This is a genomic window from Bradyrhizobium sp. HKCCYLS1011, assembly GCF_051167795.1.
Classification (GTDB): domain Bacteria; phylum Pseudomonadota; class Alphaproteobacteria; order Rhizobiales; family Xanthobacteraceae; genus Bradyrhizobium.
Genome location: NZ_JBNPTT010000019.1, coordinates 1 through 44,519 on the forward strand (window position 1 = coordinate 1; position 44,519 = coordinate 44,519).

35 protein-coding genes and 1 pseudogene are annotated in these 44,519 nt (G+C 65.2%); 11 read left to right on the forward strand and 25 right to left on the reverse strand.

The genetic code is table 11. From position 1 onward, the window contains the following. Positions 1-245: pseudogene (locus ACQR1W_RS39235) on the reverse strand (flagellin); the annotation flags it as partial. A gap of 411 nt (positions 246-656) precedes the next feature. Between ACQR1W_RS39235 and flbT the strand changes: the two are divergent. Continuing rightward, positions 657-1,103: a flagellar biosynthesis repressor FlbT gene (flbT, locus tag ACQR1W_RS39240; RefSeq protein ID WP_434855783.1), complete on the forward strand. Its 447-nt coding sequence runs from the start codon at positions 657-659 to the stop codon at positions 1,101-1,103. Between the two features lie 66 nt (positions 1,104-1,169). Here flbT and ACQR1W_RS39245 read toward each other — a convergent pair whose 3' ends face one another. The 9 genes from ACQR1W_RS39245 to ACQR1W_RS39285 all read right to left on the reverse strand — a co-directional run bounded on the left by ACQR1W_RS39245 (position 1,170) and on the right by ACQR1W_RS39285 (position 14,346). Next, positions 1,170-2,672: a pyridoxal phosphate-dependent decarboxylase family protein gene (locus tag ACQR1W_RS39245; RefSeq protein WP_434855784.1), complete on the reverse strand. Its 1,503-nt coding sequence runs from the start codon at positions 2,670-2,672 to the stop codon at positions 1,170-1,172. After that, complete coding sequence (locus tag ACQR1W_RS39250; RefSeq protein WP_434855785.1) at positions 2,669-3,916, reverse strand: ATP-grasp domain-containing protein; 1,248 nt, start codon at positions 3,914-3,916, stop codon at positions 2,669-2,671. Before ACQR1W_RS39250 ends, ACQR1W_RS39245 begins: the two co-directional genes overlap by 4 nt. After that, positions 3,906-5,528, reverse strand: coding sequence for a hypothetical protein (locus ACQR1W_RS39255; RefSeq protein WP_434855786.1), 1,623 nt, complete (start codon positions 5,526-5,528; stop codon positions 3,906-3,908). Before ACQR1W_RS39255 ends, ACQR1W_RS39250 begins: the two co-directional genes overlap by 11 nt. 10 nt (positions 5,529-5,538) lie before the next feature. Further along, positions 5,539-6,333 (reverse strand): hypothetical protein, encoded by a 795-nt coding sequence (locus tag ACQR1W_RS39260; protein ID WP_434855787.1) that lies wholly within the window; start codon positions 6,331-6,333, stop codon positions 5,539-5,541. A gap of 100 nt (positions 6,334-6,433) precedes the next feature. After that, the gene (locus ACQR1W_RS39265) at positions 6,434-8,299 is read right to left on the reverse strand and encodes a flagellar protein (protein WP_434855788.1); all 1,866 of its coding nucleotides are present in this window, start codon (positions 8,297-8,299) and stop codon (positions 6,434-6,436) included. 10 nt (positions 8,300-8,309) lie between these two features. After that, positions 8,310-10,178, reverse strand: coding sequence for a flagellar hook-associated protein FlgK (gene flgK / locus ACQR1W_RS39270; protein ID WP_434855789.1), 1,869 nt, complete (start codon positions 10,176-10,178; stop codon positions 8,310-8,312). 47 nt (positions 10,179-10,225) lie between these two features. Beyond that, on the reverse strand, positions 10,226-12,031 hold the full coding sequence (locus tag ACQR1W_RS39275; RefSeq protein WP_434855790.1) for a flagellar hook-basal body complex protein: 1,806 nt from the start codon (positions 12,029-12,031) through the stop codon (positions 10,226-10,228). 280 nt (positions 12,032-12,311) lie between these two features. Further along, positions 12,312-12,815: a peptide-methionine (R)-S-oxide reductase MsrB gene (gene msrB / locus ACQR1W_RS39280; protein WP_434855791.1), complete on the reverse strand. Its 504-nt coding sequence runs from the start codon at positions 12,813-12,815 to the stop codon at positions 12,312-12,314. A gap of 106 nt (positions 12,816-12,921) precedes the next feature. Further along, the gene (locus ACQR1W_RS39285) at positions 12,922-14,346 is read right to left on the reverse strand and encodes an NAD(P)/FAD-dependent oxidoreductase (protein WP_434855792.1); all 1,425 of its coding nucleotides are present in this window, start codon (positions 14,344-14,346) and stop codon (positions 12,922-12,924) included. A 116-nt stretch (positions 14,347-14,462) separates the two neighbouring features. Here ACQR1W_RS39285 and ACQR1W_RS39290 point away from each other — a divergent pair, with 116 nt between their 5' ends. Both ACQR1W_RS39290 and ACQR1W_RS39295 read left to right on the forward strand, forming a co-directional pair. After that, entirely contained in the window at positions 14,463-14,996 is a 534-nt protein-coding gene (locus ACQR1W_RS39290; protein ID WP_434855793.1) for a SixA phosphatase family protein, read from the forward strand. A gap of 79 nt (positions 14,997-15,075) precedes the next feature. Further along, entirely contained in the window at positions 15,076-15,501 is a 426-nt protein-coding gene (locus tag ACQR1W_RS39295) for a universal stress protein (RefSeq protein WP_008970374.1), read from the forward strand. A 17-nt stretch (positions 15,502-15,518) separates the two neighbouring features. Here ACQR1W_RS39295 and ACQR1W_RS39300 read toward each other — a convergent pair whose 3' ends face one another. Continuing rightward, positions 15,519-16,106 (reverse strand): YdcF family protein, encoded by a 588-nt coding sequence (locus ACQR1W_RS39300; protein ID WP_434855794.1) that lies wholly within the window; start codon positions 16,104-16,106, stop codon positions 15,519-15,521. A gap of 94 nt (positions 16,107-16,200) precedes the next feature. After that, entirely contained in the window at positions 16,201-16,782 is a 582-nt protein-coding gene (locus ACQR1W_RS39305; protein WP_434855795.1) for a hypothetical protein, read from the reverse strand. 73 nt (positions 16,783-16,855) lie between these two features. On the opposite strand from ACQR1W_RS39305, the gene ACQR1W_RS39310 reads away from it, so the two are divergent. Next, the gene (locus tag ACQR1W_RS39310; protein WP_434855796.1) at positions 16,856-17,290 is read left to right on the forward strand and encodes a hypothetical protein; all 435 of its coding nucleotides are present in this window, start codon (positions 16,856-16,858) and stop codon (positions 17,288-17,290) included. Positions 17,291-17,300: 10 nt separating this feature from the next. Here ACQR1W_RS39310 and ACQR1W_RS39315 read toward each other — a convergent pair whose 3' ends face one another. Together ACQR1W_RS39315 and ACQR1W_RS39320 are read right to left on the reverse strand one after the other, a co-directional pair. Then, a complete protein-coding gene (locus tag ACQR1W_RS39315; protein ID WP_434855797.1) occupies positions 17,301-18,716 on the reverse strand; it encodes an MFS transporter in 1,416 nt (471 codons plus the stop codon). A gap of 187 nt (positions 18,717-18,903) precedes the next feature. Then, entirely contained in the window at positions 18,904-19,410 is a 507-nt protein-coding gene (locus ACQR1W_RS39320) for a ferritin-like domain-containing protein (protein ID WP_434855798.1), read from the reverse strand. A gap of 387 nt (positions 19,411-19,797) precedes the next feature. Here ACQR1W_RS39320 and ACQR1W_RS39325 point away from each other — a divergent pair, with 387 nt between their 5' ends. The 3 genes from ACQR1W_RS39325 (at position 19,798) to ACQR1W_RS39335 (ending at position 24,284) form a co-directional block, all read left to right on the forward strand. After that, positions 19,798-20,889, forward strand: a complete 1,092-nt coding sequence (locus tag ACQR1W_RS39325) for a lysylphosphatidylglycerol synthase transmembrane domain-containing protein (protein ID WP_008970368.1) — start codon at positions 19,798-19,800, stop codon at positions 20,887-20,889. An 82-nt stretch (positions 20,890-20,971) separates the two neighbouring features. Beyond that, complete coding sequence (locus ACQR1W_RS39330) at positions 20,972-22,921, forward strand: hypothetical protein (RefSeq protein ID WP_434855799.1); 1,950 nt, start codon at positions 20,972-20,974, stop codon at positions 22,919-22,921. Between the two features lie 124 nt (positions 22,922-23,045). After that, positions 23,046-24,284: an ABC transporter substrate-binding protein gene (locus ACQR1W_RS39335; protein WP_434855800.1), complete on the forward strand. Its 1,239-nt coding sequence runs from the start codon at positions 23,046-23,048 to the stop codon at positions 24,282-24,284. Positions 24,285-24,569: 285 nt separating this feature from the next. Here the strand turns inward: ACQR1W_RS39335 and ACQR1W_RS39340 are convergent, their stop codons facing one another. Together ACQR1W_RS39340 and ACQR1W_RS39345 are read right to left on the reverse strand one after the other, a co-directional pair. Continuing rightward, positions 24,570-25,169, reverse strand: a complete 600-nt coding sequence (locus ACQR1W_RS39340; protein WP_434855801.1) for a DUF2147 domain-containing protein — start codon at positions 25,167-25,169, stop codon at positions 24,570-24,572. A 161-nt stretch (positions 25,170-25,330) separates the two neighbouring features. After that, entirely contained in the window at positions 25,331-26,359 is a 1,029-nt protein-coding gene (locus ACQR1W_RS39345; RefSeq protein WP_434855802.1) for an NAD(P)/FAD-dependent oxidoreductase, read from the reverse strand. Positions 26,360-26,531: 172 nt separating this feature from the next. On the opposite strand from ACQR1W_RS39345, the gene ACQR1W_RS39350 reads away from it, so the two are divergent. Next, complete coding sequence (locus ACQR1W_RS39350) at positions 26,532-26,999, forward strand: acyl-CoA thioesterase (protein WP_434855803.1); 468 nt, start codon at positions 26,532-26,534, stop codon at positions 26,997-26,999. A 47-nt stretch (positions 27,000-27,046) separates the two neighbouring features. On the opposite strand, the gene ACQR1W_RS39355 is transcribed toward ACQR1W_RS39350, so the two are convergent. After that, the gene (locus ACQR1W_RS39355) at positions 27,047-27,367 is read right to left on the reverse strand and encodes a 2Fe-2S iron-sulfur cluster-binding protein (RefSeq protein WP_434855804.1); all 321 of its coding nucleotides are present in this window, start codon (positions 27,365-27,367) and stop codon (positions 27,047-27,049) included. Positions 27,368-27,485: 118 nt separating this feature from the next. Continuing rightward, positions 27,486-27,872, reverse strand: a complete 387-nt coding sequence (locus tag ACQR1W_RS39360) for an Hpt domain-containing protein (RefSeq protein WP_434855805.1) — start codon at positions 27,870-27,872, stop codon at positions 27,486-27,488. A gap of 412 nt (positions 27,873-28,284) precedes the next feature. Between ACQR1W_RS39360 and ACQR1W_RS39365 the strand changes: the two genes are divergently transcribed. Next, entirely contained in the window at positions 28,285-33,822 is a 5,538-nt protein-coding gene (locus tag ACQR1W_RS39365; protein ID WP_434855806.1) for a methyl-accepting chemotaxis protein, read from the forward strand. Positions 33,823-34,033: 211 nt separating this feature from the next. On the opposite strand, the gene ACQR1W_RS39370 is transcribed toward ACQR1W_RS39365, so the two are convergent. The 3 genes from ACQR1W_RS39370 to ACQR1W_RS39380 all read right to left on the reverse strand — a co-directional run bounded on the left by ACQR1W_RS39370 (position 34,034) and on the right by ACQR1W_RS39380 (position 36,948). After that, positions 34,034-34,903, reverse strand: a complete 870-nt coding sequence (locus ACQR1W_RS39370) for an MlaD family protein (protein ID WP_434855807.1) — start codon at positions 34,901-34,903, stop codon at positions 34,034-34,036. Positions 34,904-35,038: 135 nt separating this feature from the next. After that, positions 35,039-35,812 carry an ABC transporter ATP-binding protein gene (locus tag ACQR1W_RS39375; protein ID WP_434855808.1) on the reverse strand — a complete coding sequence of 258 codons (774 nt, stop codon included), beginning with the start codon at positions 35,810-35,812 and terminating at the stop codon, positions 35,039-35,041. A 2-nt stretch (positions 35,813-35,814) separates the two neighbouring features. Then, on the reverse strand, positions 35,815-36,948 hold the full coding sequence (locus ACQR1W_RS39380) for an MlaE family ABC transporter permease (protein WP_434855809.1): 1,134 nt from the start codon (positions 36,946-36,948) through the stop codon (positions 35,815-35,817). Between the two features lie 141 nt (positions 36,949-37,089). Between ACQR1W_RS39380 and dgcA the strand changes: the two genes are divergently transcribed. Next, positions 37,090-38,085, forward strand: coding sequence for an N-acetyl-D-Glu racemase DgcA (gene dgcA, locus ACQR1W_RS39385; protein WP_434855810.1), 996 nt, complete (start codon positions 37,090-37,092; stop codon positions 38,083-38,085). Here dgcA and ACQR1W_RS39390 read toward each other — a convergent pair. Then, a complete protein-coding gene (locus ACQR1W_RS39390) occupies positions 38,055-39,254 on the reverse strand; it encodes an MFS transporter (RefSeq protein ID WP_434855811.1) in 1,200 nt (399 codons plus the stop codon). The two genes, dgcA and ACQR1W_RS39390, sit on opposite strands and share 31 nt — an antisense overlap. Before the next feature lie 75 nt (positions 39,255-39,329). Between ACQR1W_RS39390 and ACQR1W_RS39395 the strand changes: the two genes are divergently transcribed. After that, the gene (locus ACQR1W_RS39395) at positions 39,330-40,853 is read left to right on the forward strand and encodes a hypothetical protein (protein ID WP_434855812.1); all 1,524 of its coding nucleotides are present in this window, start codon (positions 39,330-39,332) and stop codon (positions 40,851-40,853) included. Positions 40,854-40,902: 49 nt separating this feature from the next. On the opposite strand, the gene ACQR1W_RS39400 is transcribed toward ACQR1W_RS39395, so the two are convergent. Genes ACQR1W_RS39400 through ACQR1W_RS39410 form a run of 3 tightly spaced genes read right to left on the reverse strand, consistent with a single transcriptional unit; the run spans position 40,903 to position 43,856 of the window. Next, entirely contained in the window at positions 40,903-41,892 is a 990-nt protein-coding gene (locus ACQR1W_RS39400; protein ID WP_434855813.1) for a threonine ammonia-lyase, read from the reverse strand. 37 nt (positions 41,893-41,929) lie between these two features. Next, positions 41,930-42,985: a glycosyltransferase family 4 protein gene (locus tag ACQR1W_RS39405; protein ID WP_434855814.1), complete on the reverse strand. Its 1,056-nt coding sequence runs from the start codon at positions 42,983-42,985 to the stop codon at positions 41,930-41,932. A gap of 52 nt (positions 42,986-43,037) precedes the next feature. Next, the gene (locus tag ACQR1W_RS39410; RefSeq protein WP_434855815.1) at positions 43,038-43,856 is read right to left on the reverse strand and encodes a UDP-2,3-diacylglucosamine diphosphatase; all 819 of its coding nucleotides are present in this window, start codon (positions 43,854-43,856) and stop codon (positions 43,038-43,040) included. Between the last annotated feature and the right edge of the window lie 663 nt (positions 43,857-44,519).

The following is a 44,519-nucleotide window of genomic DNA, read 5'->3' on the forward strand; positions in this document are numbered from 1 at the left end:
GTGATGCCGGTGTTGGCGGCCTGCAGCACCTGCACGCCGTTGCCGATACCATCGAGCAGATTGGAGATGTCGGAAGCACGGTTGTCGAGCCCCTGCGCGGTGAAGAAGTTGGTCGGGTTGTCGAGCGCCGAGTTGACCTTCTTACCGGTGGCGAGGTTGTTCTGCGTGGTGGCGAGAAGCTGTGCGGTCGACTGCAGCGAGAGCAGGTTCTGACGCACCGACGCGGAGAGAACGATACCTGACATTATTCAAACCCTTCTGGTGTGAAATTCAGTCCTGATCCCTTCGAGATCAGGCGAAGCCCTCGACCGACTTCGCGATCGGGGCGACGCGATCAAGGTGAATGGGAGTGGCTAACAAAAACTGAAGGCCGGGCGCGCCGGACCATCCGCTGCCGCATCCTTGGGCGCCTGCAGCGGGCTGCGGCCCGAGGCGGCCCATCGAAAGCCCGTTGATAACACAGCGCATTTACCATGAGCCCGGGCCGTTTACCGGGCGTTAACCTTGTTCGGAAAGGATTTGCCGTCCGCCGACCGGCCTTCGAGCGCGGCAACGCACGGCGATCTACTTCATTTCCCAAGCTCGCCAAGCGCCGATAGCAGGCCTGCAAACACCCGGCTCGCCACATCGGCAAGACACGGCAACGGAGAACAAGGATGGCCCTGAAAGTCGAACTCAAGCCGCACGAGCGAATCATCATCGGCTCCTGCGTGATCACCAACACCGATCAACGCGCGCGGCTCCTGATCGACGGCGACAACATCCCGATCCTGCGCGAAAAAGACATCATGACGCCGGAAAACGCCGATACGCCGGCGAAGCTCGTCTATCTGGCGGTGCAGCTGATGTACATCTCGCCGGGCACCGACGCCAGCCATGGCACCTATTTCAACCTGCTGCGCGACATCATTACGACCGTGCCGAGCGCCTGGCCGCTGATCGAAGCCATCAACGCCCACATTCTCAATGGCGATCTCTATCAGGCGCTGAAAGAAGCCAAGAAGCTCGTCGCCTATGAAAAGACGCTCCTGGAGCAGGCTGAAGCCGAGCAGGCGAAGGCTGCCGCCGCATCAGCCGATTCCGACGTCAGCTCCGCGGCCTGATCATCTGGCTTAGTTCAGAAAAGCCGGGCCCGCTCATACTGCAAAACGCGCCGCCTTTGCTGTGCTTCACAGCGCCAATGGCGGCGCTTCGATCTCCATGAGCGCCGGCTCGCCGGCCGCACGTTGCCGGCCGAACATCAAGACCGCAGCAATCAGGGCATCGATGTCGCGCTCGTCGGTGCGGTGATTGACGATCGCCGCACGGATCGCCAGTCGGCCGTCGAGCATCGTGCTCGATGGTGCGGCGATCCCCGCCTCCTGGATGTCGGCGATGACCTCGCCATTCACCGCATTGGAATCGGCGGCGCAATAGCGGAAGCAGACGATATTGAGATTCACCGGCGCCATGAGTTCGAGCTCCGGCTCCGCGTGCACCCGCGCTTCGAGATATCTGGCGAGCTCACAGGTGCGCGCAATCATCGCGCCCAGCCGGTCGGCGCCGAACGTCTTCAACGTGAACCAGGTTTTCAGCGCGCGAAAGCCGCGCGACAGATCGGGGCCGAGATCGCACGGCCACTGGCCGCCGCCTGCAAGTCCCCGCGCCTCCCGGCGCAAATAGGCGGCCGGCGCGGCGAAGGTCTCGCGATGGCGTTCACCGTCGCGCACCAGCAGGAAGCCGGCGTCGTAAGGCACCTGCCCCCATTTGTGGAAGTCGAGCGCGATCGAGTCCGCCTGCTCGATCCCGGCAAGCCGAGGTGCCAACTGCGGCGACAGGATCGCCAGCGCACCGAACGCGCCGTCGACGTGAAACCACAGCTTCTCCTCGCGGCAGAGCGCGGCCACCGCGGCGAGATCGTCGATCGCGCCGATATCGACCGTGCCGGCTGACGCCACCACCAGGAACGGACGCAGCCCCGCTTTGCGATCGTTGGCGATGGCACTGCGCAGCGCCGCGATATCGATCCGATGGTCGCAATCCACCCCGACACAGCGCAATGCGTTGCTGCCGAAGCCGGCAATATCCATTGCCTTGCTGATGCAACCATGCGCAGCCTTCGACGTATAGGCCCGCAGCAATTCTCCGGTGCCCGCGATGCCCTGCTGGCGAACACCGGGCCCAAGTGCGGCCCGCCGCGCCACCAGGACGGCCATCAGATTGGCCATCGAGGTTCCAGTGACGAACAGGCCGCTCGCACCGGGCGGAAAACCGAACATCTCCCGCGTCCACGCGACCACCTGCCGCTCGACCTCGATCGGCATGTGATCGCGTCCGCCGAGATTGGCGTTCAGGCCCGCCGCCAGCATCTCCGCCAGCATCCCGACCACGGATCCGCCGCCATGCACCCAGCCCATGAAGCCCGGATGCACATTGCCGACCGCGTAAGGAACGACGTGCTCGGCAAATTCGCGATAGACCTCGCCAAGCTCGCAGGGCGCGTGCGGCAGGGGTTCGCGAAACCGCGCACGCGTCTCCGACGGAATTGGCTGCCAGACCGGTCGCGCACGGATATTGGCGACGTAGTCGATCATGTCATCGAGCATGCGATGACCTTGCGCACGGAGATCATCCCAATCCTGCGGATCGAGCGTCTGCCGCTCGGATTGGCTGATATCCGGCGCGACGCTCATGCGGCCTGCTCACGGGCGCTCGCCACCCGCCCCTCGATCATGCTAACGAAGGCTGCGAAGATCGTCCGCATCTGCGGCGGCTTATAAGGGAACACCTCGGGCTGATCCATGTTGTGCACGACGGCCGTATTGTCGGCCTCGAACACCAGCAGCGAGCCGTCCCTGGTCTCGGCGCAATCGATGATGAAGTAGTCGAGCCCGATACGCTCGGCGAGCGCCGCAAGCGCGGTGCGATGCCGTCGCCCGAAGCCGATGTCGAACGTCTGCATGAAGGTGGCTTCCTCGAAGCGCTTGGCTTCGTTCGCCGCCATCCCTGCATTGAGATACCAGATGTCCCAGCGTGCTGCGATCGCCATGTGGCAGGCATAGGGCCGGCCGTCGACGAAAACGATGCGATATTTGCGAAACAGGCCATCCTCGCTCGCATAATCGATAAAGGGCGCGACAAAGAACTCCTGCTCGTCGTGCTCATCGAGATAGAGCGAGAGCTCGATCGGCTCATCGAGCTTGGCGAGACCGACGCCGGCATGCGATCCACGCGGCCGGATGATGATGGGAAAGGCGAGATCGGTGGCGATCGTGGTGATCTGTTCCCGCTCTTCCGCGATCTCGGTCAGCCGTTCGCGGACAGCAGCGACCGTCGCGGGCATCATGAGGCCTTCGATGCCGGCGAGCAACCGGTGCAGCTTGTCGCGATCGAGCTTTGCGATCAACCGCGGCGGATTGAGCAGCGGACGCGGCCAGCGCGCCGCCACTTGGTCGATCTGTTGCAGCGTATGCTGGCAGTCCTCCGAATCGGAGGCGATGACGATGGCGACATCATGCTCCGGCAGCGGCGACGGCAGCTCCACTCCCGGAATCACGTACAGCGTCATCAGCTCGATATCGGCGTCCTCGAGCAGGAACTCGATCGGCGTGTTGCTGCCCATATCGGTTGCGGCAGCGAGCGCCAGCACGCGCAGCCGCGGCGCTGCGCTCCCGCATGGCGCACGATACAATTGCTGCGCCTGCAGGACGTCCTGCTGGATGGCAAGCCCGGCGGATTTGTCGCCCAGCAGCTGCGCGAGCAGCGCGACATCGAGCCCCTCACCCGCTTCCGCACTGCCGTCGAGCAGCTTGGCGATCAGCCTGCCCCACAGCGGCCTGAGGTCATTGCCATCGAAGGCCGCCTTGGCGAGCTTGGCGAGGCCGATGCGGTCGGCGATCTGCGCAGAAGCCGACACTGCGAGCACGTCAGATACCATCACACATATCCCTGAGATCCCGGCTGCCCACATCAGCGATAAGCAGCTCGATTTTGGCAATCACGTCCGCGATGCGGCCGATTTCCGCGTCGATATTGACGCGGGTGGTCGTGAGATCGTCGCTCCAGGTTTCGATCACCTGCCGCGCGCCGAGGCACAGGCGCAGCAGCGCCGTCGGACCGCTGCCGGGCACATCGATGCGAACCGGCTGGCCGATCAGGCATTGGCGCGCGGCAACCTCGGCCGCCCCGCCGCTGAAGCGAGCGCCGAGATCGTGCTGGAGCGCGCGATAGATCAGTTGCACCTCGCCGGCGCCGAGCAGCCGGCCGTCGCGCTGGAGCGCGAACGGAAAAATCGTCGGGAATCCGAATTCGTCATCATCCGCGTCGGCGCTCGCTGCGGCCGTCGCGAGCGGCCGCAAGACCGGCGAAAGCATCAGGAGGCTCTCGGTGACGCCGCCGAGCTCGCACAGCACCTTGCGACGATAGCGATCCGGCACCTGATAATAGGCCGCGATCTCCGCCAGCGCCGCTTCCCAGCGCAGCCACTGACCGATATTCGCCCGCGCCGGCGACGCCGCGCGCAGTGCGGTCCAATTCATCGGCCAGTCGCTGCGGCTGACATAGTCGGACAATCCGGCTGCAAGCGCAGCGCCGCGTTCGACAGACTTTGCGAGCTGCGGCGGCACCAGCACCGCGCCGCTGAAGGCCGGCCCGCCGAAGAATTTGGAGCCTGTGACGAGCACCAGATGGCCGCGATCAAGACAGTCGCTGATACGCCGGCGGCTCAAACGCATCTGGCAGGCATCGACCACGATCTGGACTTGCCCCGGCCAGCGACGCGCGATCTCGTCGAGACACGCCCGATCCGGCGCACGCCAGCCGAGCTTCGATGCATCCATGACCTGCAGCATCACGGCGTGACCGGAGGCAATCGCCGTCTCGACCGCGCCGATCAGCACCGAGCCACAATCATCGCGCGGCTCGAGGGTCGCGCAATCGAGCAATGGCACGCCGATGCTGTCTCCGGCGAGACCTTCGACCGGCTGTCCCTTCTGCACGGATGCGCCATGTGCCGTCGTCGCGCCGAAATGGCGGCCGCGCGCGGTGGCCTCGGTGCCGCTGCCGGTCTGATCGGATCCGACCACGATCGTGGTCAGCGCGTCACCGAGCCGCGCCCGCGCCAGGCCAAGCGCATGCAGCTGCGAGTCCGTCCCCGAGGGCGAGAACACGACGCCGACATCGGCGTCGAGGCCGAGCAGCGTCTTCAGCTCCGAGCGCATCTCCTCGGTGCGGCGGTCGAGCGCTTCGCCGACACCGTGATGGATCGCAGCATGCATCAGTTGCTCGCGCGCAAGCTCGGCCCGCGCATAGGCGCGCTCCGAGATGGGCGAGGCCGTACTCGATGCGAAGTTCAGGATTTCGGGCGAAGGCGTCGGACTGCAGCCATAGGCGTTGTGGCCCCAGGGCCGGTCGAGCGCGAGCCTGAAATCACCGCCGTCGATCAGGAGATCGCCGAGCAGCGCAAACAGATCGCGCAAGCCCGCGGACGCCCCGCCCCCACCCAAGCGCTCGAACGCGGCAGTCTGCAGCTGGGACGCAATCGGCGCCATCGTGCGCTCGTCAGGCCGCATCCGCCGCGGTGGCCGCCGCAGCCGGTGCGAATTGGGACGCGACGTTGCCATGAAATACGGACGGACCGACATGGTCGAGGCGGCTGTCCAGATCGGCCCAGATCTGTCCGCCGAGATCGGTCCAGCGCTTGCAGAAGGCGAAGTCCTCGGACAGATAGGTGCCGGTCGCCGGATCGATCATGCATTCGAACAAGGCGAAGCGGTTCGGATTGCCGGCGAGCGCATCGTCCGAGTGCTCGCGAAAGAACTGCAGCGACGCATAGCCCGGATGGGCGCACATGGTCTCCAGCACGCGGCGGCGGATCATCAGGAAACCGGTGCCGGCATAACGCACGCGGGCAAAGCCGTTGACCACCACGACGTGGTCGGGGTTGTCGATCTCCAGCACGTAGTCGAGCGCAGCCGATGGGACATCCGGCCGACCGGTGTGGATCGCCCGCTTGGCCTTGTTCCAGTTCACCCGCTTGATCGGATAGACGCCGGCGACCATGTCGCCGCCCGACTCGATCAGGCGGAACACCTGCTGCGGCGTGAAGCCGATATCGGCATCCACGAACAGAAGATGTGTCGCGGTCGGATCGTTGAGAAACAACGTGACCAGATTGGCTCTCGCCCGCGTAATCAACGCGTCACCGTCGCGCATGTGGACGGTCAGGTTCACATTGGAGGTCGCCCGCAGTTCCCGCTGTAGCGCAAAGATCGAGCTCGCATAGATGCTCGACACCTGCCCGCCGAAGCAGGGTGTCGCAATCACAAGATGGATCCGCTCATTCACGTCGGTCACGACTGCCTCCGAAGGACGCAAAGCCACACAGGGAACGGTTCGCCCCAGATCTGAACAAAGGTTAAACAGACGTGGTTAACGGAAGCCTAACCGTGCCCCATCAGCCGGCCGGCAGGTATTTGACCAGCGACAGCTGCGACAGCATCGAGGTGGTCTGGTAAGAGGCCTGCAGATTGGTCTGCAGCTGCAGGATCTCGGCTGCGACCTCGTTCTGCGTGATGCCCTCGGTGCCGTCGATCAGGCTCTGCAGCGCCGCCTTCGACTGCGTCTGCCGAGCCCCGGCATCCTTCATCGTGGTCTGCGCATTGGCAAAGTCGGTCTGGATATCCGAGATCGTCTGCTGCCCGGTCGCCGGCGTCAGGTCGGCGGCGATTCGCTGCGAGAGCGCTGCGATCTGGGCGCCGGAATTGGGAGCCGTCGGCGATGCCGAGACGGCGGCATAGACCGCCGTCTGCTGGATCGCCTGGCGGATCGCCTGCTCGTTGGCCTGCGCTCCGAATTGCACGCTCTGGGAGGTGTCGACACGGACGCTGGAGGTCGAGCGCGCCGCGCCCGGCGCGTTGTTGCCCGTGTACCAAGCCACCGTGTTCGCAGCGCCAGACGTCAGGCTCGTGGCCGACCCGAGCGGTGAGCCCGAGACGCGCAGCGGAGAGCTCGCGGTCACCGTGCCGCTGAAGCCGAGCGCCTGGAAAGCCGCCGAGTTCGAGCTCGTGATGCTGAGATCCGGGGCGTCATTGGTGTTGATCGTGATCGCGCCGCCGCTGACGGTCGACGGCGTCTTGGTGCCGGTGATTTGGTCGATCTTGGACAGCAGGGTCTGGACGCTGTCGGTGACGTTGAGCTGGTTGCCGGTCGCGCCCGACGCCACGAACGTCAAGGTCTTCCCGTTCACGGTGATGGTATCACCAGCCTTGAAATTGGTTGCGATCGAATCCGTCGCGGCGGCGCCGGACAGCAGCGTTGCGCCCGTGATCGGCGCCGCGGCCTTGTTGTTGACGGCGCTTCCGGTGGCCACGCCGTCGGAGAAGAAGTTGTTGCCCGCCGCGATGGCCGAAGCCGCCACCAAGGACGTGTTGGCGAGCGTGCCGATCCCGCTGTTCAAGGCCGCATTCAGGTTTGCCGAGGTGGCCGCCGGGGTGGCGCCGATCGCGAATGTATTGGGCTGCGCCGGCGTGGTGTTCGAGGCGGTGAGCTTGATCGACTCGGTGGTGCCGTCAGGCAGATTGAACACGAAGCTGATCTGGTCGCCCGGGTTCGGATTGCCGGCGGTGAGATCGACCGACACCGAGGACGGCGACCCTGACGGACCGGTGACGACGGCATTGGTCAAGGACGAGCTGACGGAGTTCAGCTTCAGGCCGAACGGCGAACCTGCGACATCCTCCGACAGCGTGATCGGCATGGTCGCCGGGGCCGACAGCACCAGGCGTCCCATGCCGGAGGTGCCGAGATCGGCCTGTTGCCGCTCGGCAATCACCTGCTTCAGTCCGGCTTGGGTGGCGGTGCCGTTGAGGATGTCGTCGGCGGATGCCACTGCCGGCTTGTCGATGGCGGAGCCCGAGAAGATGTAGCGGTCGCCGACCTGGGTGTTGAGCATGCCGACCATCGCAGCCAGGTTCGACTGCGCATTCTGCTGACCGATGCTCTGGCCGGTGCTGGTGAGATTTTGCGGCGTCGCAGCCGCCGCGCTCTGAACCGTGCCTGCGGTCTTCGACAGCGACTGCAAGACGGTGTTTGCCGCCTGCACGATGGTGTTGACGTGCGTCATCGTGTCGGTGAAGGCCTGGATGTTCGACAGCTGCGATCGCGCCGCGATGGCAAAGCCCTCGTCGCCGCCCATCCCGGCATAGTTGCTCGATTTCACGCCGGTCGAGAGCTGGGTCGACAGATTGGCGAGCTGGTCGTTGATGTTCCGAACCGAGAGCCCGAGCAGAGACGAGCCATAATTGATGCTGCTGATCGACATGTGACGCGCCTTACGGGTTGGCCTGGAGCAGCGTTTGCATCATGCTTTGCACGACCGACATGATGTGGGCATTGGCTGCGTAGGTGTTCTGGACCTGGATCAGGTTCGACATCTCGGCGTCCATATTGACGCCCGAGGTCGAATTGAACTTCTGCTGGAGGGTGCTGACGATCACGCTCTGGCCCTGCTTCAATTGGGTGGCGAGCGTGGAGGCGTTGCCCTGCTGGCTGATGAACTGCTGCAGATAGCTCGACACCGTGCCCTGGAACGGCTGCGCCGCCGAGCCCAGTCCGGTGGTCGGCGAGTAGCTGAAGGTGGCGGAGGTGAGCTGCGAGAACAGGAAATTTGGCCGGGTCGCATCGCCCGCCGCCGTGGGAGGCGAAGTCGAATAGGTCGAGAGCTTGGTCGGGTCACTGACCAGCGCCGGATTGACGGAGATCCGCCCGGCAAGGCCGGTCATCTGCGAGCCGGTCGAGGTGATCGCGCCGGTATAGAGCGCGGTGCTGCCATCGGTGAACACCGGGAGCTGTGGATTGCCTGAGGCGAGCGACTGCGCGGTCGTGGTCACCGAGGCCGCATTGACGGTTGCCTGGCTGGTGCCGTCATCGGTGATGCGCAAGGTCGAGCCGGAGGGATTGGCAAATTGCAGATGCGCGCCTCCGAGCGCACTGTTCAATTGCGTCACCACCGACGCCATGCCGAGCGAGAAGTTCACGCCGACATAGCTCGGGTTTGCGCCCGCCGCGTTCTGCAGCGGCAAAGCGGCCGGATCGGTCACATTGACCACCTTGATCTGGCGCTGGACGTTGCTGGAATCGGTGTAGGTCAGGTTGATCGTGTTGCCGGGCAGCACGCCCGAGGTCGAGACGTCGAAGCCCGCAGGCGGACCGGTCACGGCCGTTCCCGCGGTGGTCTGGTCAGACAGCGCAGAGGACATCGTCGCCGCGAGCTGATCGACCTGGGTCTGCGCCTGCACCAGCGTCTGGTCGCGCAGCTTGAGGTCGGCCGCGATCTGGCCGGATCCGAGCAGATTGTTGGCGACGACGTCGATCGATACCCCGTTGGAGAGCTTGAGGTTGAGCTGGCCGACCCCACTCAGCGTCGGATTGGTGTTGTAGAGCGAGGTAGCGTCGAGCGATCCTGGCGAGGAGAACGTGAACTGCGAGGCGAGCCCGGCGCCGACCAGCTGGATGCCCGAATTGGTGAACACGCTCACCCCGTTCGTGGAGTCGCTGACGACGCGGATGTCGACATATTTGGACAGCGTGTTGATGGCGTTGTCGCGCTGATCCTGCAGCGTGGCGGCAAGCGGATCGGACGGATCGGTCCCCTGCAGCCGGCTGTTCAGGTCCGCGATCTGGGCAATCGCCGCGTTGGCCTGGGCCGCCGAATTGCCGATGTCCTGCTCGACATTGCTGCGCAGCGTCTGGATGCCCTTGGTGGTGTTATTGAGGTTTTGCGCCAGCGTCTGCGCCGCCGACAGCGCCACCGACTGGGCGGATTGGCTGTTGGAATTGTTGGACAGCGATTGCAGCGCGCTGGTGAAATTGTTCAGCGCCGTCTCCAGCGTGCCGGAGCCGCCGGGCGTGCCATACACGCTCTGCAGCTGGCCCAGGATGTTGGCGATCTGATCAGTATAGGCTCCGGTCGAGGTTTCGGTGCGGAGCTGGTTCTGCACGAACAGATCCAGCTGACGGCTGACTCCGACGGTCTGCACTGTGGAGCCGAAGCCGCCGCTGGCGACCTCGATCTGATTTGGATTTTGCGCGACATAGCCGGGCGTCTGCGCATTGGCGACGTTCGACGAGATGATCGAGAGCGCCGCCTGCGTGGACCGCAGGCCGGACATCGCAGTGGCCAGCGCCGAACTCAAACCCATGATGGTACCTGCCTTAGATCATGTCAGAACGCGTCGAACGAATACGATCAGCGCAGCGTGTTCAGGAGATCCTGAACCATGCTGTTCGCCGTGGTGATCACCTTGGTGTTGGCGGAATAGGCCTGCTGGGTCACGATCAGTTTGGTGAACTGATCGGCGATGTCGGTATTGGAGCCCTCGAGCGACGATCCCGCGATCTTGCCGGACGCGCCGATGATCGCCTGCCCCGACTGGTCCGTCACCTCATAGGCGCCGCCGTCCAGCGCCTTCAGATAGTTGGTGCCGTTGAAGTGCGAGAGCGTCACCTGCGCGAGGCTGATGGTCTGCCCATTCGAGAAGGTACCGACCACGATGCCGTTATTGTTGACCGCAACCGATTGCAGCTGACCGGCCGGGAAGCCGTTCTGCTGGATCTGGTTGATGGTCGCAGCACCGGAGGTGCTCGCAAATTGCGACAAGGCCCCGGACGAGATGTTGAGGCTGATCGTGCCCAGCGAGACGCCGTCGACAGACACGTTAGGAATGGAGATCGAGGACGAGGTCGGCGATTTCAGCGAACCGTCGGTGTTGAAGGTGAAGTTGGTGCCGGTATTGAGCCATGCCACCGTCGACCCGGTTGCCGTCGAATTGGTCTGGTAGAACAGATTCCAGGTGTCCGTATGCCCCGGCCCGAGGGTCGAGCTGTCGGTCTTGGCCCAGCGCAGTTGCACGTTCACCGGCGTGCCGGCGGAGTTGTAGGTGGTCACCGCACCGCCGCTGATGGTCTCGTTGGTGAAGTTCGTCAGATCGTTGCCCACGACGATGCCGGTGCCGGGGCTGGAGTTGCGGGTCAGTGTCACCGGCGAGGTGAGGCCGAGGGCGGCGAAGCCGCCCGCCGTGCTGGCGACGCTCCAATCTTCACCGCTGCCGGAATGCAGAGTGATCGCACCGCCAGAGATGGTCGGCGCAACGCCGGTGACGGCGCCGATCTTGTTGAGCAAGGTGCCCACGGAGTCGCCCACGTTGATCTGATTGCCGGTGGCGCCGGAGGCGACGAAGGTGAAGGTGACGACGTCGCCGGCGCTGCCGGTCAAGGTGATGGTGTCGCCGGGAGCGAAATTGGTCGCGACCGAGTCGGTCGCCGCGCCACCCGACAGCAGGGTGTTCGCCGTGATCGCGGTCGAGTTCTTGTTGTTCGCCACGGTGCCGGTCACCGTCTTGTCGCTGTAGAAATTGGTGCCGACGGGAAGCGGCACATTGGACAGATCGGCCGAGTTGAGGCCGCCGGCCGCGGTCAACGTGCCGGAGGCGGCGGTGGAGCTGGCCTGCGTCTTCGGCGTGGTCGGCAGGTTGGCGCCATATTGAATGGCGGTCGTCGCCTGGGCCGGCACGAAGTTATTGGCGAATTTGAGCACCTGCGGCACGTTGCCCGTCGGGTTGCCGGTCTTGGGATCGACCGTCATACCCATCAGGTAGTAGCCGGCGCCGTTGATCAGATTGCCGTTGGCGTCGAGCTGGAAATCGCCGCGACGGGTGTAGTTGGTGACGCCGGAGAACACCGGCGCGTTGTCGACCATCGAGGTCGCCTTCTGCACCGAGAAGAAGCCGTCGCCATTGATCGCCATGTTGGTGGCGACCGTGGAGGTCGAGACCGTGCCCTGGGTGGTGATGGTGGCCTGCGAAAAGGCGGTGACACCGCCGGCGTTCTGGCGGGTCGGGTTGGTCGCGGCCGGAATGAGATCTTCGAAGTTCGTTCCGATGCCCTTGTAGCCAACCGTCGAGGCGTTCGCGATGTTGCCCGAGATGTTCTGCAGCGCGAACGACTGCGAGGAGAGGCCGCTGACCGCAGTGTTCAGCGCATCGAAGATACCCATACCATTGTCTCCACATTGACCAGACGTCGGGCCGAGCCCTGACCGCCATTCGCGGAGACTGTCGCAATCGCTGTGCCAGAAACGAATCTGACGCAAGATCAATACGTTAGAAAACTACAGCGTAAAAAAACCGCCGCCAAAAGTGGTGAACAATTGCCGAGCCGGCAAGTCTTGCCGAGTCGGCGCGTGCTCCATCGCGCTCCGGACTCGATGCTTTCGCATAGCCGTCGCGTCGTTCAGGTCGCCGATATCCTTTGAACGGGCGAGCCGGCCAATTCCGTCACGTCGCAGACGAACTTGCAGGATGAAAATTGAGCGCGAACCCGTCCATGCAGTAGCGCAGACCGGTCGGCTTCGGACCATCGTCGAAGACGTGGCCGAGATGACCACCGCAGCGGCGACAATGCACCTCGGTGCGCGCCATGCCGAAGGTGCGGTCCTCGCGGGTCGCGACCGCATTGTCGAGCGGCCTGAAGAAGCTAGGCCAGCCGGTGCCGCTCTCGAACTTGGTGTCGGAGGAGAACAGCGGCAGGTCGCAGCCGGCGCAGGCGAAAGTGCCCTTGCGGTGCTCCTTCAGCAGCGGGCTGGTCCAGGGCCGTTCGGTGCCCTCCTGGCGCAGGATCTCATATTGCTCGGGGGTGAGCTGCGCACGCCATTCGGCATCGGTTTTCTCGACTTCGAATTTCTCCGCCGCCCGCGCTGGCGCAGAGGCGCCGAACCAGCGCAAGGCGGCAAAGCCGAACAGGCCGGCAAGCGAGGTCAGCATCAGGCGGCGATCGATCATGGCGGTCTCCCTGCAGAGATATGGCTGCCGAAGTTACGACCGGGATCGCGAGACGTTACGGGCAAGCGAGCTCCGATGGCTCACTTTATCGCGAGCGAGGAACACGTCACCTCTCTTCGCCCGCGCCTTCCATCATGTCCGACGGCTGGGGCCGCATCGGCAGCCGGCGCGGCGCGGCGGCTTTCCGCCGGGCTTCGGCCAGCCGGGCCTCGCGCGCCCGCTCCTTGACGCGCACGCGCTCGCGATGCCGTGCCAGGCCGCCGGCAACGGCCGAGCTGCCCCGCGTCCACAGACTGACAACATAGCCGGCGACCCGACCGCTCGCGCCGCCGGCCCAGACCAGCTCAAACGGCGAGAACAGCCGCCAGCGCTCGTCGCCGGCCAGGATGCCCTGCGCAATCAGCTGGCCGGCCATGGCCGAGGTATTGAGACCCTGGCGGCCGAAACCGCTCGCAACCCACAGGCCTTTGCGCAGCTGGCCGACCTGCGGCATGCCGTGCACGGTCTGGCCGGTGACCCCGCCAAAGCTCTCGGTGATCTCGACGTGGCCGAGCTGCGGAAACACGCTGCGGATGCGGCGCGCGACTGCGCCGGCAAAGGCGCCCGGTCGCATCGGCCAGGTGGTTTCAGGACTGACCCACATCAGCCGGTCGCCGTCGACGATGCGGAAATGATCGATACCGTCGGTATCGCTCACCGAGCCGGAAAAGCCGATGGCCTCATGAAGGCGCTCGCCGAGCGGGGCGGTGATCCCGCCGTACCGCCAGACCGGCAGCAACGTATCCGACAGCCGCCGCAGCGGCGCGCCGAGATGGGTGTTGCCGGCCAGCACGATATGGGCCGCGCGCAGCCGCGCCGATGGCGTGACGATGCGCTTGCGCACGCCAGTCGCATCGATGCTCACCACCGGCGTGTCCTCGAAGATGCGCGCGCCGGCGCGCAGCGCCAACCGCGCCAGCGCATGCACATATTTCCGGCCGTCGAGCTGGAACGCGGTTGGATAATGGATGCCGTGGAAATAACGGCCGGTCTTGAGCGCACTGCGGACACGCTCGACCTGCCAGCCCTCCACCTCGGTACCGAAATCCGCGCCAAGCATCTGGAGGTGGCGCAGCAGGCCGTCACCGGCATCGACATTGGAGACTTCGAGCACACCGTCGCTCCGGGTGATCCCGGGCATCATGGCCTCGGTGGCATTGGCGCGAATGAACTCGGCACCGTCCCGGGATAACGCCCACAGCTCCCGCGCATGCGAAAGCCCGACGCGCTCGACCAGATCGGGCAGCGGCAGCGCGAAACCGGGCATCACTGTGCCGGCCATATGGCCGGATGCATTCCAGCCAACCTGACGGCCTTCGAGCACCACCACGCTCGCACCCTGCCGCGCAGCACATAGCGCGACCGTCAGTCCGGCAATGCCCCCGCCGACCACGCAAATGTCGGCATCGAGGTCGAAAGCGAGCCGCGTTCGCCCGCGAGATGTGTCGTCCAATCGCCCCTCGCCGATCGCACTTGTAGAAGTCCCGCCCATGGCGTTTCTTAACCAACCCCATGGGCGCTTGTCACCTCGCGTCATGACGCTTTTAGTGCCCAAGAGGTAGACAAGAATAGATGAAACACAGCCAGACCGATTCGAGACCACCGTTCATGCGCCGATTGATGCTCTTCCGCCACGCCAAGACCGAAAGGGACGCACCGTCCGGCCGCGATCAGGACCGCCGGCTCGATGAACGGGGGCATCAGGATGCCAGCGCGGTCGGCGCCTTCATCGCCCGGACCCCGCCCTTTCCCGATCTCGTGCTGGTCTCGACAGCGGTGCGGGCGTGCCAGACCTGGGAGCTTGCCTGGGACGCGATGCGGGACCGGGTCCCGGAGCCCGTGGTGGAAATGGTGCCGGAACTCTACGCCGCCGAACCTATGCAGCTCCTGCACACCATCCGCCTCGCCGCCGCCAGCGATCCCAAGCAGCTGCTGCTGGTCGGCCACAATCCCGGCATGCATGAGCTCGCGCTCGCCTTGACCGGCGGCGGCGAGAAGGCGGCGCGCCACGAGCTTGCGCACAACCTGCCGACGGCGGCGCTTGCCGTGTTCGACTTCGAGATCGACGACTGGACCGACGTGGCCTTCGGCCGCGGCAGGCTGGTGAAGTTCGTCACCCCGAAGCTGCTGAAGCAGGCGTGAGGCGATTGACAGCGTCACGCGACACGGCGCCTAATCGGCCCAATCCTCATGTGAGGCTTGGGTTGGAGGGAGGTGCAAGATGTTCAAATCCATCCTGGTCCCGCTCGATCTCGTCGACACCGACTTGGCCAAGCCGGCGATTGCGACCGCGGCGACGCTCGCCAACACCTGGGACGGCACCGTGCGCCTGCTCAACGTGCTGCCGATGACGCCGGTGATGCTCGCCGAATATGTTCCGGCCGATTTCGACGCGCAGCAGCGCGAGACCGCGGAAGAAGCGCTGTCGATCGTGGCGCGCGAGTCCGGAATGGCCGAGAACCGCATCTCCTACGCGGTGCGCCAGGGCGGCATCTATCACGAGATCCTGGAGGAAGCTGCCGCGGTCAAGGCCGATCTGATCGTGATGACATCCCATCGCCCGGCGATGCGCACCTATTTCCTCGGCTCCAATGCCGGCCATGTGGTGCGCTACGCCAAATGCTCGGTGCTGGTGGTACGGCACTAGAGCTAGGCTAATCGCCCTCACGGCCACTCGGCGATGAAGCCCTTGGCCTTGTAGGGCTCGATCTTGTCCCATTCAGCAAGCACGCGGCGACGGAGGTCGGGATGGGTGTGCCATCGCTCGTGCGGCACACCAAAACTATCGACCGTGACCAGCATTTTCTCGACCTCAGGCCAATGCCGCTGCAGCGTCATCGGATAGCGGCGGCTGGTCCAGGTGTTGCCGAGGCAGATGACGCTCCTGATTTTGGCCAACCCGAGCGCGGCCTCGAGCACCGGCAGCGAGAAGATCACGTTCTCGCCGGTATTGGTGGCGCGATGCTCATCGAGGATCAGACCGGCGGGAATGCCGCCGGCAACCATCGCCCGCTTGATGACGGCGCATTCTGTCTCATCCCCGCCCGACGTCATGCCGCCGCTGACGATAGCATGACGGAAGTAACCCTCGCGCCAGAGGCGGCAGGCGGTCTCCGCACGCAAGGCTTCCTCGACACGCGTGCCGAACACGAACAGCAGATCCGCCGGTCGCAACGGTGTCGCGATGAGATGCTGCGCGGTGATTGCAGCGATCTCGGTGGAGTCCGGCAGCCGCAACGATCGATCTTGCATCGCATCCGCACCCTCACATGTCACGGGCACAACATGCCGTCTGGTCCTGCGTCGCAGAAGTCACGTTTGATTGCGTTTGATAACTCCTCGCGCCTCACGGCAACAGCTGCGGCGGAATGTGGTCGAAGCTGTAGTTGCAGGGCCTGTTGCGGCTGATGAAGCCGCCGACCTGCCAGGCGAACAGCGCGGCGAAGCCGGCCAGGAACAATGCCCCCCACCACTCCCCGGCCAGCAAGGCACGAACGAGGAGCGCGGCCATGGCAAGCCCGAGCAATGCAACCAGCGCCAGCGCTGCAGCATAGGTCGCCCGTCCAAGGCCGGCGGTCAGCGCCGCCTTGCTGTGGTGCGCAGCAAGCTGTGCATGCAGCGCGATGATGAAGCGGCGATATCCCTCGCTCTGCGGCGCCACCAGGGTCGCGGTCTGCCAGGAGGTCGACAGCAGGCTGAGCCGTGCGCCGCCGCTATGGGTGATGTCGGCGCGAAAGCGACGCGCCTGCATCGACACCGGCCGATAGGACAGCCGGACGGCCGCGATATCGGCATAAGGCCACAGCCCGGCACGTCCACCGACGCGCCAGGCCAGACCTTCGCCGTTGAGCTCGAACTGATGCGCCGCCCCGACCAGCGAGGCCTTGAAGGCGTAGCCGACCGTGCCGTCCTGTGCCGCTGTCGTCATCGCCTGCACGTCAACACCATCTCACAATCTGGGAAGCTTGCACCTCGCGGCGGCCTTATCCTACAAACCGATCATGACCGAAACGACCTATTTTCCCCGCCGGCTGATCCTGGCCGGCGCCATGGGTGCAGGCGTGCTGCTCGCGCTCGCCGTCCACATGCTCGGCGCCCGCTACGGGCTCGATCTCGGCGGGCTGTGGCGGACCGATACCGGCGCGTTCATGCCGGCCGGCTCGGCCATCGCCTGGTGGCTGATCGCAACGGTCGGCTTCGCCGGGGGCTATTTCATCGCCAGCCTGATGCACAGCGCCGTCTCCGGAGAGATCCCGAAACGGATGCAGCATTTCCTGATCGGGATCGGCGTCCTGCTCCTGGTCGGCGCCGGGCAGACGCTGTCCGGACCAAGCCCGACGCCCTCGATCGCCGGCGTGCTGGCCGGCCTCGCCGCGCTGGGGCTCGGCGCATTGATGGCCTTTTGCGGGGCCAATTTCGCGCTGCGCAAGATTTGAAATTCGCGGCTCATCGCTCGCCGTGGGCCGCGCCTCCCCAGCGGATGATTCCGGCCGCCAGCAGCAGAACGACGGCGGAGATCACGAGCGACAGCCGCAATCCCGTCATGAAAGCGTCCGGCTGCCCGATCAGTGAACCGAACAAAGCCACGCCGATGACGCTCCCGGTCTGCCGCGTTGCGTTCAAAACCCCAGCCGCGAGGCCCGAGCGTGACTTCTCGACGCTGCCGAGCAAGGTCGAGGTCAGTGGCGGCACCAAGAGCCCAAGCCCGCTGCTCATGCCAATCAGCTGGAGGCCGAGCGCCCAATAGGACGTTCCGGGCGCCATGGGCAGCAGCGCCAGACACGACAGCGCCGACAGCGTCGCACCGAGCGCGATGGTGGCGCGTGGCCCGATCCGTTCGGCCATGCGCGGCGCGATCAGGTTGACCGGGAACACCACGCCAAGCATCGGCACGAAGGCGAGCCCGGTCGCGAACGCCGACAAATGGTTGACCTCCTGGAAATACAGGCTGAACACGAAGATCAGCCCGTAGATGGCAACGTTCGCCAACAGGCCGACCAGCGCGCAGAGCGAAAACAGACGGTTGCGAAACAGGGTCAGGGGCAACATCGGCTGCCGGCTGCGCGCCTCCTGCCAAACGAATGCAACGCCGGAGACGATCGCGATGACGAAGCCGAGCAGGACGGCGCGATCCGTCCAGCCCCGCGCGCCGGCTTCGATCACGGCAGCCGCGAGCGCGCCGAGCGCGATGATCGCCGCCATCTGCCCCGGCAGGTCGAGCGCGCGATCCGCGTGGAGCGGGGTTTCCCGGGCGTAAGCCTTCGTCAGCCAAAGCCCGACCAGGCCGATCGGCAGATTGACGAAGAAGATGGCCCGCCAGCCGACGAGTGCGATCAGGGTGCCGCCGACGAAGGGACCGGCGGTCAAAGCGAGGCTGGCGCCGGCGGCCCAGACGCCCACCGCGCGGCCGCGCTCCTTCGGATCAACGTAAGCGTGGTTCAGAAGCGCGAGCGAGTTCGGAACCAGGATGGCCGCCGCCAGGCCCTGGATGGCGCGAAGCGCGATCAGTGTCACAGCGTCGGGCGCCAGCCCGCAGCCGAGCGATGCGAGCGTGAACAGTGCAAATCCGCCCATGAAGATGCGCCTTGCGCCGAGGCGATCACCGAGCGCGCCCGCTGTCAGAATGAACGCCGCAAACGTGATCGTGTAGGCGTTGACCACCCATTGCAGTTCGGCGACACCGCCGCCGAGGGCGGATCGGATGCTGTCGAGCGCGGTATTGACGATGGTAACGTCGAGCTGGACCACGCCGAAGCCCAGACTCATGGCGGCGAGCGTAAGCGCGTTCGCCAGCGGCGAGGGTCGGGCCAGGCGCGCCTCAGCACGCCCCGAAGCTTCTGCTGGTAGGAACAAGCGGTTCATGCCGGAACTCCTGATCTGGAGGGACGGCCTGCTCATTAGCCCATGCGGGCGCAAGGATGCTTCGACATTGATCGAACTGTGATCGTAGCTGCCGCGGTCCATCCGCCGCGGCCAAATGTCCGGCGCCAAAACGCCGCGCCGGGGGGCGCGGCGTTTTGCCTCAGCCGAGTTATCTCAAGGCGCCGCCTCAGCTTGCCGCGCGCAGGTTCACCGCACTTTCGGCCAGGCTGGTCAACTTCTTGTCGGTCGCCTTCTCCTCGTCCAGGGTCTTCTGCAGCACATTTGCGCAGTCGTTGCGGCCGAGCTGCTTGGCCCAGGCGATCAGGCTGCCGTAGCGGACGATCTCATAGTGCTCCGCCGCCTGCGCGGCGTTGATCAGGGCTGCGTCCAGCACAGCCCTGTCAGCAACCTCGCCGGCGACTTCGTCGGCTTCCTCGATGATGCCGTCGATCGCCGGGCAGTCGATCGCCTTGGCCTCGACCCCGTGCATCTTGAAGACCTGCTCCAGCCGCTGCACATGGGTCTTGGTCTCATCCAGATGGGTCAGGAACCCCTGCTTCAGCTGCGGATCGCTCGCCTTGCTGGCCATCTTGGGCAGCGCTTTGACGAGCTGGTTTTCGGCGTAATAGATGTCCTGCAGCTGGTGCACGAACAGGTCGTTCATCGTTTTGATATCTTTGGTAAACAGTCCCATGGCCTCGCCTCCTTGCGTTCGGAACGCGGCGGGTCCCCTCCCCGGCCCGATCGCTGGTCGCGTTCGCTTACTGGTTTGCGTTCGGCTAACCGGTGGCTCCGGCGGTTGTTCCGGCGATGCGGCCACATCGAGCCGGCCTGCTTACGGAACTTCGTGGCGCAACCGGACGTTGGCCGGGCTTGCGATTGCGACAAAACAAGGGCGTCAACATTATGTGACCGGCATATGACGGGTAAGCGCGTCCGAGGGCAGAACCCGGGCTTGTCAAGGGCTGCACAAACGGCGTGTTTTGCCGTAAGGAACTCTCCGTAATGGAATTCCCGCCCGCCATCGAGTAATGGTTTCGCCCCTCTTCACATCTGTGGTGCCGCCCCGCCGGGAGGATGAATGCAGCGTTTGCTGACTGCGCTCGGGCGCGGTTTTAAGAAATGGATTGGCTGGAAGCGGCTGGGGATCGCAGCCAGCTTCGCCATCATCGCGTTTGCCGTCACGACGCTGGTGCGCACGCTGCGGGGCGTCGATGGCGGCGTGATCCTGACTGCGCTGGCCGACATTCCGCCCGGACGGATCGCGCTCGCCGCCCTGTGCGTGGTCGGCGCGTTCTGTACCCTGACCTTCTATGATTTCTTCGCGCTGCGCACGATCGGCAAGAAGCACGTGCCGTACCGCATCGCGGCGCTGTCGTCCTTCACCAGCTATTCGATCGGGCACAATATCGGCGCGACGGTCTTCACCGGGGGCGCCATCCGCTTCCGGATCTATTCCGATTACGGCCTGAGCGCGATCGACGTCGCCAAGATCTGCTTCCTGTCTGGACTGACCTTCTGGCTCGGCAACATCTTCGTGCTCGGCATCGGCATGATCCTGCATCCGGCCGCCGCTTCCACCATGGACCAGCTGCCGTCGGCAGTGAACCAGTTGATCGGAATCGGGCTCGTTCTGGCGATCTTCACCTATCTCGGCTGGCTTGCGCTGGGCAAGAACCGCCGCCAGCTCGGCCAGAACGGCTGGAAGGTGATGCTGCCGTCGACCCGGCTGACCTTTGTGCAGATCCTGATCGGCGTGGTCGATCTCGGCTTCTGTGCGCTGGCGATGTATCTGCTCGTCCCCTCCGACCCGCCGATCGATTTCATGTCGCTGTCGGTGGTGTTCATCCTGGCCACGCTGCTCGGCTTTGCCAGCCATGCGCCCGGCAGCATCGGCGTGTTCGACGCCGCGATGCTGGTGGCGCTGCCCCAGTTCGGGCGCGAGCAGCTGCTCGCCACCCTGCTGGTGTTCCGCGTGCTCTATTTCGTGATCCCCTTTGCCACCGCGATCTCGATCATGGGGATCCGGGAACTCTGGATGAACGTCGTGGAGCCCTGGCAGGAACGGCGCCGGCTGAACGACATCTCCGAACGCGCCGCGCCGCCTCACGCAGCAGCGGCACCTGCGCCCGCACGGGTGCCGCAGCGGCTGAAACGGCAGTCGCAGCGCTGATTCAAATTCTCCGTCTCACTGTGGTTGATCTGGCGCGCGGTCCTCTTATTTCCGCCCCATCTTTGCCGTGAAACGTCGCGCCATGATCCGAGATTCATTCCGCCTGTTGCTCGCGGCCGCATTGCTCGCGCCCGCGCTGTACATCATTCCAGCGCTGCCGGTCGCGGCGCAGATCGACGCTGCCGCCCCCATGCAGATCAGCTGGGAGGTGCGCAACCGTTTTCGGCTGTTCCGCGAGGAGCGCGACTTCCTGCTGCACGTGGAGAGCGCCCGCGACCGCAGCATTCTTGCGTCCGAACAAAGTCTCGAGCTGCAGAGCGACGGCCGCGGCTGGGCGCGCAACATCGTCAACCGGCTCTGCATCGACCTTGCGGGCCGCGTCAACGAGCCCTGCACCCGCGACAATGTGAAGGAAAGCTATCTCACGCCGATCGACCATCCGATCACGGTGCGGCTCACCGGCGCGGTGCCGGTCGGCGCCACCTGTGCCTGGTCGTTCGATGATGGCGACGGGCCGCAAACCTCGACCTTCGACTGTGCCGAACCGGTCAATCTGCGCGTCCGCTATGGCCGCCAGACCGTCGCGACCGTGGATGTCTCGAGCGCCGACGGCGCCCAGCGGCTGTCCGCAGGGATCCAGGTGCGCGACATCTTCATCGCCGGTCTCGGCGACAGCATCGCCTCCGGCGAGGGCAACCCGGACCGCCCGATTGCGCTGGCCGACGAAGGCTTCTGCTTCCGCTCCTATCTCGGCGGCGCCACTGGGCAATACTACCGGCCGAGCCGCGCCGGCTTCAAAGGCGGCCGCGCTTGCGAGGCGCCGGATACCTTGCAGAACTGGCAGCGCCACAGCGCGGTCTGGTTCAATGCGGCCTGCCACCGCTCGCTCTACAGCTATCAGACCCGCACCGCGCTCGCGCTCGCGGTGCGCTATCCGCATATCGCGGTCACCTATCTGCCGCTCGCCTGCACTGGCGCCACCATCGCCGACGGGCTGTTCGGCAGCCAGCGGGCGCGCGAATGCCTGCCGAGCAAGTCGATGGCCACCTGCCAGGGCGGGGTGAACGGCCAACTATCCGAGTTGCGCGAGGCGCTCACCGCAGCCAAGCGCCGCCAGCCCGATCGCCGGCTCGACCTGGTGCTGCTGTCGATCGGCGCCAACGACATCAATTTCTCCGGCCTCGTCTCCGACGTGATCGTGGACACGCCAACCGAGCGCACGATTTTCAAGCGCTCCGGCCTGATCGGCTCGGTGGAAGACTCCCGCTCCGACCTGATGCGCGACCTGCCCCAGGGTTTTGCCAAGCTGCGGGAAACGCTCAAGCCCCTGGTCGGCGATCTTAGCCACGTGATCTACACCTCGTACGGCGATCCGGCGCTCGCCAGCGGTGGGACGCCCTGCCCCGGCGGACGCGCCGGATTCGAGGTTCACCCGTCTTTCAACGCCGATCCGCAACGCCTCGCCAACGTCACCGCCTTTGTCGAGAACGAGTTCCTACCCGCGCTGAAAGCGCTCGCGCAGTGCCAGGGCGGCGTGCTCTGCCGCGATCCGCGCGGCGACCGCATGAGCTTCGTCGATGCGCATCAGGTCGCGTTCGCCGATCACGGCTTCTGTGCACGCTCCGCCAACGATCCGGCCTTCGACCGCGACTGCTTCTCAGCCAAGGGCGACAGCTTCGATCCTGATATCGTCAACGCCGCCAACGAGCCCCTGCTTTGTGGCCGCGGCGCCAGCGAATATCGCGCCTATCTGCCGCGGGCGCGCTGGATCCGCGACGCCAACGACAGCTACTTTGCCGCCATGACCTATCCGCAAGGGCTGCCAGCGGCGATGCAGCCATCCGACATCCATGATGCCACCTGGGGCGTGCTCTCTGCGGTCTATGGCGGCGCGCTGCACCCCTCGGCCGAGGGCCATGCGGCGATGGCCGACGCGGCGTTCCCCGCCGCAGCGCAAGTGCTGAGCCTCGATGCGGCCGAGCCCGACATCAGAAGCGAGCCGCTTGCGCCTGCGAACGCAGTGCAGCAATAGGCCGCCGAGCCATCTGAAACCAATCTTATGCGCTTTCCAGGCCGCGCCGGCGCGGCTTAGACTTGACCTCGCGCGCCGCTCCATACGCGCGACATAACGAACAATATCGTCAAGGGAGAAACGCATGCTTCGGTTCGATGCCTGTTCGCCGCCGCTTGCCGTCCTGGCCACGGCTCTCTGCCTCGCTACGCCTGCGCACGCGCAGTCCGGCGACCCGATCAAGATCGGCGTGATCGCCGAGGTGCAGGCGATCGCGGGCGCCGCGACGCCGGGCGGCGCGCAGATCGCGGCCGACGAAATCAACGCCAAGGGCGGCGTGCTGGGCCGCAGAATAGAGATCGTCACCTATGACGACCATTCCTCCTCGGCAGACGCCGTGCGCGCCTTCCAGCGTGCCGCCAATGAGGACAAGGTGTCGGCCGTGATCGCGAGCTATATCAGCGAGGTGGTGCTAGCGCTGGAGCCCTGGGCAGCGCGGCTGAAGCTGCCGCTGATCACGCCGGGCGCGGCTTCGAACGAGATTACGAAAGCGATCCACAACGACTACGAAAAGAACAAATACACCTTCCACGGCTATCTGACCTCGGCCGCGCAGGCGCAGCTCGTCTGTGATGCCGCCAAGGATCTCCTGGCCGATCAGCTCAAGTTCAAGTCGGCCGCGATCATGAGCGAGGATGCAGCCTGGACCAAGCCGCTCGACATCGGCTACGAGGCCTGTCTGCCGAAGGCCGGATTGAACGTGCTCGAGCACATCCGCTTCTCGCCTGACACCACCGACTTCACGCCGATCTTCAACAATATCGAAGCCAAGAAGCCGGACGTGATCGTCACCGGCATCTCCCATGTCGGCGTGCAGCCAACCGTGCAGTGGAAGAACCAGCAGGTGCCGGTGCCGATGTTCGGCATCAGTGCCCAGGCGTTCAGCCCGACCTTCTGGAGCGACACCAATGGCGCCGCCGAGGGTATCCCCTCGCTCGCGGTGGCCACGTCTGAAGTCGCGGTGACGCCGAAGACCAAGCCGTTCGCTTCAGCCTTCAAGGCAAAGTTCGGCATGCCGCCGGCCTATACCGGCTACACCGGCTATGACGATGTCTACATCATCGCCGAGGCAATCCAGCGCGCCGGCTCGACCAATCCCGACAAGATGGTCGCCGAGATGGAGAAGACCAACTACGAAGGCACCATCGGCCGCATCGCCTTCTACGGCAAGGACGACGAATTCACCCACGGGCTCAAGTCGGGCCCCGGCTTTATCACCGGCCTCGTGTTCCAATGGCAGAACGGCAAGCAAGTCACGGTGTGGCCGCAGGCGATCGCCGAAGGGAAGCTGAAGTTTCCGGACTTCGTTAAGCTGTCGCAGTAGGCTCAGAGCCCCGAACAAACACGCTGCTACGAGCGTAGCAACCTGCCCGCCGAAGCCCTTGGGCATCGGCAGAGCAATCCAGATCTTATCTGTCGCGAGAGACCGCCTATGTGCTGGGGAGCCCGTGCTCGGACTCCCCGAAGGCTACTTGATGAAGGCGTCTATCTCTGCTCGTCGCGGCGATGCCTCGCGCAAACTCTGTCCCTTGCTGCGCTCTGGAAAAGCGGGGCGTTTGGCAGCGTCAACGATAAGAGCCTGCGACGATCTGAGCGTTTGATAGTGCGACTACTTCTTCTTGCCCATCGTGGCCGCCGGCGGCTTCGCTGCTACCGCGGCGGGGCTGCCCGGGGGCGGCGGCAGGTACTTCGCGATGATTGCAGGATCGATCTGCGCCAGCGCGGTGTCAGGCAAGCGCACCCAGGTCTCGTCCCGGCCAAGCAGCGAGATACCGATATACCCACGCAGGGTCAGCGTCTGACCGTCGGGACTGAGCGTCATCTTGGCGCTGTAGATCTTGCCGTCGCGAGGATCCAGTACGTTGCCGTCCTCATAGACGAGGCCATCGCGCTTCATGTCGCGGATGAAGGAGATGCCGAGCCAGGGCGCGTTCTTGCGATCGTCGGTGCATTTGGCGCAGGTCGGGTTCGGCGCATCGTTTGGCTTCGGAAACAGTTTCGCCATCACGCCTTCGAAGACGCCATTGTGATCGACAACGAGCACATAGAGCTTCGGCTCACCGTTCTCGACCTTCTGCCACAGGCCGGCGGCGGAAGGCTCGGCGGCCAGCGCCGGCCGCGCAACCAATGCGCCGGCGAGCAGGAAAGCGAGCGTGGCAAATGCCGCGACACGAGGCATCGACCGGAGCCGGGGAAACGCTGTCAGCATCATCATCTCACCTTGACCAATCCGCAAAAGCGAATGGCCGCAGAGTACGGCCATTTCGAGGATGGTGCCAGCCCATAGCAGGTCTTGCGCGGTTGTGGAAATCGCACGCCGTTGGAAACATCCCGTTACAATTCGGTGGAATGAGTTCCAGTCGCGGGGACTTAGTTCACGCCGAGCTTTTTCTGCAGGCTCGATGAGGAGGTGGTGTATTGGAACACCAGGCGCTTCTCCGGATAGACGTAGCGGTGCGCCTTCTGCGCCATCAGCGCGCCCTCGTGGAAGCCGCACAGGATCAGCTTGATCTTGCCGGGATAGGTGTTGATGTCGCCGATCGCAAAGATGCCGGGCACGCTGGTCTCGAACGCCGAAGTCTCGACCGGGATCAGATTGTGCTCGAGCTCGATGCCCCAATCGCCGACGGGCCCGAGCTTCATTGTCAGCCCGAAGAACGGCAGCATCATATCGCAGGCGATCGTCTCGACCGCGTTGTCATTGCCCTTGAGGGTGGCTGCCGTGAGTACGCCATCAGCGCCTTCGAGCGCGGTGACCTGGCCGATCCGAAGATCCATCTTGCCCGAGGCGACCAGCGCGCGCATCTGCTCGACGCTGTGGGGCGCGGCGCGAAAATCGTCGCGCCGGTGCACCAGCGTGATGCGCTTCGCGATCGGATGCAGATTGAGCGTCCAGTCGAGCGCGGAATCGCCGCCGCCAACGATGATGAGATTCTTATCGCGGAACTGCTCCATCTTGCGCACGGCGTAGAACACAGACGTGCCCTCATAGGCCTCGATGCCAGGCACCGGGGGGCGCTTCGGCTGGAACGAGCCGCCGCCGGCCGCGATCACCACGACCTTGCATTCGAACACCTTGCCGGCATCGGTGGTGATGCGAAACCCGGGATCGCCGATCTTCTCGACCTTCTCCACCATCTCGCCGAGATGGAAGGTCGGATGGAACGGCTTGATCTGCTCCATCAGCTGATCGGTCAGGCCCTGCCCCGTGACCATCGGCACGCCCGGAATGTCGTAGATCGGCTTCTCCGGATAGAGCTCGGCACACTGGCCGCCGACCTTGTCCAGGATGTCGATCAGATGTGCCTTGATATCGAGCAGCCCCAGTTCAAACACGGCAAACAGTCCGCAAGGGCCCGCGCCAATGATCAGCACATCAGTCTTGATCGTTTCGCTCATATCGCTCTTCTCGTTGGGACGCCGCACAGGCATCGCGGCAGGTGGCGGTTCCGCATGTGTAGCCAAGGCGGCGTGGTCAGGGAAGGCAGAAAAGCCGGCCCCCGCCCGCGCCCGACTTGCGGCCATCGGCGTAGCGAGCTTTGAAGAGAGCGTGAATGATGGAGATCAATTGGTGACAGAGACCGCCCGCCACGACCAGACGCCTGATCTGGAGGACTTTCCCTATCGGCTCACCGACAACGTGCGCTTCGGCGATCTCGACCCCAATCAGCACGTCAACAATGCGGTCTATGCAACCTATTTCGAGACCGGCCGGGTGACGCTGATGAAGGACCCGCGACATGGTCTGACCCGGGAGGGGCTCGCCTGGATCATGGTGCGGCTCGATATGCATTTCCGTGCCGAGCTGCGCTGGCCGGGCACGATCGAGCTCGGATTAGGGGTGGTGAAGTTGGGCCGTACGTCAGTCACCTGCGAGCAGGTCGTGTTCTCCGAAGCTCGCTGCGTCGCTTCGGCCACTGCAGTGATGGTGCTGATCGACGAGGCGACGCGCCGACCCACACCACTGCCCGCCGGGCTCATCGAGGCCCTGCGCCCGTGGAGCCGCCGTGGCGTAGCGATCACGAAGCCAGTGGCCTAGGTGGGCACGAATTTGGGGATGCCGCAGAGATGGGTCGAGCCGAAGGATCAGGCCTGACGCTCAGGCGTCGCGACGACCAGACCATCGAGTTCGTCGGACACCTTGATCTGGCACGACAAGCGCGAGTTCGGCCGCACGTCATAGCCGAAGTCCAGCATGTCCTCTTCCATCGGCGTCGGCGGCCCGACCTTCTCGCGCCAGGCTTCGTCGACATAGACATGGCAGGTGGCGCAGGCGCAGGCGCCGCCGCATTCGGCCTCGATGCCGGGGATGGCGTTGCGGATGGCCGCTTCCATCACGGTTGCGCCGTTCTCGATCTCCACGGTTCGGGATTCGCCGGTATGGTCGACAAAGGTAATCTTGGCCATGTTTGCTCGATGCTGCGGAGGGATGAAGTCGGGCTGTCCTATAACGGGTCGACCCGCTCCGCGCTAGTGCCGGTCCCTAGTGCCGGTCTTGGGATGGCTTCCGACCTTGCGGCTGGCGTCAGAACGCGGCCAGCATTTCCGCAATCGCCATGCGGGCCTCGCCAACGGCTGCATCCAGCTCCGCCAGCGCAAAGGCCAGGGCGTGACTCGGCTCGCTCCCGCGAATGGCGGTCTCCAGTGCCTCCGCGGCATCGGCTACGGCGAGCGCACCAATCGCCCGGGCGGAGCCCTTCAGCGTATGGGCGAGCGCGCTGGCATCGTCCGGCATAGCCATCAATTGCGTGAGAATTCGGTCGGCCTGGGTGGCGAACATGTCGAGCACCTCGCGCTCCAGATCGCGGTCGCCCAGCGTCATCCGCCTGAGCTGGTCGAGGCTGATCGGCCCATCATCGGGCACAAGCGGGGGCGAAGGCATCCATTCGATCCGGTGCAGGTCAGGGGTCATGGCAGGCGTCTCGGCAGGCGTCTCGGGCAATCGGACCGCGCAGGATTCGTCGTGAAGCCGCGGCCGCCCCAGCCAAGCACGGGAATGGTTAATGCTTCCTTAGCTGTAAATTGCCGCCGCCCCGCCTTGTTTCAGGCGCGCCGTCGCCTCAATTGAGGCCGAAACGGAATTTTCGGGACTTTCAAACGCGTTACCGGCCGGTCCTGTTAACGATGATTAAGAATCTCTTAATCGCGACCATTTCTTTCACCTCGCCCAGCCAATAGGATGCGGCTTGGATGGAGCGGGCTAGCCGGCAAGTGCCGCGCCTTGGCGCCCGCAGCGGGATGAATCCGGTTCCGAGCCTTGCGATGGGGCATTCGTGCGCGGCTCACCGGATCGCAAAAAAATACGACGAGGGCTCGGACTGAACATGGCGAACACCCCGAAAAAGGTCAAAGACCCGACTGAAGTTGCGCTGTCTGCCATTCAGGAGGCTTTGAACATCAGCGATACGGCCGCTCCGGAAGAACCGCAGGGTCCGAATCGTGCTGACGGGGCGCCGCCGATCATGCCGATCGGCCCGGCCTTCGGGGATTCCACGTTCGAGCTGCGTCCGGGCGCGGAGCGTCCAGCTTTTGACGAAAACGATGCGCCGCCCTTGATCGCGCGCCGTCCCGCCAATGACGACCGCGAAACCATCGGCCAACTGCTGCAGGCGATCCAGAAAGGACGCCCGTCCCGCGGCGTGTACACGATTGCGACCGCGTTTGCAGGCGTGTGGATCGTCGGCTGCGGCCTGCTGACGGTCGGCTTCCTGCCTTCGCTGCAGTCGGCGATCGGCCAGGGCGGCGGCGTTCTGGTGCTGGGCGGCTTGGCTGCGCTGTTCTTCGCGCCGGTGCTCTTGTTCTATTTCCTCGCGAGCCTCACCTGGCGCGGCCAGGAGCTGCGCATGATCGCGCAATCGATGGCCCAGGTTGCGATCCGCTTCTCGGAGCCGGAAGGCGCCGTCAGCGATTCGATCGTCACCGTCGGCCAGGCGATCCGCCGCGAGGTCGCCGCCATGGGCGACGGCGTGGAGCGCGCGATCGCCCGCGCCGGCGAATTAGAAATGCTGGTCGCCAACGAGGTCGCCGCGCTGGAGCGCGCCTATAGCGACAACGAGGTGCGGATTCGCGCGCTGCTGCAGGACATCGCCCATCAGCGCGACAACCTGGTCGGCCAGGCCGAGCAGGTCCGCAGCGCCATTTCCGGCGTGCAGATCGATCTGCGCCACGATATCGCGCTGATCTCGGACGCAATCGCCTCGCGCGTCGACGAGGTCGCCAAGAGCATCACCGGCGCGCTGGAAGAGCGCGGCGCCCACATCACGGCCGCGCTCGGCAATGCCGGCGACAACATGATCCTGGCGCTCGGCGAGCGCGGCGGCGACCTGCTCGACCGGCTCGAGGAAGCCAGCGCCGAGACCACCCGCGCCGTGCTCGATGCCTCCGAGCGTCTGACCACGAGCCTCAATTTCAAGACCGGGCACGTCCACGACGAATTCGCCGATCTGTCCGAGCGCGTCCATGACATGCTCAGCGAGCGCATCGACCGCATCACCGCGGAATTCGAGCAGCGGGCTGCCGCGATCGTCGACGGCATCTCGGTGCGCACAGAACAAGTGCACGATTCGCTCAAGGCGTCCGGTGACTCGCTGCTGCTCGAACTCGAGCTGCGCGGCGGCGATCTCGTGAGCAAGATCGACGAGGCGAGCCAGCGGCTGTCGGGCCATATCGCCACGAGCGGCGAGAAGGCGAGCGAATCGCTCGATGCGACCGTCAACTCGCTGGTCGAGAAGGTGGTGAGCCAGACCGAGGCCGCGCACGACACGCTGTCCCTGCAGATGAGCGCGTTCGACGAGCTGGTGAAGAACCAGGGCACCGACCTTGCCGAACGGTTCGCCCGCGACTCCAGCACGCTGGGTGCGCTGATCACCCGTCACATCAGCGAATTCGACCGCACCGTGAAGACGTTCGGCGGCGACATCGTCGAGCGCATGGGCCAGCGGACCCAGGACATCACCGACAATCTGAAGACTTATGTCGACACGTTCGACAGCCGTCTTTCCTCGAATGGCGGCCAGATCACCGCCACGATGGATCAGCGTCTGTCGCAGTTCGAGACCACGCTCGAGGCGCGCATCACCAATCTCGATACCGCGCTTGAAAACAAGATCAGGTCGTTCCACGAGAATCTCGACGGCCGGTTGAGGACGCTCGAAGAGACGTTCGATTCACGCGCAACCTCCGTCACCTCGACAGTGGAAGGCCGCCTGAACGCCCTCTCCTCGTCCCTGACCGACGGTGCCGCGCAGGTGCTGCATACGATCGACTCCCGTCTCACCGTGCTCACGTCCTCGCTGACCGACGGCGCGGCCCAGGCGATCCATTCGATCGACTCGCGGCTCACTTTGCTCACCTCCTCGCTCAGCGACGGCACGGCGGAGGCGCTCGACGCGATTGAGCAGCGCATCGCCGGCGTGTCGCAGACGATCGACGGCCGCACCGTGCAACTGACCGATACCGTCACGGCGCGGTTCCAGGATATCCACCAGAGCATCGAGACCAAGGTCGGCAGCATCGCCAGCGACATCGACCAGCGCGTGGCGCAGTTCGAGGACCTGCTGGGCACCCGCATCGAGGCCGTGGCCGGCCGGATCGAGAGCAGCGGACGTCAGGCGAGCGACGAGCTGATGACGCGCGCGGAGCTGTTGTCCGCGAGCATCAAGTCGCATGTCGAGGATGCCGAACGCTCGCTGACCAATCTCGTGGTCAACACCAGCGAGACCGTCCAGACCGGCGCGCGTGCTGCACAGCAGGCGCTGCTCACCGTGTCGACCGACGTCGGCGCACAGCTGAAGACCACTTCGACTGAGGTGGAGCGTGCACTCACTAGCGCCGGCAGCGGCGCTGCCAACGCCATCCTGTCGAGCGCGCGCGACGCGCAGCTCACGTTGGTCACGGCCTCCGGCGACGCCGTGGGCCAGATCAAGTCGCTGTCCGCCGATGTCGAACGCACGCTCGCCACGGCGGGCTCGGCCACGGCGGCCTCGATTGTCGCTGGTGCGCGTGAAGCCCAGACCACGCTGGTTGCGGCCTCATCGGAAGCGGCCAACCAGGTCAAGACGCTCACCGCCGACGTCCAGCAATCGCTGTTGAGCGCCGGCGCTTCCACCGCGGAGGCCATCACCGGCAGCGCACGTGAGGCCCAGAGCACCCTGCTCGCCGCGTCCTTGGAAGCCGCCGAACAGGTCAAGTCGCTGACATCCGACGTGCAGCGCTCGCTGTCGCTCGCCGGCACAACCACCGCGGAAGCCATCACCGGCGGTGCCCGCGAGGCACAGACGACCTTGATCAATGCGTCGTCGGAAGCCGCCAATCACGTCAAGTCGCTCGCCGCCGACGTGGAACGGACCATGTCGGCCGTGGGCACCAGCACGGCCGCCACGATCGTCAACAGCGTCCGCGACGTGCACACCAAGCTTGTCGCTGCGTCGACCGAGGCCTCCGACCACGTCAAATCGCTGGCCTCCGACGTCGAACGCACCCTGGCCGCGGTCGGCACCAGCACGGCAGCCTCGATCGTCGGCAGCGCACGCGACGTGCAGTCGACCCTGATGGTTGCTTCGACCGAAGCGACCGAACACATCAAGTCGCTGGCTTCCGACGTCGAACGCACGCTGTCCGCAGTGGGCGCCGACACTGCAAGCGCGATCCTCAACAGCGCGCGTCAGGCTCAGACCTCACTGACCGCGAGCTCGGCCGAGACTGCGGCTGCGGTGGTCGGCAGCGCACGCGAGGCGCAGGCCCTGTTGACCGCAACGTCGACCGACACCGCCGGCCAGCTCAAGACGATTTCCTCGGAGATCGAGCGCGCCATCAACGCGGTTGCGGCGAACACGACCGAGAACATCCAGACCAGCGCGATGAACGCGCAGAACATGCTGGTGACAGCGGTCAACGAGGTCAGCACGCGGGTGAAGTCGACGTCCACCGAGATCGAGCGCACGGTGATGACGGCAGGCACGTCCTTCGGGCAGGCGATGACCGGCAAGACGGACGAGATCGTGACCTATGTCCAGCAGCAGACCGAAAGGCTGTCGCAGGTCCTGGATGGCCGACGTGGGCAGCTGGTCGAGGCGCTTGGTTCCAAGACCAATCAGCTCACGATCGAGATCGATCGCGTCACCTCGGATGCGCTGAAATCGATCGAAACGCGCGGCCAGGCTTTCGCCAAGGCTGTGATGGGCAACGGCACCGAGGTCGCGCGCACGATTACCTCGGCGGGCGAGGTCGCGACCACCGCGATCGGCAAGTCGCTGAAGGAGCTGGAGCAGGCCTCGCGCGCGGCCATCGAACAGTCGCGCCAGGTGTCGGTCGCCGCCGTCACCGAGATGCAGGAGACCAGCAAGATTCTGCGCACCGATACGGTGGCGCTGTTCGAGCGGCTGCGCGAGGGCAACATCCTGCTACAGGAGGTGCTGACCGGCGCCCACGACAATCTCAATTCGCTCGAACGAGCACTGGTCACGCGCGTGGCCGACTTCGTCTCGGCGATGAGCGACGTGACCTCGCGCAACGGCGCGGCCACCGAGACTCTGGAGGAGCAGCTCAGCGTCTTCAACGTCAAGACCTCGAAGGCGCTGGAAGATCTTGGCGCGCTGTCACGTCAGTTCGACGCGCATGGCAAGGCCTTGATCGAGGCTGCGGCCGTGGTCGATCAGAGCAACCGCGACGCAAGCGTTTCGATCGGCGAGCGCAAGACGACACTGGAATCCCTGATCACCACGATCGACCTCCGCACGGCCGATCTCGATCAGCGGCTGTCGCGCTTCACCACCCTGCTCGACGAGTCCCTGGCGGCCGCGGAGGAGCGCGCGCGCGACATCGCACGCGTCGTTGCCGAAACCGCGGGCGCCGGCTCGACCGCGATCAGCCGGCAGTTCGAAGCGATCCGGGCCACCACCGAGGAAGAGCGGCGGGTCACCACGGAATCGATGCAGGCGATCTACCAGCAGAGCACGCAGGAAGCGGATGCGATGTTCAAGCAGTCGGCGGAGAAGTTCGCCACGCTAGTCGCGAGCATGAAGCAAATGACGTCCGAGATGCAGCGCGAGCTGGACGCGACCCGCAACGAACTGCGCCGCGGCGTTCTGGAAATGCCGCAGGAGGCAGCCGAAAGCACCGCGCAGATGCGCAAGGTGATCGTCGACCAAATCGAAGCGCTAGCCGAGCTGAACCGGATCGTCGCCCATCACGGCCGCGGGCTCGACGTGGTCACTGCGGCCCGCACGCAAACCGCGACCGTCAGTGCCCCCGTCCGTCAGGAAGAGCCGATCGTCGCTGCCGCCGCTGGTGGACGTGGCGATGTGCGCATGCGCGAGCCCGCGCCCACCACCAGCGCCGCCAATCTGCCGCCGCCGGACCTCGGGATGCAGCCGCCACCGCAACCGCGCCGGGTCGAGGCGCCGCCGATGGGACCGGTTGCGGATCAGGGTCGCGACACCTGGCTCTCCGATCTTCTCAACCGCGCCGACAGCAACGGCACCGGTCGCGAGCAGCAGCGCGGCCGTGGTCCGGCCCCGCAGTCCGGCAATCCGCTGGAGTCGCTGTCGCTCGATATTGCCCGCCTGATGGACCGCGGTCTCGCGGCCGAGATGTGGGATCGCTATCAGCGCGGCGAAACCAAGGCCTTCACTAAGCGGCTCTACACGCCGGCCGGCCAGAAGGCGTTCGACGAGGTGGCGCGCAAATATCGCGCCGACCGTACCTTCAAGCAGACGGTCGACCGTTACATCACCGAGTTCGAGCGCCTGCTCGACGACGTGGCGCGCGACGATCGCAACCCGCAGGCGCTGCGCAACCAGCTGACCTCGGAGACCGGCTTGGTCTACACCCTGCTCGCCCATGCCGCCGGACGGCTGGCCTGACATAGCGCTGATGGCGACTAGCGATTAGCCAAGTAGGAAGTAGCGAATAGAACAACGGAGGCCGCGCGGCCTCCGTTGTGTTTGAGAGGACAAGCTGCGTTTGCGCGGACAAAGCAATCAGCGTGTCGCGCGCCAGCAATCAAGCCGACAGAAGCGGGGCTCACCGACAAGAAGCCCCATTCGCTCCTCGCCCTTCGCCCCTCGCCTGCTCTCACCGCCGCCGGTCGCTCGTCGGAGCGCTTGGTGCCGGCTGCGAGGCCTGGGCGTTGCTGGCGCTGGAGGCGCCGAACAGCACACGGGTCGGGTTGCGGTCGAAATTGTTCACCGCGCGGCTGATGTCGCCGAGTGTCCGCCGGCCATCAGTCATCAGCGCCCCCGACCGCTTGTCGAAATCCTCAGCCAATTCGCGGATCGATTTGACGGTCAGGAGCAGCTCGCCGCCGTCCTTGCCGCCGGCCAGCGTGTTGAGCCCGAGCATCAGGCTGTCCGCCTTGCCCATGATGCCATCGACCCGCGCCATCACGCCGTCGATCCGTTCGGAGTTGCGGGCCAGCGATTGGGTAAACACCTCGAGATTCTTGAGCGAGTTGCGGACCGCTTCCTGGTTGTCGGCGACCACCCGATTGATGTTCTGCAGGGTGGCGCGGATCGCCTCGGTGACGTCCTGCAGCCGGTTCGGATCGGCGCGCAGCACCGGCACCCCGTCTTCATCGAGCGGTGGGGGCGGCGCCGCCTCCTCACCGCCCTTGAGCGAGATGGCGGCGATGCCGGTCAGCCCCTGAAACTCCAGGCCGACCAGGGTATCTTTCCGGATCGGGGCGGTGTTTTCGACCATGGCCAACGCCACCACCCGGCGGGGGTTGTCGAGCTTGACCGAGATGACCTCGCCTACCCGGATACCGTTAAAATTAACGCTGCCGCCGTTGCGCAGGCCTGCGGCCGGACCTTCGAAGATCACGCGCAGCGGACCGCGCTGCTTGGTGGTGTGCAGGCTCTGAAACCAAAGGACGAAGCCGATCGCAGCCGCGATCACGGCCAGCGTGAACGAGCCGATCAGCACATAGTTCGCCCGCGTTTCCATTCCAAACTCCGGTACCTGTGCGCAGCCGCCTCAGGCTCTACCGCCATCGGGCTCGCTTCTTCGATGCCGCACTTCGGCACCAGACCTGCCGTGGACCACCCTCCTGCCGCCGAAGCCGCTCGGGTCCGCATCACACTATCCCATCACCGCGCGGGCGCGTTTGCCGTGGAAATACTGTCGCAGCCAGGGATGTTCGGAGGCCTGCATGTCAGCCATCGATCCTGCGGCAATGACTTTACCATTGCCCAAAACGGCGATGCGATCACAGGCCGTATGCAGACTGTCCAGGTCGTGGGTTACCATGAAAACGGTCAGGCCCAAAGTGCGCTGCAGGGTGCGCACCAGTTCGTCAAAATCGCCCGCGCCGATCGGATCAAGTCCGGAGGTCGGCTCGTCCAGGAACACCAGTTCCGGATCAAGCGCGAGCGCACGCGCCAGCGCGACGCGTTTGATCATGCCGCCCGACAGCTCGCTCGGAAACCGGTCGGCGACCTCGGGCCGCAGCCCCACCATCACGAGCTTCGCGACCATGATCTCGTCCAGCAGGCGCTGGGAGACCTTGAGATATTCGCGCGCCGGAAACTGGATGTTCTGGCGCACGGTGAGCGAGGAGAACAAGGCGCCCTGCTGGAAGAGCACACCCCACCGCCGTTCGATCGAGCGGCGGGTGGCCGAATCGGCCGCATCGAGGTCGACCCCAAACACCTCGATGTTGCCTGAGAGCTTCGGCACGAGCCCGATGATGGTGCGGGTGAGTACGGATTTGCCGGCGCCGGAAGGGCCGACAAAGCCCAGGATTTCGCCGCGCTTGACGTCGAGATCGAGCCCGTCGAGCACGCGCGTCCGGCCGAACTGGACGGTGACGTCACGCACGCGGATGATGGCGTCGGGCAATTGTTCCACCGTCATCGTCACATTCCGACCGCCGCGAAGAAGATCGCGAACACGCCATCCATGACGATGACGAAGAAGATGCCTTTGACCACTGACGAGGTGGTGTGACGCCCGAGCGACTCCGCGCTGCCCTGAACTGCGAGCCCCTCGACGCAGGCGACGATGCCGATGACGGCCGCCATGACCGGCGCCTTGAGCAGGCCGACCTTGAAATGATCGATCGAGATCGCGTCGCGAAGACGCAGCAGGAAGGCCTCTGGCTGAACGCCCCCGTAGAGCCAGGCCACCAGCCCGCCGCCATAGAGCGCGGCAATGTCACCCAGAAAGGCCAGGATCGGCAGCGCAATCACCAGCGCCAGCATCCGCGGCAGAATCAGGACCTCGATCGGATCGAAGCCCATCGTGCGCAGCGCGTCGATCTCCTCGCGCATCTTCATCGAGCCGAGCTCGGCCGTGTAGGCACTCCCCGAACGTCCTGCGATCATGATCGCTACCAGCAGCACGCCGATTTCGCGCAGGACCAGCACGCCAAGCATGTCGACCACGAAGATGTCGGCGCCGAACCGGCGGAAATGGAAGATGCCCTGCTGGGCGATGATGCAGCCGATCAGGAAGGTGATCAGCACGATGATCGGGACGGCCCGCCAGCATACCTGTTCCAGATGATGGACGGTCGAGGTCAGGCGGAAGCTGCGTGGATGAAGGAACACGCGGGCGCTGGCGACGATCACGGCGCCCAGCATGTCGATCAGGGCCGCGATCGTGCCGAAGACACCAGCCACCGTACGGCCGATCTGATCCAGCATCCCGGCGACGGTCACCGCCGCGGCCTCATCGTCGGGCGCGGGGGTCACGCGACGGACTTCGTCGACCAGGCTCGCATAAGTGGCGGACAGGCCATCGACCTTCGCCTCGACGGTGCCGCGCGTGAAACTGCGCCGCAGCCGCTCGATCAGCCAGGCCCCGAACGTGTCGAGCTTGGAGATCTCGGACACATCGATCGATACGTCAGGCTTGGAGCCCGCGAGCTTCTCCGCCTCGGCGACCAGCTTCTCGAGCGACGGGGCAAACGATGCCGTCCACGCGCCGGATGCGCGCAACATCAATGCATCGCCCTGAGCGCTCCGTTCCAGAGTCGGGCCGCTTTTCATGCCGACCGCCTCAAGCCCCACCGTCCGCTTTTCGATGACAACAGTTCGCGCACGGCGCTATCACCTTGTCGAACACCGGCCCAACCAGCCATAGTCGGTCCCGCCCCGCAAGCCCACGATTCAAAATCGCGAACCTTTTAAATGACTTCCGCCAATTCTCCAAACCTGATCGGAAACATCGAGCAATGGCCGATCGCCGGCAGCTTCACCATCAGCCGCGGCGCCAAGACCGAAGCGGTCGTCGTCGTGGCGGAAGTGAGGCGGGATGGTCTCGTTGGTCGCGGCGAATGTGTGCCCTACCCGCGCTATGGCGAGACGCCGGAGGCCGCGCTCGCCGCCTTGCGGGCGATGCAGGAGGCGGTGGCAGACGGGCTTGATCGGATGGCGCTTCAAGCCGCGATGCCTCCTGGCGCCGCCCGCAACGCGTTGGATTGTGCATTGCTGGACCTTGAGGCCAAGCGAAGCGGCCGGCGCATTTGGGACCTGCTCGGCCGGCGGGCCCCCGAACCTTGTGTGACTGCGTACACGATTTCGCTGGGCTCGCCACCGGTGATGGCGGACGCGGCTTCCAGGGCGGCCCATCGTCCCCTGTTGAAGGTCAAGCTTGGCGGCGATGGTGATGGCGAGCGCATCCGGGCGGTACGCAAAGCAGCCCCGCAATCGCAACTGATCGTCGATGCCAATGAGGCGTGGACGGAATCAAATCTGGAAAAAAATCTCGCAGCCTGCGCCGCCGCCGGCGTGACCTTGGTGGAGCAGCCGCTGCCCGCCGGCAATGACCAGGCGTTGGCGCGGATCGATCGGCCGCTGATGGTTTGCGCCGACGAGAGCGTGCACGATCGCACCTCATTGGAGGCGCTCCGCGATTGCTACGACGCCGTCAATATCAAGCTCGACAAGACGGGCGGCCTCACCGAAGCGCTTGCGATGGCCGATGCCGCGCGCGCGCTCGGCTTCGACATCATGGTCGGCTGCATGGTCGCGACCTCGCTGTCGATGGCGCCGGCGATGCTGCTCACGCCGCAGGCACGGTTCGTCGATCTCGATGGCCCGCTGTTACTGGCAAGCGACCGCGACAACGGCCTGCTCTATGAGGACAGCCTGGTCTATCCGCCCGATGCGGTGCTGTGGGGGTGATGCCTCAAACGCGCGCGCGTCAGCCATATCAGCGCACCGCCGAGCGCGGCCATCCCCGCCATGACGTAATAGACGCCTTGCCCGAAATGCGCATAGACGGGCCCCGACATGGCCGACGCCGCCGAGCCAACGATGCCGGTCGATGCGGCGTAATAGCCCTGCCCCCGCGCCGCCATATGTGCTGGCACATGTCGGACCAACAGCCCCATCGTCCCGACCAGAGTTAGTCCAAAGGTGAATCCGTGGCTGATCTGAACCGCGGCGAGGCCAATCGCGTGCGGCTCCTGTGCGGTCAGCACCCAACGCAGCGTGGCGGCCACTGCACCGATCACGACAAGATTGGCGGGCGCGAGCGTGAAGCGCGGCGACAGCGCAAAAACCACGATCTCGGCGATGACACCCAAGGTCCAAAGCCAACCGATGGTGAGGCCGCCGAAGCCCCGAGCCTGCCAATCGATCGCGGAGAACGCATAGTACGCGGCATGGCTGCCCTGCACCAGCGCCGCCGACAGGATGATGCAGACGAAGTCCACGTCGCGGAGCAGCCGGCCGCCCTCGGACCGGGCTTCCGGTGTCCGCGGCGGCTGCTTCAGGGATTGCAGTCCGAGGCTGCCCGTGACACCAAGGAAACCCGCGCCGACGATGATCCAGATCAGTTGCTGAGGTGGAATCAGATCCGCCAAGCCTCCGCACAATAGCGTCCCGATGATGAAGGCCACTGACCCCCACAGCCGCAAGCGACCGTAATTCAGCCCGAAGCTCAATACGCCCCGTAGGGCATAGGCATCCGTGAGCGGCACCAGCGGCGTCCAGCAACAGCAGGTCACAACGTAGATCAGGAAGACCAACCACGGCAGGTACTGGGTGCCGAGCAGTGCAAATCCGGTCGCCGTGGCAGCAGCCGTCAACCTCATGGCACCGCGCAGGGCATGACGGCGTTCGGCAAGCGCGGTGATGGCGGGCAGGACGGTGAAGCGCGTGACCGCCGGGACCGCGATGATGATGCCGATCCAGGAGGCGTCCAGACCGATTGCCCGCAGCCACACCGGAAAAAATGGCAGATGCGTGCCCGAGAGCAGGAAGGCTGCGCCATAGAACAGCCCCAGCCGGAGCGCGAATCGGCGCGACGCGGCAGGCGATGCAATGGGGATTTGTCGGGCGGACTGCATCAATTCAATTGCGATTCGGTCAATATCGTGATGATCGTTATGCCAACGTGCAGCAATTTGCGCGACGAGTTTGCCATGGCCGATGACGTCTTCGCCCTTTCGCCGATCTCCGCCCGCGCGGCCCAGCCGAGCGAGGCCGACTATGAGGCGATCCGCGATGCATTCATGGAAACGTCGCGGGGCCGCTGGTTTCTCGGCGAATATGCCAAGCGCAACCGCAACGCGGACACCAGCATGGTGCTGGATGCGGTCGCCCGCATCGAGCATGCGCTCGCGACGCGCGAACAGCAGCAGGAGCAGGAACAGGTCGACGAGCGGGCGCTGCCGGAAGCCCTGGCAGCGATTCGCGGTGCGGTCGAGGAGGCAGCGCTAGCCACCGCCGCGGCGGTCGATCGCCTGGCGCTGGAGCGGAATCTGGCGCCGGTCCGCAAGGGAACCCGGATCATCAAGGAGATCTCCTGGCGATGGCGCGAGATCGGGGCTGATTCGCGGATTTGCGATCTGATCGATACCCAGATCGTGGCGATCGAGGCCGCCTGCGACCAGCTCACGAGCGCCGATCCGAAGGCCGCGCTGCTGGCCGCCTTCGAGATCATCAAGGCTCGGCTGAACGCCTTTGACGACAGCGAGGCTGCCATCGGGCCGGCCTCGGACGAGAGCGCTGGGGCAGAAGGCGATATCCGAGCGAACGGCGATGCCGCTGGCCCGACGGAGCCGCCACGAGCCGAAACCGTATCGCTTGAAGCGAGCGCGCCAGCGGAGGCCGATATCGTCCCGCTTCCGCTGGAAGCTGCCGCCAGGGCGGTGGAGCTTGCCGACGCAGCGCTGCAACCAGCGACTGCCGCGGCGCCCGAAGCTCTCGCCGAATCGGCAGCGCCGGCGCAGATCGAACAGCACGTTGCTTCAGTATCCGTTGGCGCGCTGCCGCGGGTCGAGCTCGATCGCGCGCCGGCTTCCGGCGAAGTCGAGTTCGACCAGCCCCAAGCAACCCTTGAAGTCGCGGTTGAAGCCGCTGAGATTGCGGTCGAGGCCAACGCCGCAAGCATCGACGTCGTCGCGCCGGAAATGGACGCCGCGTCAGCGGATGCGCATGACGAAGCGGTCCTCGAGCTGGTCGCAGCGGAAATGGCGGCGCCCGACCTGATCGAGGATGACGACCTCACGCGCGTCCCCACCATTGGCTTCGACATCCAGGAACCGAGCTCGGTCGACGACGACATCGTCGCCACCTTTGCCGAGCCGCATGCGACCGAGCCGGTCATCGCGCAGGCCTCGGTCGCCCCACCGCCCCCCGCGGCTGCATCCGCGCCGGTCGTCGCACCGGAGCCGCGCGTCGTGACCGTCGCACCCGAACCGGTGCCGGCCGCTCCGGTCATCGCCGAGCCGCCGAAGCCTGCACCACCAGTTGCGCCCCAGCCGGCCGTCGCGGCGACCGCTGCAGCGACGGTTCAGGCGATGCCCAAACCGTCTTACGAAGCGTCGCTGGGATCGACGCTGCTGGCCAACGGCCTGTTGCAGCGGAAGCAGAATGCCCCGAATGACCCGCTGACGCCGATCCGGCGCATGACGCAGCCGGAGAAGGTCGCATTCTTTTCCTAACGTCTGAGCCTCTGTTCCCGAGCCTCGTGTCTCGTGCGCACGCGCGGCCTCAAGCGATCAGCCGGGCGTAAAGATCGGCATCGACATTGCCGCCCGACAGCACGATCACGACGGTCTTGCCGGCGACATCCATCCGACCGGCAAGAAGCGCCGCCAATCCCACCGCTCCGCCCGGCTCCACGACCAGCTTCAATTCGCGGAAGGCAAAGCCGATGGCACGCCCGACCTCCTCGTCCGAGGCGGAGACGGCGCCCGACAGCAGCCGGCCGTTGATGGCAAACGTGATCTCGCCGGGCATCGCCGCCATCAGTGCGTCGCAGATGGTGCGGCCCTTGGCGTCATGTGCGACCCGCTGGCCGGCGCGCAGCGAGCGGGCGTGATCGTCGAACCCTTCCGGCTCAGCGACGATCATGTCGGCTTGCGGAAACTTCGCCTTGACCGCTGTCGAGACGCCCGCCACCAGGCCGCCGCCGGAGGCCGGCACCACGACGACGTCAGGCGCGAGCCCGAGCGCAGCAAGATCCTCGGCGATCTCGCGGCCGACCGTACCTTGGCCAGCAATCACCAGCGGATCGTCGTAAGGCGGCACCACCGTCGACCCGCGCTTGCCGGCGATCTCGCGCGCGATCGCCTCGCGGTCCTCGCGATCCCGGTCGTACAGCACGACCTCGGCGCCGAACCCCTTGGTGCGCTCGCGCTTGGCGGCCGGCGCGTCCTGCGGCATCACGATGGTCGCCTGCATCTTCAGAAGCTGCGCCGCATGCGCGACGCCCTGGGCATGATTGCCCGAGGAGAACGCAACCACGCCATTGGCCCGCGCGCTGTCGGGAATCGAAGACAGCTTGTTGTAGGCGCCGCGGAACTTGAACGAGCCGGTCCGCTGCAGCACTTCGGGCTTGACGAACACAGTCGCGTTCAGCCGCTCGCTCAGCACCGGCGCGGCCAGCAAGGGCGTGCGCACCGCGACGGGGGCGAGCACGCGCGCGGCCGCGTCGATATCGGCAGCGGTGACGGTGGGGATCGAGGTCTGGACTGTCATGCCCTGTTGTATCGCGCCCTCGGACCGGCCGGCAAGCTCAGGCCACGCAGCTGGACGGGTCAGCCAGCTCGCCCACCGCCTCATTTTCCACCGCGGGCACGCGCAACACGGCCATGTGATCGATGAAGGCGCGGGTCGAAGCCTCCCAGGTATGTCCCGTGGCAAAGTCCACGCAAGCTTGGCGCGGGATCGTCAATGCGGCGAGGCAGGCCGCGCGCAGATCCTCGCTGAGCACGCCGACCTCGGCATCGCCGATCACATCGCGGGGACCCGCCACCGGATAGGCCGCAATCGGCAGACCGCTCGCCAGCGCCTCCAACAGCACCAGGCCGAACGTGTCGGTCCGGCTCGGGAACACGAACACATCGGCCGCGGCATAGACCTTGGCCAGCGCCTCGCCCTGCAGTGCGCCGAGGAACACGGCCTGAGGATATCTCTGCTCGAGCGCCGCACGCGCCGGGCCATCGCCGACAATCACCTTGGTGCCGGGCAGATCGAGATCGAGGAACGCCTCGAGATTCTTCTCCACCGCGACGCGGCCGACCGAGAGGAACACCGGCTGCGGCAGGCAGAGATCGACCTCGCGCGGATGAAACAGGCTCGTATCCACGCCGCGCGGCCACAGTGCGACACTGGCAAAGCCGCGCTCGCGCAATTCCGCGGCGAGCGCTGGTGTCGCAGCGAGCACGGTGCGGCTCGCGCCATGGAACCAGCGCAAAGTCGCCCAGACCCAGGCTTCCGGCACCGGCGCGCGGGCGGCGACGTAGTCAGGAAAACGCGTATGGAAGCTGGTCGTGAACGGCAGATCATGCTTGCGGCAATAGCGCCGCACCAAGAGCCCGAGCGGACCTTCGGTCGCGATATGGATGCTGTCGGGATTGGCGTCCGCAATCAGCCTTGCAACCTTGGCCGGGTGCGGCAGGGCCAGGCGCAGGTCACGATAGCTCGGCATCGGAATGGTGCGGAACGACTCCGGCGTCAGGAAGCGGATCTCGTGGCCCAGCGCCTCGGCCGCCTGCGCCATCATGGTCAAAGTCCGCACCACCCCATTGACCTGGGGATGCCATGCGTCAGTCGCGACCAGGATGCGCATTCCCCCTGCCCGTTCTCCTTCTCCCGGTGATCCGCTCTGACGGCCGACAGCCTCAGGCTGCCGCGCGCGCCGCCACACGCGGCGCGGGCGCCGTTTGGCGCAGCGGATCGGTCCAGGTGATGATCTCGAAATGACCGTCTTCATTCTCGGCAAGTGCCGTGCAGCTCTCGACCCAGTCGCCGCAGTTCATGTAGCGAATGCCCTGCTCGTCGCGGATCACGGCGTAGTGGATGTGGCCGCAGATCACGCCGTCGCAGCCATGACGGCGCGCTTCGGCAGCGAGCGCGGTCTCGAACGCGCCGATATAGTTGACGGCGTTCTTGACCTTCTGCTTGGCCCACTGCGACAGCGACCAATAGGGCACGCCGAACATGCGCCGGAAGAAGTTGACGAAGCGGTTCATCTGAATCGCGAAGTCATAGGCCTTGTCGCCGAGATGGGCGAGCCAGCGTGCGTTCTGCACCACCAGGTCGAAGATGTCGCCGTGGATCACCAGATAACGACGGCCGTCGACACCGACATGAACCGTATTCTCGACCACATCGATGCCGCCGAAATGCGTGCCGTAATAGCCGCGCAGGAACTCGTCGTGATTGCCAGGCACGTAGACGACCTTGGCGCCCTTGCGCGCCTTGCGCAGCATCTTCTGCACCAGGTCATTGTGGGATTGCGGCCAGTGCCAGCTCGATTTCAGCGCCCAACCGTCGACGATATCGCCGACCAGATAGATCGTATCGGCATCGTGGTGGCGGAGGAAATCGACCAGGAGGTTGGCCTGCGAGCCACGGGCCCCGAGGTGAACGTCCGAGATGAAGAGCGTGCGAAAGCGCCTGTCCGCGCCTTCTTCACCAGCAGCATTCTCAATTCCCATGCGCGCCCACCTAACAGCTTCTGATGACATTCCCGTGACGAGCAACGCCGCTCGTTCGCGCGCATCCCCCCGCCCGGACCGCCGCTAAAAAGCCGCTCGCGTGACGACTCAGGTATCCCTTGCCGTTGAGCTCGCGGATAACAGCGCCGTGCGACAATCAGGCGACAGAAGCAGCGCATTCTCGGGGAATACCCGCATTGGTTTTGCACAAAGATTCGGCCTTTTCGCCTTGCGCCAGCTCGCCAAAAACTTGGGCCAACGATTCGTTCCTCTCTCGTCATTGCGAGCCTTGCCCCACACTTCGTTGTTGCAAGGCGCTCGTGCGCCGAAGCAATCCAGAACCACGCGACGATACCGGATTGCTTCGGAGCTCACCCTCCTCGCAACGACGGTGGTGAGATACGATCTCGCCTTCTCGCGGCGCATGGCGTCCGAGTTTTGTCATTGGTTTCGCCCTCATATCGAGCAGAGGGCACAGGGAAGGCCGGGAGCTCGCCGCCCCCATGGCCCCCGTGCGGAAAGAATGCACGGGGCAGGACCACAGGTTCGGCCCGAGACATCCCGGCCTTCCCTGCGCGAATGGTTTTAACGGCTGCTTCGCGCTCTTGTGTCTTCCAAATGTGCCAAGAAGTGCGAACGGGCGGTTCTCACCAACCGCCCGTC

What these genes read in the sequence shown, in the direction of transcription:
- flbT (WP_434855783.1), top strand. Translation starts at nt 657, where the DNA reads ATGGCCCTGAAAGTCGAACTCAAGCCGCACGAGCGAATCATCATCGGC.
- ACQR1W_RS39245 (WP_434855784.1), bottom strand. Translation starts at nt 2,672, where the DNA reads ATGAGCGTCGCGCCGGATATCAGCCAATCCGAGCGGCAGACGCTCGAT.
- ACQR1W_RS39250 (WP_434855785.1), bottom strand. Translation starts at nt 3,916, where the DNA reads ATGGTATCTGACGTGCTCGCAGTGTCGGCTTCTGCGCAGATCGCCGAC.
- ACQR1W_RS39255 (WP_434855786.1), bottom strand. Translation starts at nt 5,528, where the DNA reads ATGGCGCCGATTGCGTCCCAGCTGCAGACTGCCGCGTTCGAGCGCTTG.
- ACQR1W_RS39265 (WP_434855788.1), bottom strand. Translation starts at nt 8,299, where the DNA reads ATGTCGATCAGCAGCATCAATTATGGCTCGTCTCTGCTCGGGCTCTCG.
- flgK (WP_434855789.1), bottom strand. Translation starts at nt 10,178, where the DNA reads ATGGGTTTGAGTTCGGCGCTGGCCACTGCGATGTCCGGCCTGCGGTCC.
- ACQR1W_RS39275 (WP_434855790.1), bottom strand. Translation starts at nt 12,031, where the DNA reads ATGGGTATCTTCGATGCGCTGAACACTGCGGTCAGCGGCCTCTCCTCG.
- msrB (WP_434855791.1), bottom strand. Translation starts at nt 12,815, where the DNA reads ATGATCGATCGCCGCCTGATGCTGACCTCGCTTGCCGGCCTGTTCGGC.
- ACQR1W_RS39285 (WP_434855792.1), bottom strand. Translation starts at nt 14,346, where the DNA reads ATGGGCGGGACTTCTACAAGTGCGATCGGCGAGGGGCGATTGGACGAC.
- ACQR1W_RS39290 (WP_434855793.1), top strand. Translation starts at nt 14,463, where the DNA reads ATGCGCCGATTGATGCTCTTCCGCCACGCCAAGACCGAAAGGGACGCA.
- ACQR1W_RS39295 (WP_008970374.1), top strand. Translation starts at nt 15,076, where the DNA reads ATGTTCAAATCCATCCTGGTCCCGCTCGATCTCGTCGACACCGACTTG.
- ACQR1W_RS39300 (WP_434855794.1), bottom strand. Translation starts at nt 16,106, where the DNA reads ATGCAAGATCGATCGTTGCGGCTGCCGGACTCCACCGAGATCGCTGCA.
- ACQR1W_RS39305 (WP_434855795.1), bottom strand. Translation starts at nt 16,782, where the DNA reads ATGACGACAGCGGCACAGGACGGCACGGTCGGCTACGCCTTCAAGGCC.
- ACQR1W_RS39310 (WP_434855796.1), top strand. Translation starts at nt 16,856, where the DNA reads ATGACCGAAACGACCTATTTTCCCCGCCGGCTGATCCTGGCCGGCGCC.
- ACQR1W_RS39315 (WP_434855797.1), bottom strand. Translation starts at nt 18,716, where the DNA reads ATGAACCGCTTGTTCCTACCAGCAGAAGCTTCGGGGCGTGCTGAGGCG.
- ACQR1W_RS39320 (WP_434855798.1), bottom strand. Translation starts at nt 19,410, where the DNA reads ATGGGACTGTTTACCAAAGATATCAAAACGATGAACGACCTGTTCGTG.
- ACQR1W_RS39325 (WP_008970368.1), top strand. Translation starts at nt 19,798, where the DNA reads ATGCAGCGTTTGCTGACTGCGCTCGGGCGCGGTTTTAAGAAATGGATT.
- ACQR1W_RS39330 (WP_434855799.1), top strand. Translation starts at nt 20,972, where the DNA reads ATGATCCGAGATTCATTCCGCCTGTTGCTCGCGGCCGCATTGCTCGCG.
- ACQR1W_RS39335 (WP_434855800.1), top strand. Translation starts at nt 23,046, where the DNA reads ATGCTTCGGTTCGATGCCTGTTCGCCGCCGCTTGCCGTCCTGGCCACG.
- ACQR1W_RS39340 (WP_434855801.1), bottom strand. Translation starts at nt 25,169, where the DNA reads ATGCTGACAGCGTTTCCCCGGCTCCGGTCGATGCCTCGTGTCGCGGCA.
- ACQR1W_RS39345 (WP_434855802.1), bottom strand. Translation starts at nt 26,359, where the DNA reads ATGAGCGAAACGATCAAGACTGATGTGCTGATCATTGGCGCGGGCCCT.
- ACQR1W_RS39355 (WP_434855804.1), bottom strand. Translation starts at nt 27,367, where the DNA reads ATGGCCAAGATTACCTTTGTCGACCATACCGGCGAATCCCGAACCGTG.
- ACQR1W_RS39360 (WP_434855805.1), bottom strand. Translation starts at nt 27,872, where the DNA reads ATGACCCCTGACCTGCACCGGATCGAATGGATGCCTTCGCCCCCGCTT.
- ACQR1W_RS39365 (WP_434855806.1), top strand. Translation starts at nt 28,285, where the DNA reads ATGGCGAACACCCCGAAAAAGGTCAAAGACCCGACTGAAGTTGCGCTG.
- ACQR1W_RS39370 (WP_434855807.1), bottom strand. Translation starts at nt 34,903, where the DNA reads ATGGAAACGCGGGCGAACTATGTGCTGATCGGCTCGTTCACGCTGGCC.
- ACQR1W_RS39375 (WP_434855808.1), bottom strand. Translation starts at nt 35,812, where the DNA reads ATGACGGTGGAACAATTGCCCGACGCCATCATCCGCGTGCGTGACGTC.
- ACQR1W_RS39380 (WP_434855809.1), bottom strand. Translation starts at nt 36,948, where the DNA reads ATGAAAAGCGGCCCGACTCTGGAACGGAGCGCTCAGGGCGATGCATTG.
- dgcA (WP_434855810.1), top strand. Translation starts at nt 37,090, where the DNA reads ATGACTTCCGCCAATTCTCCAAACCTGATCGGAAACATCGAGCAATGG.
- ACQR1W_RS39390 (WP_434855811.1), bottom strand. Translation starts at nt 39,254, where the DNA reads ATGCAGTCCGCCCGACAAATCCCCATTGCATCGCCTGCCGCGTCGCGC.
- ACQR1W_RS39395 (WP_434855812.1), top strand. Translation starts at nt 39,330, where the DNA reads ATGGCCGATGACGTCTTCGCCCTTTCGCCGATCTCCGCCCGCGCGGCC.
- ACQR1W_RS39400 (WP_434855813.1), bottom strand. Translation starts at nt 41,892, where the DNA reads ATGACAGTCCAGACCTCGATCCCCACCGTCACCGCTGCCGATATCGAC.
- ACQR1W_RS39405 (WP_434855814.1), bottom strand. Translation starts at nt 42,985, where the DNA reads ATGCGCATCCTGGTCGCGACTGACGCATGGCATCCCCAGGTCAATGGG.
- ACQR1W_RS39410 (WP_434855815.1), bottom strand. Translation starts at nt 43,856, where the DNA reads ATGGGAATTGAGAATGCTGCTGGTGAAGAAGGCGCGGACAGGCGCTTT.